This window comes from Pseudomonas sp. MF6394, assembly GCF_002018845.1.
In the GTDB taxonomy this organism is placed as follows: Bacteria; Pseudomonadota; Gammaproteobacteria; order Pseudomonadales; family Pseudomonadaceae; genus Aquipseudomonas; species Aquipseudomonas lactis.
In genome coordinates, this window is record NZ_MVOJ01000018.1 from 1 (window position 1) to 57,671 (window position 57,671).

32 protein-coding genes are annotated in these 57,671 nt (G+C 61.8%); 18 read left to right on the forward strand and 14 right to left on the reverse strand.

Annotation, left to right across the window (positions count from 1 at the left end; translation table 11 throughout):
* The 3 genes from MF6394_RS18725 to MF6394_RS18735 form a co-directional block, all read left to right on the forward strand.
* On the forward strand, positions 1 to 1,848 hold a 1,848-nt coding region (locus MF6394_RS18725; RefSeq protein WP_153046020.1), incomplete at its 5' end, for an amino acid adenylation domain-containing protein.
* A 3-nt stretch (positions 1,849 to 1,851) separates the two neighbouring features.
* Positions 1,852 to 5,172, forward strand: a complete 3,321-nt coding sequence (locus tag MF6394_RS18730; RefSeq protein WP_078467257.1) for a non-ribosomal peptide synthetase — start codon at positions 1,852 to 1,854, stop codon at positions 5,170 to 5,172.
* Positions 5,173 to 5,182: 10 nt separating this feature from the next.
* Entirely contained in the window at positions 5,183 to 20,119 is a 14,937-nt protein-coding gene (locus tag MF6394_RS18735; RefSeq protein ID WP_238597304.1) for a non-ribosomal peptide synthase/polyketide synthase, read from the forward strand.
* 148 nt (positions 20,120 to 20,267) lie between these two features.
* Here the strand turns inward: MF6394_RS18735 and MF6394_RS18740 are convergent, their stop codons facing one another.
* Both MF6394_RS18740 and MF6394_RS18745 read right to left on the reverse strand, forming a co-directional pair.
* Positions 20,268 to 22,709: a TonB-dependent siderophore receptor gene (locus MF6394_RS18740; RefSeq protein ID WP_003191933.1), complete on the reverse strand. Its 2,442-nt coding sequence runs from the start codon at positions 22,707 to 22,709 to the stop codon at positions 20,268 to 20,270.
* A gap of 98 nt (positions 22,710 to 22,807) precedes the next feature.
* Positions 22,808 to 24,460: a cyclic peptide export ABC transporter gene (locus MF6394_RS18745; RefSeq protein WP_044274496.1), complete on the reverse strand. Its 1,653-nt coding sequence runs from the start codon at positions 24,458 to 24,460 to the stop codon at positions 22,808 to 22,810.
* Positions 24,461 to 24,662: 202 nt separating this feature from the next.
* Between MF6394_RS18745 and MF6394_RS18750 the strand changes: the two genes are divergently transcribed.
* Positions 24,663 to 25,490, forward strand: coding sequence for a N(5)-hydroxyornithine transformylase PvdF (locus MF6394_RS18750; protein WP_044274493.1), 828 nt, complete (start codon positions 24,663 to 24,665; stop codon positions 25,488 to 25,490).
* Between the two features lie 109 nt (positions 25,491 to 25,599).
* Here the strand turns inward: MF6394_RS18750 and pvdO are convergent, their stop codons facing one another.
* The 3 genes from pvdO to pvdM are packed head-to-tail and all read right to left on the reverse strand — an operon-like array spanning position 25,600 to position 29,137.
* A complete protein-coding gene (gene pvdO, locus MF6394_RS18755; RefSeq protein ID WP_069557757.1) occupies positions 25,600 to 26,472 on the reverse strand; it encodes a dihydropyoverdine dehydrogenase in 873 nt (290 codons plus the stop codon).
* Positions 26,473 to 26,500: 28 nt separating this feature from the next.
* On the reverse strand, positions 26,501 to 27,769 hold the full coding sequence (gene pvdN / locus MF6394_RS18760) for a pyoverdine-tailoring periplasmic protein PvdN (protein WP_078467259.1): 1,269 nt from the start codon (positions 27,767 to 27,769) through the stop codon (positions 26,501 to 26,503).
* Positions 27,770 to 27,787: 18 nt separating this feature from the next.
* Entirely contained in the window at positions 27,788 to 29,137 is a 1,350-nt protein-coding gene (pvdM, locus tag MF6394_RS18765) for a pyoverdine-tailoring dipeptidase-like protein PvdM (protein ID WP_078467260.1), read from the reverse strand.
* A gap of 142 nt (positions 29,138 to 29,279) precedes the next feature.
* Between pvdM and pvdP the strand changes: the two genes are divergently transcribed.
* Positions 29,280 to 30,908 carry a pyoverdine maturation tyrosinase PvdP gene (pvdP, locus tag MF6394_RS18770; protein WP_078467261.1) on the forward strand — a complete coding sequence of 543 codons (1,629 nt, stop codon included), beginning with the start codon at positions 29,280 to 29,282 and terminating at the stop codon, positions 30,906 to 30,908.
* Positions 30,909 to 30,917: 9 nt separating this feature from the next.
* Here pvdP and MF6394_RS18775 read toward each other — a convergent pair whose 3' ends face one another.
* The gene (locus MF6394_RS18775) at positions 30,918 to 31,460 is read right to left on the reverse strand and encodes a thioesterase family protein (RefSeq protein ID WP_044274483.1); all 543 of its coding nucleotides are present in this window, start codon (positions 31,458 to 31,460) and stop codon (positions 30,918 to 30,920) included.
* A 109-nt stretch (positions 31,461 to 31,569) separates the two neighbouring features.
* Between MF6394_RS18775 and MF6394_RS18780 the strand changes: the two genes are divergently transcribed.
* The gene (locus MF6394_RS18780; RefSeq protein WP_078467262.1) at positions 31,570 to 32,526 is read left to right on the forward strand and encodes a GlxA family transcriptional regulator; all 957 of its coding nucleotides are present in this window, start codon (positions 31,570 to 31,572) and stop codon (positions 32,524 to 32,526) included.
* A 582-nt stretch (positions 32,527 to 33,108) separates the two neighbouring features.
* On the opposite strand, the gene MF6394_RS35035 is transcribed toward MF6394_RS18780, so the two are convergent.
* Positions 33,109 to 33,495 (reverse strand): hypothetical protein, encoded by a 387-nt coding sequence (locus MF6394_RS35035; protein ID WP_078467263.1) that lies wholly within the window; start codon positions 33,493 to 33,495, stop codon positions 33,109 to 33,111.
* A 145-nt stretch (positions 33,496 to 33,640) separates the two neighbouring features.
* The gene (locus MF6394_RS18795; protein WP_034127388.1) at positions 33,641 to 34,363 is read right to left on the reverse strand and encodes a pirin family protein; all 723 of its coding nucleotides are present in this window, start codon (positions 34,361 to 34,363) and stop codon (positions 33,641 to 33,643) included.
* A gap of 181 nt (positions 34,364 to 34,544) precedes the next feature.
* Here MF6394_RS18795 and MF6394_RS18800 point away from each other — a divergent pair, with 181 nt between their 5' ends.
* Positions 34,545 to 35,495 (forward strand): GlxA family transcriptional regulator, encoded by a 951-nt coding sequence (locus MF6394_RS18800; RefSeq protein WP_044269571.1) that lies wholly within the window; start codon positions 34,545 to 34,547, stop codon positions 35,493 to 35,495.
* A gap of 150 nt (positions 35,496 to 35,645) precedes the next feature.
* Positions 35,646 to 37,094 (forward strand): winged helix-turn-helix domain-containing protein, encoded by a 1,449-nt coding sequence (locus MF6394_RS18805; protein ID WP_078467264.1) that lies wholly within the window; start codon positions 35,646 to 35,648, stop codon positions 37,092 to 37,094.
* On the opposite strand, the gene MF6394_RS18810 is transcribed toward MF6394_RS18805, so the two are convergent.
* Entirely contained in the window at positions 37,041 to 39,803 is a 2,763-nt protein-coding gene (locus tag MF6394_RS18810; protein WP_047711089.1) for an ATP-binding protein, read from the reverse strand. The two genes, MF6394_RS18805 and MF6394_RS18810, sit on opposite strands and share 54 nt — an antisense overlap.
* 58 nt (positions 39,804 to 39,861) lie before the next feature.
* Entirely contained in the window at positions 39,862 to 40,260 is a 399-nt protein-coding gene (locus MF6394_RS18815; protein ID WP_003191911.1) for a helix-turn-helix domain-containing protein, read from the reverse strand.
* 206 nt (positions 40,261 to 40,466) lie between these two features.
* On the opposite strand from MF6394_RS18815, the gene MF6394_RS18820 reads away from it, so the two are divergent.
* The 5 genes from MF6394_RS18820 to MF6394_RS18840 all read left to right on the forward strand — a co-directional run bounded on the left by MF6394_RS18820 (position 40,467) and on the right by MF6394_RS18840 (position 45,745).
* The gene (locus MF6394_RS18820; protein ID WP_003191909.1) at positions 40,467 to 41,375 is read left to right on the forward strand and encodes a LysR family transcriptional regulator; all 909 of its coding nucleotides are present in this window, start codon (positions 40,467 to 40,469) and stop codon (positions 41,373 to 41,375) included.
* Positions 41,376 to 41,593: 218 nt separating this feature from the next.
* A complete protein-coding gene (locus MF6394_RS18825) occupies positions 41,594 to 42,184 on the forward strand; it encodes an antibiotic biosynthesis monooxygenase (RefSeq protein ID WP_034134487.1) in 591 nt (196 codons plus the stop codon).
* The gene (locus MF6394_RS18830; protein ID WP_078467265.1) at positions 42,181 to 44,019 is read left to right on the forward strand and encodes an amidohydrolase; all 1,839 of its coding nucleotides are present in this window, start codon (positions 42,181 to 42,183) and stop codon (positions 44,017 to 44,019) included. Before MF6394_RS18825 ends, MF6394_RS18830 begins: the two co-directional genes overlap by 4 nt.
* Positions 44,020 to 44,048: 29 nt before the next feature.
* Positions 44,049 to 44,666 (forward strand): isochorismate family cysteine hydrolase YcaC, encoded by a 618-nt coding sequence (gene ycaC, locus MF6394_RS18835; protein ID WP_003191905.1) that lies wholly within the window; start codon positions 44,049 to 44,051, stop codon positions 44,664 to 44,666.
* A gap of 197 nt (positions 44,667 to 44,863) precedes the next feature.
* Positions 44,864 to 45,745, forward strand: coding sequence for a LysR family transcriptional regulator (locus MF6394_RS18840; protein WP_044269582.1), 882 nt, complete (start codon positions 44,864 to 44,866; stop codon positions 45,743 to 45,745).
* Here the strand turns inward: MF6394_RS18840 and MF6394_RS18845 are convergent.
* The gene (locus MF6394_RS18845; RefSeq protein WP_078467266.1) at positions 45,732 to 46,769 is read right to left on the reverse strand and encodes an AraC family transcriptional regulator; all 1,038 of its coding nucleotides are present in this window, start codon (positions 46,767 to 46,769) and stop codon (positions 45,732 to 45,734) included. The genes MF6394_RS18840 and MF6394_RS18845 overlap by 14 nt on opposite strands.
* A gap of 1 nt (position 46,770) precedes the next feature.
* The gene (locus MF6394_RS18850) at positions 46,771 to 47,685 is read right to left on the reverse strand and encodes a GGDEF domain-containing protein (RefSeq protein WP_078467267.1); all 915 of its coding nucleotides are present in this window, start codon (positions 47,683 to 47,685) and stop codon (positions 46,771 to 46,773) included.
* 805 nt (positions 47,686 to 48,490) lie between these two features.
* Here MF6394_RS18850 and MF6394_RS18860 point away from each other — a divergent pair.
* The 5 genes from MF6394_RS18860 (at position 48,491) to MF6394_RS18880 (ending at position 54,995) form a co-directional block, all read left to right on the forward strand.
* A complete protein-coding gene (locus tag MF6394_RS18860) occupies positions 48,491 to 51,004 on the forward strand; it encodes a TonB-dependent receptor (RefSeq protein ID WP_078467268.1) in 2,514 nt (837 codons plus the stop codon).
* Between the two features lie 171 nt (positions 51,005 to 51,175).
* Entirely contained in the window at positions 51,176 to 53,041 is a 1,866-nt protein-coding gene (locus MF6394_RS18865; RefSeq protein ID WP_078467269.1) for a phytase, read from the forward strand.
* A 47-nt stretch (positions 53,042 to 53,088) separates the two neighbouring features.
* Complete coding sequence (gene tolQ / locus MF6394_RS18870; RefSeq protein WP_078467270.1) at positions 53,089 to 53,781, forward strand: protein TolQ; 693 nt, start codon at positions 53,089 to 53,091, stop codon at positions 53,779 to 53,781.
* Positions 53,782 to 53,796: 15 nt separating this feature from the next.
* The gene (tolR, locus tag MF6394_RS18875; protein ID WP_069557770.1) at positions 53,797 to 54,243 is read left to right on the forward strand and encodes a protein TolR; all 447 of its coding nucleotides are present in this window, start codon (positions 53,797 to 53,799) and stop codon (positions 54,241 to 54,243) included.
* A complete protein-coding gene (locus MF6394_RS18880) occupies positions 54,240 to 54,995 on the forward strand; it encodes an energy transducer TonB (protein ID WP_078467271.1) in 756 nt (251 codons plus the stop codon). Before tolR ends, MF6394_RS18880 begins: the two co-directional genes overlap by 4 nt.
* 467 nt (positions 54,996 to 55,462) lie before the next feature.
* Here MF6394_RS18880 and MF6394_RS18885 read toward each other — a convergent pair whose 3' ends face one another.
* Together MF6394_RS18885 and MF6394_RS18890 are read right to left on the reverse strand one after the other, a co-directional pair.
* On the reverse strand, positions 55,463 to 56,410 hold the full coding sequence (locus tag MF6394_RS18885) for a D-isomer specific 2-hydroxyacid dehydrogenase family protein (RefSeq protein ID WP_069557771.1): 948 nt from the start codon (positions 56,408 to 56,410) through the stop codon (positions 55,463 to 55,465).
* Positions 56,407 to 57,576, reverse strand: coding sequence for an acyl-CoA dehydrogenase family protein (locus tag MF6394_RS18890; RefSeq protein WP_078467272.1), 1,170 nt, complete (start codon positions 57,574 to 57,576; stop codon positions 56,407 to 56,409). The genes MF6394_RS18885 and MF6394_RS18890 overlap by 4 nt, the downstream gene beginning before the upstream one ends.
* Positions 57,577 to 57,671 lie beyond the last annotated feature (95 nt).

A 57,671-nucleotide genomic window follows, 5' to 3' on the forward strand; every position in this document is an offset into this window, starting at 1 on the left:
GCCGGTTTTTCAGCCGAGCGCCTGGTGCACGAATTGGTCGGTGATCGCGCCCGGGAAACCCCGGACGCGGTGGCGGTGAAATTCGATGCTCAAACCCTGAGTTACGGCGAGCTGGATCGCCAGGCCAACTGCCTGGCCCATGCCTTGATCGCTCGTGGTGTTGGCCCGGAAGTGCGGGTGGCTATTGCCATGCCGCGCAGTGCCGAGAGCATGGTAGCGTTCCTGGCGGTGATGAAAGCCGGTGGCGTGTATGTGCCGCTGGATATCGAATACCCACGTGATCGCCTGCTGTACATGATGCAAGACAGCCGTGCGCAACTGCTGCTGACTCACAGCCGGGCGTTGCAGCAACTGCCGGTCCCCGAGGGCCTGGATACCCTGGCGCTTGATCGCACCGAAGAATGGGCCGGTTACAGCGATACGGCACCGGATGTGGTGCTGGACGGCGACAACCTCGCCTACGTGATTTACACCTCCGGTTCCACCGGTTTGCCCAAGGGCGTGGCGGTGTCACATGGGCCGTTGGTGGCGCATATCATCGCCACTGGCGAGCGTTATGAGACCTCACCGGCCGATTGCGAACTGCACTTCATGTCCTTCGCCTTCGACGGTTCCCACGAAGGCTGGATGCACCCACTGATCAACGGCGCCAGCGTGTTGATCCGTGATGACAGCCTATGGCTGCCGGAATACACCTACGAGCAGATGCATCGCCACAACGTGACCATGGCGGTGTTCCCACCGGTGTACCTGCAACAGTTGGCTGAACATGCCGAGCGCGACGGCAACCCACCGCCGGTGCGGGTGTACTGCTTCGGTGGTGATGCGGTGGCCCAGGCCAGCTATGACCTAGCGTGGCGCGCGCTGAAGCCCAAATACCTGTTCAACGGCTACGGCCCGACCGAAACCGTGGTCACACCGCTGTTGTGGAAGGCTCGTAAAGGCGACCCCTGCGGCGCCGTCTACGCGCCCATCGGCACCTTGCTGGGCAACCGCAGCGGTTATGTATTGGACGCGCAACTAAACCTGCAACCCATCGGCGTGGCCGGCGAGTTGTACCTGGGCGGCGAGGGCGTGGCGCGGGGTTATCTGGAGCGCCCGGCACTGACTGCCGAGCGTTTCGTGCCAGACCCGTTCGGCAAGCCCGGCAGCCGCGTGTATCGCAGTGGCGACCTGACCCGTGGGCGCCCGGATGGCGTAGTGGATTACCTGGGGCGTGTCGACCATCAGGTGAAGATCCGAGGCTTCCGTATCGAACTGGGCGAGATCGAAGCGCGCTTGCGTGAGCAAGCCAGTGTCGGTGAAACCGTGGTGGTGGCCCAGGAGGGGCCGACCGGTAAACAACTGGTGGCCTATGTGGTACCGGCCGACGCCAGCCTGGCCGACCAGGTTGAGTTCCGTGACGCCCTGCGTCGCGCCCTGAAAGCCGACCTGCCGGACTACATGGTGCCCAGCCACTTCGTATTCCTGGCGCAGATGCCGCTGACCCCCAACGGCAAGCTCGACCGCAAGGGCCTGCCGCTGCCGGATGCGAGCCAGATGCAGCAGCAGTACCTGGCCCCGCAAACCGAGCTTGAGCAGCAGATCGCCACGATCTGGGCCGACATCCTGCACCTGCCGCAAGTGGGCCTGAACGACAACTTCTTTGATGTCGGTGGCCACTCCTTGCTGGCGATCCAGATTACCTCGCGGGTGCAGGCCGAGCTCGGCCTGGACGTACCGTTGATGGAACTGTTCCAGACCGAATCGCTGCGCGCCTACGTGCAGGCCGCAGCCACTTTCCGCGCCGGCAGCGTGGAAGATTTTGATGACCTTCGTGACTTTTTGAGCGAACTAGAGGCGATTTGAACCATGCTTTCCAACCCTAATATCGACCTGGTGTCGCGCTTTCTTCGCTTGCCTCTGGAGCAGCGCCAGCAGTTTTACCAGCGCTTGCAAAGCCGGGGCATGAGTTTCGCTCAACTGCCGATCGCCTCGATTCGCGAAGACGGCCAACACCTGCCGCTGTCCTACGCCCAGGAGCGTCAGTGGTTTCTCTGGCAGTTGGACCCCGACAGCGCCGCCTATCACGTACCCGCTGCACTGCGTCTGAGCGGCCACTTGGACAAGACAGCCCTGCAACGCTGCTTTGACAGTTTGGTCGCACGCCATGAAAGTTTGCGTACTCGCCTTCACCTGAGTGATGAACAACGCTCTCAGGAGGTACTGCACCATGCAGTTGTCGACATCGCTGAAAGCGAAATTGACGAAGCCCAGCTCAAGGCCTGCGTCGAAGCGCAGATCGCCCGCCCGTTTGACCTGCAGCAAGGTCCGTTGCTGCGGGTCAGCCTGCTTTGCCTCGGTGAAGGTGAACATGTACTGGTGATGGTGCAGCACCATATCGTCTCTGACGGCTGGTCCATGGGCGTGATGGTGCGGGAGTTGATGCAGCTTTACGCTGCCTACAGCCAGGGTCAGGACTGCGTGCTGGCGCCGCTGCCGATTCAATACGCGGACTATGCGCTGTGGCAACGTCGTTGGATGGAGGCAGGGGAGAAGGCGCGTCAATTGAAGTACTGGTGTGAGCTGCTCAGCGGGGCACAGTCCGTACTGGAGCTGCCGTTCGATAACACGCGCCCGGCCCAGCAGAGTTTTCGCGGTGCACGCCAAGACATAGCGCTGGAGCCGTCGCTGGTTGCCGGCCTGAAGGCCTTGGCTCAGCGCGAGGGCGTGACCCTGTTCATGTTGTTGCTCGCCTCGTTCCAGGTATTTCTTTACCGCTACAGCGGCCAACAGGACATCCGCGTCGGCGTGCCGATTGCTAACCGTAACCGCGTCGAGACCGAGTCTCTGATTGGCTTTTTCGTCAATACTCAGGTGCTCAAGGCCGATCTCGACGGCCAGATGTCCTTCGCACAGCTGCTGCAGCACACCAAGCAACGCGCGCTGCAAGCCCAGGCCCATCAGGACTTGCCCTTCGAACAGTTGGTAGAAGCGCTGCAGCCCGAGCGCAGCCTGAGCCATAATCCGCTGTTCCAGGTGATGTTCAACCATCAGGCCAAGGCCCATGCAAGCGCTCAGCAACTGCCGGGGCTGCGTATTGCCAATCTAGAGTGGGACACCCAGAGCGCCCAGTTCGACCTGAGCCTGGACACCCAAGAAACCGATGATGGCCTGTGGGCTTCCCTCACTTATGCCACTGATCTGTTCAGTGCTGTCACTGCTTCGCGCATGATCGGGCATTGGCTGAGCTTGCTGCGTTCGGCAGTTGCCGATCCGACGTTGGCTTTGCAGGATTTGTCGATGCTGGCTGCCTCGGAGCGCCAACAACGGGTCTGTGAGTGGAATGCCACCGAGCGTGCTTACCCGCAAGGTCAATGGGTGCATCAATTGATTGAAGCCCGGGTGCTGGCACAACCGGATGCGCCAGCCCTGATCTTTGCCGGGCAGCTCTTGAGCTACGCCGAACTGAATCGCCGCGCCAACCGCCTGGCTCATCGCCTGATCGAAGCCGGCGTGGGCCCGGACGTGCTGGTCGGGTTGGCGGTGGAGCGCTCCATCGAAATGGTTGTTGGCCTGTTGGCCGTGCTCAAGGCCGGTGGCGCTTACGTGCCGCTGGACCCTGAATACCCGCCTGAGCGCCTGGCCTACATGCTCGAAGACAGTGGCGTGAAGCTGCTGCTGACCCAGGCGCACCTGCCGTTGCCGGTGCCCCAGGGCCTGGAAACCCTGATGTTGGGTGAGTCAACTTTCGAGGGGTATAGCGAAGAAAATCCAGGCGTGATGCTGGACGGCGAAAACCTCGCCTACGTGATCTACACCTCGGGTTCCACCGGTCAACCCAAAGGCGCCGGCAACCGGCACTCGGCATTGCTCAACCGCTTGCAGTGGATGCAGGAGGCCTACGGGCTTGAGGCCAGCGATAGCGTGCTGCAAAAGACGCCATTCAGTTTCGACGTGTCGGTGTGGGAGTTCTTCTGGCCGCTGATGACCGGCGCGCGTCTGGTGGTGGCTGCGCCGGGTGATCATCGTGATCCGGCCAAGTTGGTGAGCCTGATCAACCAGCAGAACGTCACAACGCTGCATTTCGTTCCGTCGATGTTGCAGGCCTTCCTGCAAGACCCGGCCGTCTCCTCGTGCCAAAGCCTGCAACGCATCGTGTGCAGTGGCGAGGCGCTGCCGGCGGATGCCCAGCACCAAGTGTTTGCCAAACTGCCCCAAGCCGCGCTCTACAACCTCTACGGTCCGACTGAAGCGGCCATCGATGTGACCCATTGGACTTGCGTCGATGAGGGGCGCGACGCGGTGCCGATCGGCCGCCCGATTGCCAACCTTGGCTGCTACATCCTCGACAGCAACTTCGAGCCGGTGCCGGTGGGTGTGCTCGGTGAGCTCTACTTGGGTGGCATCGGCCTGGCCCGTGGTTATCACCGCCGCCCGGCGTTGACCGCCGAACGTTTCATTGCGCATCCGTTCGTCAAAGGCGAGCGCTTGTACCGCACCGGCGACCTGGCACGTTATCGCGCAGACGGGGTGATTGAATATGCCGGGCGTATCGACCATCAGGTCAAGCTGCGTGGCTTGCGCATTGAGCTGGGTGAAATCGAAGCGCGTCTGCTGGAGCATGCCCTGGTGCGTGAAGCCGCTGTGCTGGCGGTGGACGGCAAATATCTGGTGGGCTACGTGGTGCTACAAGACGCAGCCGATGACTGGCGTGATCGGCTCAGCGCTCACTTGGCCCAGTACTTGCCGGACTACATGGTCCCGGCCCAATGGGTGCTGCTGGAACAGATGCCCCTGAGCCCCAACGGCAAGCTGGACCGCAAGGCGCTGCCCAAAGCCAATGCCCATGTGCAAGCCCGTGAGTATGTGGCGCCGAGCAGTGAGCTGGAGCAACAGATTGCGGCGATCTGGGCCCAAGTACTGGAAGTCGAGCGTGTGGGCATGAACGATAACTTCTTTGAACTGGGCGGACACTCCCTGTTAGCCACCCAGGTGGTGGTGCGCCTGCGTGAGCAATTGCATGCCGAATTCGACGTCAAGTCGATCTTCACCACCCCGAGCCTGGCCGAGTTCAGTGCCTACGTCATGGCCCAGCAAACAAATAATTCGCCCGTGCAGGACGCATTGGCTAAATCCTTGGAGGCCCTCAAACGTCTATCAGCAGAAGATTTGGATAAATTGATTTCCTGAGGGGCGTGGCGTGCAAGCATTAATCGAGTCGGTAGGTTCACTTTCGGCGCAGCAAAAGAAAGCGTTGGCGGTCATGCTCAAGCAGCAAGGTATCAACCTGTTTGAGATCGCCCCGGTTTTCAAGCGCCAGGAAGGCGAGCCACTTCGACTCTCTTACGCCCAGGAGCGGCAGTGGTTTTTGTGGCAGTTGGAGCCGCAGAGCACTGCCTATCAAGTGCCTAGAGCATTGCGCCTGAGCGGCCACCTGGATGTGTCGGCATTGCAACGCAGCTTCGACACGCTGGTGGCGCGCCATGAAAGCCTGCGCACGCACTTGCAGGAGGACGGTGACAGTGCCCTGCAAATCATTGTCGAACAGGTGCAGGTGGACATTGCGTTGGTCGACGCCCGGGAGTCTGACCTCAAAGGCTTGGTAGAAGCTGAGATTGCCCAGCCCTTCGATTTGCAGCAAGGCCCGTTGTTGCGGGTCAAGTTGCTGCGCCTGGCGCCCCAGGAGCATGTGCTGGTGCTGGTGCAGCATCACATCGTCTCCGATGGCTGGTCGATGCAGGTAATGGTCGACGAACTGGTGCAACTGTATGCCGCCAATGTACAGGGCCGAGACTTGCAGTTACCGGACTTGCCGATCCAATACGCCGACTACGCGCTGTGGCAGCGCAGTTGGATGGAGGCGGGGGAGCGCGAGCGCCAACTGGGTTACTGGACCGGGATGCTCGGCAGCGAGCAACCGATACTCGAGATGCCGATGGACCGGCCACGGCCCGCAGTGCAAAGCTACCGGGGCGCGCGGCTCGACCTGGCACTCGAAGCGTCACTGGTGACGGGCCTCAAGGCCCTGGCACAGCGCGAGGGCGTAACGATCTTCATGCTGCTGCTGGCGTCGTTCCAGGCCGTGCTGCATCGCTACAGCGGTCAGGGTGATATCCGCATCGGCGTGCCGGTGGCCAACCGTAACCGGGTCGAAACCGAACGTTTGATCGGTTTTTTCGTCAACACCCAGATCCTCAAGGCCGACATTGACGGCCAGATGACTTTTCGCCAATTGCTGCAACAAACCCGCCAGCGCGCGGTGGAAGCCCAGGCCCATCAAGACTTGCCGTTCGAACAATTGGTAGAAGCGCTACAGCCGGAGCGTAGCCTGAGCTACAACCCACTGTTCCAAGTGATGTTCAACCACCAGACCGACACCCAGGGTGGCGGCGGCAGCGTTACAGGGCTGCACGTGCAGGGATTGGAATGGGAAAGCAAGACATCTCAGTTTGACCTTAACCTCGATACCCAAGAGTCGGCTGACGGTATCCAGGCCTCACTGACCTATGCCACCGACTTGTTCGACGCGCCGGGCCTTGAGCATTTCCTCGCGCACTGGCACCGTTTGTTGCACCAGGTGGTTCAGGACTGCAATCGCCGGGTCGGTGAGCTGCCGTTGCTAGACGATACGCAGTGGCAGCAGTTGATGCGCGACTGGAATCAGACGTATCAGGCACCTCCTCAGAATGTGGGCGTGCATCGCTTGCTGGAAACACAGGCGCTTGCCTGTCCGCAGGCGACGGCGTTGGTATGCAATGGTCAGGCGCTGAGCTATGCAGAACTGAACCAGCGCGCCAATCGCCTGGCCCATCGTTTGCGCGCAGCAGGTGTCGGCCCGGACAGCTTGGTGGCTGTCGCCCTGGACCGTTCGGTGGACATGGTGCTGGCCTTGCTGGCGACGCTCAAGGCGGGAGGTGCCTATGTGCCGTTGGACCCGCAGTTTCCGGCCGATCGACTGGCGTTTATGCTCGAAGACAGCCGTGCACATGTGCTGCTGACCGCTGGTAACTTGCATGAGCGTCTGCCCCTGGCGGCAGATCAGCAGGTGCTGTTTATGGGTGAGCACGAGGACGCCCACTACAGCAGTGATAATCCCGATGTCGAGCTGATCGACGAGCACTTGGCGTATGTGATCTACACCTCCGGTTCTACCGGCAAGCCCAAGGGTGTGATGGTGCGCCATGGCGCACTGGACAGTTTCACCCAAGGCATGGCGCAGACCTTAAGCATCGACGCGACGGCGCGGCTGCTGTCGCTGACGACGTTCTCTTTCGACATTTTCGCGCTTGAACTCTACGTTCCGCTGTCGGTGGGCGCGACGGTGGTTGTGGCGGATAAAGACGTGGCCCAGGATCCGGAAGCAATCCTGAGCCTGTTGCATGCGCACTCCATCAATGTGGTGCAGGCCACCCCCTCGACATGGCGCATGTTGCTGGACAGCGAGCGCCGCGCCTTATTGCATGGGGTCCAGTGCCTGTGCGGCGGCGAGGCGCTGCCGGCGGATCTGGCTGAGCGCATGCTGGCCCAGCAGGGTGCGGTGTGGAACCTGTATGGTCCGACCGAAACCACCATCTGGTCGGCGGCCCACCCCTTGGTTGAGCCGCTGCCTTTTGTCGGTCGTCCGATTGCCAACACGTCACTGTTTATACTCAATGCCCAGCTCGCGCCATGCCCGGTCGGGGTCAGCGGCGAACTGCTGATCGGCGGTGTTGGCCTGGCCCGTGGATATCACGGGCGGGCGGCGCTGACCGCCGAGCGCTTTGTGCCCGATCCCTTCGCGTGCAACGGCCAACGGTTGTATCGCACGGGCGACCTGGCGCGTTATCGCGAGGAGGGCGTGGTCGAGTACATCGGCCGCGTCGACCATCAAGTCAAGGTGCGCGGGTTTCGTATCGAACTGGGGGAAATTGAGGCGTGCCTGCGTGAGCAACCCGCCGTGCGCGAAGCCGTGGTGGTGGCCGAGCATGACCAATTGCTGGCTTATGTGATCGCCCATCAGCCGGTGCCGGAGGAGCAGCAGGCCAGCCTTCGCGAACAGCTCAAGGCCGCCCTGCGTGAACAGTTGCCGGACTACATGGTGCCGGCCTATCTGGTCTCTCTGCAGCGGATGCCTTTGACACCCAACGGAAAACTGGACCGTAAAGCGCTGCCTAAGCCCGACGCTGCGGCCCTGCAAAAGCGCTTTGTGCCACCGATCACCGCGCGGGAGTGTCAGGTCGCCGCGATCTGGGCTGAGGTTCTGGGGTTGGCACAGGTGGGGTTGGAAGACCACTTTTTTGAAGTCGGCGGGCATTCCCTGCTGGCCACACGGGTGGTGTCTCGGGTACGCCAGGCGCTGGGTATTGAAGTGCCTTTGAAAGCGCTGTTCGAGCAGCCGGTGCTGGGGCGTTTTGTACAGGCGCTGTCAACGGGCGCGCTGGACTCACCTCCAATTATTCGTTTAGGGCGTGATCAGCCCCTGGCTCTGTCCTATGCCCAGGAGCGGCAGTGGTTCCTCTGGCAACTGGAACCTCAGAGTGCGGCCTACCACATTCCAGCGGCCCTGCGCTTGCGGGGTGCGCTGGATGACGAGGCTTTGCAGCGCAGCTTTGATGGCTTGCTTGAGCGTCATGAGTCCCTGCGTACCGTGTTTGCGCTCGATGGCGAGCGAACGGTACAGCGGATCGCTCCTCCGTCTGCGCTGCTGATCGACCGCGAGAGCTTGCACAGTGATGAGCCGGTAGCCTTAAAGGCCCTGGTCGAAGCAGAAATTGCCCGGCCGTTTGACTTGTGCAAAGGCCCGTTGCTGCGGGTTAAGTTGTTGCGCCTGGCTGTGGATGACCATGTGCTGGTGTTGGTGCAGCATCACATCATTTCCGACGCCTGGTCGATGGAGGTGATGGTCGAAGAGTTGGTGCAAAGTTACGGGGCATTCAGTCAGGGCCTGGAGCTTCGGTTGCCAGCGCTGCCTGTGCAGTATGCTGATTATGCGGTGTGGCAGCGTGGCTGGATGGAGGCGGGCGAGCAGGCGCGACAATTGATCTATTGGCGCGAGCGCCTGGCCGGTGAGCAGCCGGTATTGGAATTGCCACTGGATCATCCGCGCCCGGCGGTGCAAAGCCATCGCGGCGCACGTCTGGACCTGGCGTTCGATACAGCACTGGCAAATGAGCTGCAGGCGTTGGCCCAGAGCCAGGGCGTGACCCTGTTCATGTTGTTGCTGGCGTCTTTCCAAACCTTGTTGTATCGCTACAGCGGCCAATCGGATATCCGCGTCGGCGTGCCGATTGCCAACCGCAATCGGGTCGAGACCGAGCGCCTGATCGGTTTCTTCGTCAATACCCAGGTGCTCAAGGCCGATATCAGCGGCGAGTTGTCCTTTGTTGAGTTATTGCAGCAGGTCAAGCATGCGGCTCTTGATGCGCAGGCACATCAGGACCTGCCGTTCGAGCAATTGGTGGAGGCGTTGCAGCCCGAACGCAGTCTGAGCCATAGCCCGTTGTTCCAAGTGATGTTCAATCACCAGACCGACGCACGCGGCGAGCCAGGCATGCAGTCGGTTCCAGGTTTACAGGTCGAGGGCCTGGCGTGGGACAGCCACACCGCACACTTTGACTTGAGCCTGGATACCCAGGCGTCCGCCGATGGGCTCTGGGCGTCGCTGACTTATGCGACGGACCTGTTCGACGCACTCACCATCGAACGCATGGCCCAGCACTGGCTTGGTGTATTACAAGCGGTTGTGAAAACGCCTAGCCAGCAGATTGCGCGCCTGCCGCTACTGGCGCCCCAAGAACAGCACACGCTGCTACACGCCTGGAACACCAGCAGCCCGGCAGCGCAATGGCATGCCGGCGTTTATCGGCTGTTCGAAGCTCAGGTACTGCAACGTCCGCAAGCCACCGCGCTGGTGCTCAACCGCGAGTCGCTGAGCTATGACGCGCTCAATCGGCAAGCCAATCGCCTGGCTCGCTGCCTGGTAGCCCAAGGCGTTGGGCCGGAAGTGCTGGTGGGTGTCGCGGTAGAGCGATCCTTTGCCATGGTGGTCAGCCTGCTGGCGGTCCTAAAGGCGGGTGGCGCCTATGTGCCGCTCGATCCGCAATACCCGCGCGAACGCCTGGCTCATATGCTCGACGACAGCGGCGTGCGCCTGGTGCTGACTCAGTCCCATGTACCCATGGCGCTGCCCGAGGGGGTGGCAGTCTTGGCGATTGACACGTCCTCACTGGAGTCGTACGCCGAGAGCAACCTCGACGTAACCGTCCACCCGGACAATCTGGCCTATGTGATTTACACCTCCGGCTCGACCGGCAAACCCAAGGGTGTGGCAATCGACCATGGCGCCTTGAACGAGTTCGCGGCTATAGCCGCCGACTATTCGAAGCTGACCCCCGATGACCGCGTACTGCAGTTCGCAACTCTGAACTTCGATGGTTTCGTTGAACAGTTGTACCCGGCGCTGACCCATGGCGCCGCCGTGGTTCTGCGCGGGCCGGAACTCTGGGACAGCGGGCGGCTGTACAGCGAAATCCTGGAGCAGAGCATTACCCTGGCCGACTTGCCGACCGCTTACTGGAACCTGTTTCTGCTCGACTGTCTGGCGGCAGGGCCACGTAGCTATGGTGCCCTGAGGCAAGTGCATATCGGTGGCGAAGCCATGCCGCTGGACGGTCCCGCGCAATGGTTGCGGGCAGGGCTAGGTCATGTGCGTCTGCTCAACACCTACGGGCCGACGGAGGCCACGGTGGTTTCCAGTGTCCTGGACTGCACCTCGGGCGATGAGTTGATAGGCGCCACCGCCAGCCCGATTGGACGCTCTCTGCCAGGGCGCGCTCTGTATGTGCTGGACCGCGACCTCAACCTTGCACCTCTGGGCGCCGTGGGTGAGTTGTATATCGGCAGCGCCTGCGGCTTGGCGCGTGCCTATCTGAACCGTCCGCTGCTGACGGCCGAACGCTTTGTCGCCGACCCGTTCAGCGGTCACGGTGGGCGGCTATACCGCACCGGCGACTTGGCGCGCTACCGTGCCGACGGTGTGATCGAATACGTCGGGCGGGTCGATCATCAGGTGAAGATCCGCGGTTTCCGTATCGAGCTGGGAGAAATCGAAGCCTTGTTGCTGGCCCAGGCCAGCGTCCGCGAAGCTGTGGTGATGGCGGCGGACAACCAGTTGCTCGCTTATCTGGTGGCCGAGCAATCGGACAACGACGCGTTGGGCGAAGCACTCAAAGCAATGCTGCGCGAGCAACTGCCGGACTATATGGTGCCGGCTCACCTGATGTTCCTTGAACACCTGCCGCTGAACCCCAACGGCAAGCTGGATCGCCAGGCATTGCCAAAACCCGACGCCAGTCTTTCATTGCAAACCTGGGTGGCGCCGGTCAGTGATCTCGAACGCCAAGTGGCGTCGATCTGGGCCGATATCCTGGGTGTGGAGCGGGTCGGCCTTACCGATCACTTTTTCGAGCTGGGCGGGCATTCGCTGCTGGCCATGCAGGTAGCCTCACGGTTACGCCAGACGCTGGGATTGGAAGTGCCGCTCAAGGTGCTATTTGAGCAGCCACGCTTGCAAGGATTTGTCGAGGCGTTGCTGGCGCTTGAAGACACTAAAGGTGCGAAAGCGCCAGCTTTGGTTCCCGTGGCGCGTGACCGAGGTTTGCCGTTGTCGTATGCCCAGGAACGCCAATGGTTTCTCTGGCAACTGGACCCAGACAGTGCCGCTTACCACGTACCCAGCGTTCTGCGCCTGAAGGGCCCGCTGGATCAAACCGCCTTGCAACACAGCTTTGATCGCCTGGTGGCACGTCATGAGAGCTTACGTACGCTGGTGCGCCAGGAAAACCACGGAACTGTACAAGTTGTAGGTGAGCCTGCGCCTGTTGCAATCACCCGCAGCGACGTGCTGGAGGCGGACCTCCAAGCCACTGTGGAAGCGAAGATTGCCCGTACGTTCAACCTGGAGCATGAACCGCTGCTGCGTGTTGATTTGCTGCGCCTCGCCGCGGATGACCATGTACTGGTGTTGGTGCAGCACCATATCGTCTCCGATGGGTGGTCGATGCAAGTCATGGTCGAGGAACTGGTGCAGCTGTACAGCGCGTTCAGCCAGGGCCGGGATCTGCAACTGCCTGCGTTGCCGATCCAATACGCCGATTACGCCGTATGGCAACGTGATTGGATGGAGGCTGGCGAGAAAGCGCGTCAACTCGACTACTGGCGCGACCTGCTGAGCGGTGAGCAACCTGTGCTCGAACTGCCGTTCGACTTCCTGCGTCCTGCGGAGCAAAGCCATCGCGGCGCGCGTTTGCTTATAGAATTGCCGACCACGTTGGTTGCTGATCTGAACACCTTGGCTCAGCGCGAAGGCGTGACGCTGTTCATGTTGCTGCTCGCTTCGTTCCAAACGTTGCTGCATCGCTACAGTGGCCAGCAAGACATCCGCGTCGGCGTGCCGATCGCCAACCGCAACCGCGCTGAAACCGAGCGGCTTATAGGCTTCTTCGTCAACACCCAAGTGCTCAAGGCCGATATCGATGGGCAAACGAGCGTTACCCAGTTGCTGCGTCAGGTCCGGCAGCGGGCACTGGACGCACAGGCCCATCAGGACCTGCCGTTCGAACAATTGGTGGAGGCGCTGCAGCCGGAGCGCAGCCTGAGCCTGAACCCATTGTTCCAAGTAATGTTCAACTTCCAGGCCGCCAGCCGTCAGCGCTTCACGCAGCAAGCGTCGAGCGAACTGCATGTCGAAGGGCTGGCCTGGAACAGTCATACCGCACATTTCGACCTGGATTTGGACGTTCACGACTGGGGCGAGGGGCTGAGTGCCTCGTTGGGATATGCCACTGATCTGTTTGCCCCGGCGACCATCGAGCGCATGGCTGTGCACTGGCAGAACCTGTTGCAGGCTATGGTTGCTGACCAACAGCAGTCCATCAGTCAACTGAATCTACTGGGCCAGGACGAACAACAACAGATCCTTGAACTGTGGAACCAGACCGATGCCGGTTTTTCAGCCGAGCGCCTGGTGCACGAATTGGTCGGTGATCGCGCCCGGGAAACCCCGGACGCGGTGGCGGTGAAATTCGATGCTCAAACCCTGAGTTACGGCGAGCTGGATCGCCAGGCCAACTGCCTGGCCCATGCCTTGATCGCTCGTGGTGTTGGCCCGGAAGTGCGGGTGGCTATTGCCATGCCGCGCAGTGCCGAGAGCATGGTAGCGTTCCTGGCGGTGATGAAAGCCGGTGGCGTGTATGTGCCGCTGGATATCGAATACCCACGTGATCGCCTGCTGTACATGATGCAAGACAGCCGTGCGCAACTGCTGCTGACTCACAGCCGGGCGTTGCAGCAACTGCCGGTCCCCGAGGGCCTGGATACCCTGGCGCTTGATCGCACCGAAGAATGGGCCGGTTACAGCGATACGGCACCGGATGTGGTGCTGGACGGCGACAACCTCGCCTACGTGATTTACACCTCCGGTTCCACCGGTTTGCCCAAGGGCGTGGCGGTGTCACATGGGCCGTTGGTGGCGCATATCATCGCCACTGGCGAGCGCTATGAAACTTCGCCGGCCGATTGCGAGCTGCACTTCATGTCGTTCGCTTTCGACGGCTCCCACGAAGGCTGGATGCACCCGCTGATCAACGGCGCCAGCGTGTTGATCCGTGATGACAGCCTATGGCTGCCGGAATACACCTATGAGCAGATGCACCGCCATAACGTGACCATGGCGGTGTTCCCACCGGTGTACCTGCAACAGTTGGCCGAACATGCCGAGCGCGACGGCAACCCGCCGGCAGTGCGGGTGTACTGCTTCGGTGGTGATGCCGTTGCTCAAGCCAGCTATGACCTGGCGTGGCGCGCGCTGAAACCCAAATACCTGTTCAACGGCTACGGCCCGACCGAAACCGTGGTCACGCCGCTGCTGTGGAAGGCACGCAAGGGCGACCCTTGCGGAGCCGTCTACGCGCCCATCGGCACCTTGTTGGGTAACCGCAGCGGTTATGTATTGGACGCGCAGCTGAACCTGCAACCTATCGGCGTGGCCGGCGAGTTGTACCTGGGCGGCGAGGGCGTGGCGCGGGGTTATCTGGAGCGCCCGGCACTGACTGCCGAGCGTTTCGTGCCAGACCCGTTCGGCAAGCCCGGCAGCCGGGTGTATCGCAGCGGCGACCTGACCCGTGGGCGTCCGGATGGCGTGGTGGATTACCTGGGGCGTGTGGACCATCAGGTGAAGGTCCGGGGTTTCCGTATCGAACTGGGGGAAATCGAAGCGCGTCTGCGTGAACAGGACAATGTGGGTGAAACCGTGGTGGTGGCTCAGGACGGGCCGACTGGTAAACAGTTGGTGGCCTATGTGGTGCCGGCCGGCGCCAGCCTGGCCAATGAAGCCGAGTTGCGGGACAACCTGCGCCGCGCCTTGAAAACCCGATTGCCAGACTACATGGTGCCAACCTACTTCATGTTCCTGGCCGACATGCCGCTTACCCCCAACGGAAAACTGGACCGCAAAGGGTTGCCACAACCTGACGCCAGCTTGTTGCAGCAAGCCTATGTGGCACCGCAGAGCGAGTTGGAGCACCAGCTCGCGGCGATCTGGGCCGACGTGCTTCGCCTACCGCAAGTGGGTTTGAATGACAACTTCTTCGAGTTGGGCGGTGATTCGATCATTTCTATTCAAGTGGTCAGCCGGGCGCGGCAAGCCGGTATTCGGTTTACACCAAAGGACGTGTTCCTGCACCAGACCGTACAAAGCCTGGCCGGTGTTGCGCGACAGGGTGTCGAAGGGCCGAGCATCAGCCAGGCTGCTTTGAGTGGCGAGGCAATGCTGTTACCGATCCAGCAAGCGTTCTTTGCCGATGAGATTGCCGAGCGTCATCACTGGAATCAATCGGTGGTGTTGCAGCCCCATGAGCGCCTCGACCCGGCAACCCTTATTCAGGCGTTGCAGGCGTTGATCGTGCACCACGATGCTCTGCGTTCGCAGTTCCACTCAGGTACGCACGGCTGGCAGAGCGTCTATCGCGGTGCCGAGCAGCATCAGGCCGATGTCGTGCTGTGGCAAAGCAGGCTGCATGACATTGATGGACTCACAGCATTGGGTGAAGAGGCGCAGCGCAGCCTGAACCTCAGCCACGGTCCTTTGATGCGCGCGGTGCTGGCGCAATTGAACGACGGTTCCCAGCGTTTGCTGTTGGTGATCCATCACCTGGTGGTAGATGGCGTGTCGTGGCGGGTTCTGCTTGAAGACCTGCAGACCGCCTACCGTCAGCTCACCCGTGGCGCGGCCGTAGTATTGCCGGCCAAGACCAGTTCTACTCGCGACTGGGCCCAGCGCCTGCAGCAGTACGCCCAAGGTGAAGCGCTGCGCCTGGAGCTGGAGGGGTGGCAAGCACGCTTGCAGGGTGCCGAAGCGGATTTGCCGGGCGCCAAGTCGGATGCCAGTTTGAGCAACCGTTATGCGGCCAGCGCGACCACTCATCTGGACGTTCCCCATACCCGTCGCCTGTTGCAGGATGCACCGGGGGCCTATCGTACTCAGATCAACGACTTGTTGCTGACTGCGCTGGCTCGGGTAATCGGGCGGTGGACCGGCCACGCGTCGACCCTGATCCGTCTGGAAGGACATGGCCGCGAAGACCTGTTCGATGATATCGACCTGACTCGCACCGTTGGCTGGTTCACCAGCATCTATCCGGTAAAGCTGACACCGGAGCAAACCCTGGCGGGCTCTCTGAAGGGGATCAAGGAGCAACTGCGCGCGATTCCCGACAAAGGTATCGGCTTCGGTGCCTTGCGTTACCTGGGACAAGCGCCGGTGCGTGAAGCCATGGCGCGTCTGCCACAGCCGCGCATTACTTTCAATTACCTGGGCCAGTTCGACACCAGCTTTGAGGGCCGCGAAGAGCAAGGGCTGTTCGCGCCGTCCGGTGATGCTGCCGGTGCCGATCAAAGCCCCGAGGCATCCTTGGGTAACTGGTTGGAAATCAACGGTCAAGTGTATGGCGGCGAATTGAACATGACTTGGAGTTTCAGCCAGGACATGTTCGAGCCAGCGATCATCCAGTCATTGGCCGATGCCTATGCCGATGAGCTCAAGGCCGTGATTGAGCATTGCTGCCAGCCTGAGAACATTGGCGCTACGCCATCGGACTTCCCGCTGGCGGGCTTGAATCAGGCACAGTTGGACGGCTTATCGCTGCCATTGAGCCGCGTCGAGGACATCTACCCGCTGTCACCGATGCAACAGGGCATGCTGTTTCAGTCCCTGTATGGCCAGGGTTCCGGCGACTACATAAACCAGATGCGCGTCGACATACAGGGGCTGGATGTCGCACGGTTCCAAGCCGCTTGGCAAGTTGCCATGGAGCACCACGCTATTTTGCGCACGGCATTCCTCTGGCAGACCGAGTTCGGGCAGCCGCTGCAAGTCGTTCATAAGTCGGTGAACGTGCCTTTGGTCGAGCACGACTGGCAGCATCGCGTTGACTGCATCGAAGCGCTCGATGCAATGGCCGAAACCATACGCGCCGAGGGCTTTGTGCTTGAGCAGGCGCCTTTATTGAGCCTTGTGGTGGTGCGTACGGGACCTGATACTCACCATCTTGTTTACACCAACCACCATATTCTGATGGATGGCTGGAGTGCCTCGCAGTTGTTTGGTGAGGTCATGCAGCACTACGCGGGTGAGCCGGCGCGTGCGCCGAATGGGCGTTACCGCGACTACATCGCCTGGTTGCAGGTCCAGGATCCGTTCACCAGCGAAGCCTTCTGGAAGGCACAACTGGCGGGTCTGCGAGAACCAACGCGACTGTCACGCGTGGTGAAGCGCGAGCAGGCCGCAGCCCAGATCAACGGCATTCACCGGCTGACGCTGGAGCGGGCGGCCACCGAGCAGCTCAAGGCGTTTGCCCAGCGCCATAAGGTCACCCTCAACACCCTGGTGCAGAGCACCTGGCTCTTGTTGCTGCAACGGCATACGGGTCTCGACACCGTGGCATTCGGTGCTACGGTGGCGGGGCGTCCGGCTGGGTTAGCGGGCATCGAGCAGCAGATCGGCCTGTTCATTAACACGCTACCAGTGATAGCGACGCCCAGCCCACAACTGAGCGTGGATGCCTGGCTGCAGCAGGTACAGGCGCAGAACCTGCGTCTGCGCGAACAGGAGCACACACCGCTGTTCGAAATTCAGCGCTGGGCTGGCCTGGCGGGCGAAGCGCTGTTCGACAGTATCCTGGTATTCGAGAATTACCCGGTGTCCGAGGCCTTGGAGCAGGGGGCCCCGGCCGGCCTGCGTTTTGGTGAGATGGACAGCCTGGAGCAGACTCACTACCCCTTGACCGTATTGCTGGCCATGGGCGACAGCCTGTCCGTGGAGTTCAATTACGATCACGCCTCGTTCGACAAGCGCGACATTACCCATCTGGCCGAGCATTTCCAGCAGTTGCTGCAGGCGTTGACACTGGCACACGTGGAGCGGCTGGCGGACCTGCCATCGTTGCCCGTTGCCCAGCGCAAACTGATCGTCGAAGACTGGAATGCGACGGCGCGCGACTACCCGCTGCAACGCAGCGTGCACGAACTGATCGAACAGCAGGTCGCCCTGGCGCCACAAGCTCCTGCCTTGGTATTTGGCGCACAGTGCCTGAGTTACGCCCAATTGAATTGCCGCGCCAACCGCCTCGCCCATCGTTTGATTGAAGCGGGCGTGGGTCCGGACGTGCTGGTTGGCCTAGCCGTGGATCGCTCGATTGAGATGGTCGTCGGTCTGTTGGCGGTGCTTAAGGCCGGTGGTGCCTACGTACCACTGGACCCGGAATACCCGCGTGAACGGCTGGCGTATATGCTGGATGACAGCGGCGTGAAATTACTGCTGACCCAGGCACACTTGCGCGAGCAACTGCCGATACCAGCCGGCTTGGAAACCCTGGTATTGGGTGAAAGCGGGTTGGAAGCTTACAGCGAGGCCAACCCGGGTGTTGCGCTTGATGGCGAAAACCTCGCCTACGTAATCTACACGTCCGGCTCTACTGGCCAGCCTAAAGGCGCGGGCAACCGGCATTGTGCATTGACTAACCGCCTGTGTTGGATGCAGGAGGCATATGCCCTGGACATCAGCGATACCGTGTTGCAGAAAACCCCGTTCAGTTTTGATGTATCGGTATGGGAGTTCTTCTGGCCACTGATGACCGGCGCACGCCTGGTGGTCGCGGCGCCGGGTGACCATCGTGACCCGGCCAAGCTGATCGAACTGATTAACCGAGAACAGGTCACTACCCTGCATTTTGTGCCGTCTATGTTGCAAGCGTTCCTGCAGGATACTGGCGCGTCGTCCTGCACCAGCCTGCTGCGTGTCGTGTGCAGTGGCGAGGCATTGCCGGTGGATGCGCAGCAGCAAGTGTTCGCCAAGTTGCCGCAGGTCGGCCTTTACAACCTATATGGTCCGACCGAGGCCGCTATCGACGTGACCCACTGGACCTGTCTGGACGAAGGGCGTGATGCTGTGCCAATCGGCAAGCCGATCGGCAACTTGGGCTGCTATGTGCTGGACAGTAACCTGGAGCCGGTGCCAGCGGGGGTGCTGGGCGAGTTGTTCATCGGCGGTATGGGCCTGGCGCGTGGTTATCACTGCAGGCCAGGCTTGACTGCCGAACGGTTTATCGCCCACCCGTTCATCCAGGGGGAGCGTCTGTACCGCTCCGGCGACCTGGCCCGCTATCGTGGGGATGGAGTGATTGAGTACGCTGGGCGTATTGACCATCAGGTCAAGCTGCGCGGTATGCGTATTGAGCTGGGTGAGATTGAAGCGCGATTGCTGGAACATGATTGGGTACGAGAAGCCGCCGTGCTGGCGGTGGACGGTAAGCACTTGGTGGGTTACCTGGTGTTGCAGGCACAGAGCGATGACTGGCGTGAAACCCTCAGTGCGCACTTGGCAGCTCATCTGCCGGATTACATGGTGCCCGCGCAATGGCTGGTATTGGAACAGATGCCTTTGAGCCCCAATGGCAAATTGGACCGAAAGGCATTGCCCAAGCCTGACGTGCAATCTACCCAGCGTTTTGAAGCACCCAAGAGCGAGATGGAACGCAAAATCGCTGCCATCTGGAGCGATGTATTGGGCGTGGAGTCGGTGGGAGTGAACGACAACTTCTTCGAGTTGGGTGGTCACTCGCTGCGCATATTGATGCTCAAGGAGCGGATTCGCAAAGCCAGTGGTATCAGCCTTTCGGTCAGCCAGTTGATGCTCAATCCGACCGTACGCGCGCAGGTCGACTGCCTTGAAGGCAAGACGCGCCGTTCGCTGTTGGTACCGCTTAATAGCTGCACCCAAGGCACGCCGCTGTACCTGTTTCACCCCAGCTACGGCTCGGTGCACTGTTACAAGGCTGTCGCTCTGGCGCTACGCGAGCAGCGACCGGTGGTGGGGGTGATCTGCCGTGCACTGGCCGAGGAGGGCGCCGAAGTACCCTCTTGGGCTGGCATGATTGAGGACTACACTGCACAGTTGTTGGAGGCTCAGACTGAGGGGGCCTTCCGTTTGGCCGGTTGGTCACTGGGTGGCAACCTGGCGGTGGAGGTCGCTTATGGCTTGGAGCAAGCGGGGCGGCAAGTGGAGTTTGTCGGCTGGATCGACGCTTCGCCACCGCGCTGGCTTGCACCTTATTGGGAGGCGGCAGTCATCACCGATGACAGCGAAGTTTCTGATATGGAACGACGGGTGGCGCTACTCGGCGTGATGTTCCCCGCGTTTGCCGAGGTGATCCAGGCTGCCTGGCACGATCTGCAGGCGGGCGATGCTGATCAGAGCCAGCAATGGGCACGCTTCGAAGAATGGGCCGAGGTGACTCTGGGTGAGACCTTCTGCGATATCAAGCAAGCGTTGCTGGGTGGTAATGAGGCTCGGGTCTCCTGGGAAGTCGATCGCACGTTGTTCAAACGCATGGAGCAGGCTGACTTCAAGCCACTCAAGGCACCGGTGAGTTGCTGGTGGGCGGCCATGAGTCGTGCAGGCCAGCACAAGGCATTGATCGAAGCCAGCATGGAAAAGGTGATTGGCGGGGCGTGTGTGGTGCGGTCGGTAGTGATTGACGCAGACCATGAACGCATCATCGACAACGCCGAGTTTGTGCGCAGCTTTGTGAAGGCTATGGAGTAATTACGGGCAGAGCAAAAAGCCCCAGGCCGCGTAGAGTGTCCTGGGGCTTTTTTGTGGCAAGTACAAGGCCGCCAACACCTAAAAAAACACCCTGGGAAGGTTCGGCCTGCGCAGGGTGTTGGGTGTTGCGGATGTTCAACCAGCCAGGTCAGAAGTCCCAGCGGGTCGACAGCATAACGTTGCGTGGGTCGCCGGAGTATGACGATGTGTAGAAACCAATGTTGGTGTAATAGCGCTTGTCGAACACGTTGTTGACGTTGATCGTGGCGGACAGGTTTTTGCTGATTTGGTAGCGTGCCATGGCGTCAACCAGCCAGTATGGGTCTTGGGAGAACCGTTGAGTGGCACTTTTGCCTCTGTTATAGACATCTTGCCAGGCCTCTCCCTGCCAACGAGCACCGCCGCCGAGGGTGAGTTTGTCGAGCGCGCCGGTGAACTTGTAGCTGGTGTAGAAGTTGAGCTGGTCCTGAGGCTCCCAGGTAGAGAACTTCTTGCCATCGTCATCGCGGATCACTTTGTGGGTGTAGCCGGCCTGCACTTGCCATCCAGGCAGCAGTTCACCGGAGATCTCGGCCTCATATCCCTTGGTCGTCGCCTGGACGCCTTTGTAGGCCCACTCGACAGGCGAGTTGGCGGGCATGTTGTTGTTGTACTCGGTGTCTTCCTCGGCCCGATTCGACTCGTGAATCTCGAAGTAGGCGAGGCTGGCGTTCAGGCGGCCATCATAGAATTCGCCCTTCACCCCCAGTTCATAGTTTTCGCCTTCGTCCGGTTCGACCATTTTGTTATTGCGATCTGGCCGCAACTGTTGTGGCATGAAGATGGAGGTGTAGCTGCCGTACAACGAGAAATTTTCGTTGAGGTCGTACACCAGGCCCGCATAAGGGATGAGCTTGCCGGTCTCACGCGAGTCGTTGGTGCCGGTTACTCGGTAGTCGGTCAAGCGTGAACCAAGCAGCAGGGACAGGTCGTCGGTGAGGCTCAGGCGTGTAGAGAAGTAGACGGCCGCCTGACGGGTGATATCGTCTTTCTCGTGGGCAGGGCCCCAGGCCGGCTCCAGGCTGTCACCGTCCCACTCATAGAGGGGGAAGTTGTTGCTGTCCCTGTAAGTCGCTTCGTAGCCGTAATAGTCATTGCCTTCCCAGTGCGAGCGCGAGACTGAAGAGCCGACAACCAATTGATGTTCACGCCCACCCAGGCTGAACGGCCCGGACAGGTAGAAGTCTGCGTTGTTGCTGATGGTCTTGCCGGTGAACTTGGAGCCGTAGACCGACGCTCTGTCGGTAGTGCCCGAAATAGGGGATGCGTACCCCAGCGGCGCGTTATAGCCATTGAGCTGGTTGCTGTAGTTGGCCTTGGCGATCCAACCGTTATCCAAGGCATGTTCCAGGGTCGCGAATACACTGCGGCTGTATTGACCCCAACTGCTCCATTTAGGACCGTTGTTGTAGCCTCGGTCGAACTTGATGTCGTTACCCATGCCATCAAACAGTGAACGGCTCCCCGACCAGCTCGAGCCCTTGGGGTCATTGTTCTGGTAGTCGGCGCCAATGGTCAGCAGGGTATCCGGGGTCAGGTCGAACTCAAGGATGCCGTAGTAGACATTGGTCTTGCGTTCATAGTGATCGATGAACGAATGCTTGTCCTGATAGGCGACCACGGCGCGTCCGCGAACGTTGCCGCTTTCGGTCAGCGGGCCGCCCACGTCCAGCTCTGAACGATAATTGTCCCACGACCCAGCGCCGAGGCTCACATGTCCCTGGAACTCAGCGGTAGGCTTCTTGCGTACCAGGTTGATGGTGCCGCCAGGGCCACCGGCGCCGGTCATCAGGCCCGTAGTGCCCTTGAGGACTTCGACGCGGTCATAGATTGCCATATCGCTCAACGTCTGGCCGGCCGAGTAACCTTCGTTACGCGTTGTTGGCACGCCATCGTACTGGAAGTTCTGGATCGGGAAGCCCCGGGAATAGTAGTTGGTTCGTTCGCTGTCGAACGTGGAGACGGTAATACCCGGGGTGTGGCGCATCACATCGTCAATGCCGTTCAGACCGAAGTCATCCATAGTCTGGCGAGTAACCACTGAAATCGACTGAGGCGTCTCACGCGGCGTCAGCACCATCTTGGTGGCGGTCGCGATAGTGCCCGGCGTATAAGAACCGGAGCCTTCGGTAATGGTGCCCAATTGGTTGGCATTGATCTGGGTAGCCCCCAGTTGCAAAGCGTCTGTGGCGGCGCTTGGGGCATTGATGATCATCGAGCTGCCTTGCAGGCTGTAACTGACACCCGTCCCTGCCAGGAGGCGCTCGATGGCGGCCACGGGATCCATCTTGCCGTTGACGGCGCTGCTGTGTTTGTCTTTAACCATGTCCGGGCTGTATAGAATCTGCAGATCGGCCTGTTGACCGAATACCTGCAATGCCGTGCTCAAAGGTTGCGCCGGGATGTTCAATTCGAACTCTTGCGCCTGGACATAGCCCGCCACCGGCAGGCTGACCGCAAGGGCCAGGGCGCTGGGCAAAACGTTTAATTTCAAGGCCCGCCGCATGGATACTGCGGCGCTCAAGGGGCTGAGGGCAAGCCGTACTGGCATGGATTGTTCTCTTTTTAAGTGTTGGCAGAGGAGTGCTTAATGCGGTTAATTCTCATTGATGCATATGAGACGTTCCCACTCACCTAAACCGGAAAAATTTATGCCGGCTCCAGTTCAGTGACGATTTTCCCCGCACTCAGGCGCACCAACTGGTCTGCAATATCGAAATAGCGATCGTCATGACTGATCACAATGATGGTCTTGCCCAGGCGTTTGAGGTCCGGCAGCAGCTCCGTATAGAACACGCGGCGAAAGGCTGGGTCCTGGTCGGCCGCCCATTCGTCGAACACTAGCACGGGGCGCTCTTCCAGCCAGGCATTCACAAGTGCCAGGCGTTTGCGCTGGCCAGTGGAGAGGTCGGTGGTGCTGAACACGCCGTCCTTGACGCTGACCTTGTGCGCGATTTCCAGGCGCTCAAGGTACCTTGCGGCACTGTCCAGCGATTGAGTGGCGCTGCCTTGGACCAAGTCATCGAACAAGTAGTAGTCGGCGAATACCGTGGTGAATAGTTGTCGGTAGTCGTCGCGTGCCGGGTCGGTCACGGTTTCGCCGTTGAGGCGGATTTCGCCGGCGTGGGGTTGATACAGGCCCAGCAACAGCTTGATCAGGGTGGTCTTGCCACAGCCGTTTTCGCCGACGATAAACACGATATCGCCCTGCTTGATGTTCAGGTTGATCGGCCCCAGGTGGAACGGCTGGCTGCCTTCCACTGGCGGCGGGCTGTAGCTCACACCGCGCAATTCCAGGCTGTGCACCACGGGTATTGGCGCTTCGCTGCCGTCCATCAGCAAGTGCGGCTCGGGGGAGGAAAAGCGTTCGGACAGTTCGGTAATGCGTGCAAACGCAATGCGCGCCTTGCCGATGATCGGCAGGTAACCCACCACATGTTCCAGCGGACCCTTCATGTACAGCAGCACCAGCACGAAACCGGTAATCACCGCCGGGTCTGGATTCGGATTGTAGGCTTGCATTGCCAGGGCCAGGCCGATGACGACGAAGAACAGCATCGAGCCGAAGGTTTTGGCGACTATATAGATGTTCACCGAACGCACCTGAATATCGCTGATGCGGTCGGCGGTTTCCTGGATGCGGTGAGTGTTCATGCGGTAGCGGCGTGGCCGATGGATACGCAGCTCCTTGGCGCCTGAGGCGATCGCCGAATAATAGCGTTGCAGCTCGTCTTCTTGATCGCGGGCCTCGTCGAAGCCACGAATGCCTTTTGCGCCGGCAATGAACTGCACGCTGCTGCCAATGATGATTGCCACCACCATCATCAGGAACATCGGTACCGACAGGTATGCCAGGTAGCCAAGGCAGCCCAGGGTCACGGTCGTAGCGATGGCCAGTGGGGTGAAGGCAAAGGAAAAGTCGCTGATGGTATCGACGTCGTGCGTCAGTACCGGGATAAGGCGATGGGAACGATACTGTTCAATCTGTTCAATGGGTGCTGACAGGACTTTTTCGCCGAGATCTTTGCGCAGGGCGGCAATGATCCGTTGTCCGACGTAGTTGGTGCCGATATCGGAAACGATCGAGCTGGTCAGGGCCAGTAGGCAAAGTGCAGCAAAGGTCAGGATTACCCCCTGTGTCATGCCGGTAGACGAATGCAGCGCAGTGTTAATCGTCGCCAACAGCAAGGTAATGGCCAGGCCGCCCGCCATGCCAAGGGCGACGGAGACCGTCACGATAGTGCGAAAGGGCCTGAGCAATGCGAGCAAACCTTTGAAGGCGCCGCGCTTGGGGTCGGTCATAAATACTTCCCGGAAAGTGAAAAAGAGGGGGCTGGGCACACAGACCCTTACCCATGACAAACGAAGCTGTGGCGGGACTATTTAGCGCGGCGTGCCGGGCGGTGGCCGTGGGCGATAAATTACCCGGGGCCTGGTTCGTTCTTGTTCTGTAGGCGCACGCGTATCAATGCCGTGCGTGGCCCTTTGAGCGAGAGCGAAACACATGACGAAAAAGAACCTGGTGTATGTCTGGTCCCTGAGAAATGCCGCCGCCGACAAGGCGGGGCAGCCGGTGGCCTATAAAGACCACGAGCGCTATATGAAATCGGTGCTGGAGTTTCTGGTGGGCTCGCTCAACGACACGCCGCTGGGCGAAGCTTACAACCTGGTGGGCGTGGTGTATGACGACGATGAGCAAAACCCGCGGGACCAGCAGTTGGTGGCGGACTATGGCTTTGCTTACCAGCCGGGTCGCCAGTGGCTGTACCCGGCGGATTTGCGTGTGCAGGGCACGTTGGTCAATGACCTGCTGCTGAGCGTGCCGTCGACCTATCGCCGCCTGCCACGGGGCAGCGCCGAACATGTCGCCGGCAAGCAGGATTTCGAGCGTCGCCTGCATGACACCCTGGTGGAGTTGAAGGCTGACATCGTGGTGCTGGATGGTTTGCTGGTGATCCTCGACGAGCTGGTGCGCCCGGGTGCGCCGTTTGCGCGGCGCATCATGAACATTCATCCGGGCATCACCCGCCTCGAGTCGCCGTACGAACGCCGTGGGGCGTACGCCACCTGGAATGCGCTGTACGGCGCACGTGGGCAGGCGATCACCGACTGGGCGAGCAAAGCGACGCAGGCGTGCGAACCGTTGTATTGGACGGGTGCGTCATTCCACTACGTGGATAACGGCATCGATTCGGGAGAGGTGTTCCACGACGTGCTCAAGACCGAGATTTCGCCCGAGGACACCATCCTTGAGCTGCGCTGGAACAACTTCAACAACAGCCTGTTCCCGGCACTGCATGAAGGCTTGGAGCTGTTGGCCAAGCAAGGCTGAACCCTGTAGGAGTGAGCTTGCTCGCGAAAAACGTCAACGATTACTTGCGTTTCCTGAATAAGCGCGGCGTCTGTGAGTTTTTCGCGAGCAAGCTCGCTCCTACAAGGTATTAGAGTTCGCGCACGACCCGAAAACCGATCCAATCCCCGCGCGTTTGCGGGTAGATGTTGTTGCGATTGCCCGAGCGTGAAAACACCGGCGCCTCGCCCCAGTCATTGCCGCGAATCTGGTAGGCCTCGCAGTTGGGCTCCACCCACGCACTGCCATCCGTCGGCGCGCCGACGTAGTTCGGGTGCTCGCAATCAGCCACTCGCTCATACACGTTGCCGTGCATGTCATACATGCCAAACGCATTCGGTGGGTAGCTGCCCACGGGCGACGAATAGCTGTAGCCGTCCGCCGGGCCGTAGGTGTTGGCGTGCTGGGCGATGCTGTAGCCCTTGCCTTCGTCGAACGGGAAGGGGAACGGGCCGCTGGTGCCGGCGCGGGCGGCGTATTCGCGTTGGGCTTCGCTGACCATTTGGTAGGTGTGCCCGGTCTTCTTCGACAACCAGCTCACGTACTGCTTGATGTCGTCCATGTCCATGCACACCGCCGGCTGACGTGGCCCCTGGGGGTAGCGCGGCTTGCTGGCGATGCATTCACGGCCGGGGCGGTCGTCGCCATTGGCGATCTTGACCCCGGTCTGGCGCACGTAGCTGTCCCATTCGCCGGCGGTGATATGGAAGCGGCTCATGGCGAACGGTTTGGCGAAGGTCACCTCATGCATCGGGCCTTCGTCGGGCTCGCGGCCCACTTCGTCTTCGGGCGTGCCCATGGTGAAGGTGCCGGCGGGCAACACCACCATTTCCGGGCAGTCCTTGCAGTCTTTGAACACCTTGCCCGGTTGGGGGGCGGCGGCTTGGGCCAGGCCGGGCAGCAGGGCGCCGCACAGGGCAGTGAGGGCCAATGCGGTGAGCGGTTTGAGTCGGAATGGCGTCATGAAGGCGTCTCGTTCAAAGGGAAAAGGGTCATAGCCGCTGGCTCAGCAGGGTCATGAAGCGCTGGATCTCATCGGAGTTGTTAAGCAGGCCCGGTGAGGTGCGAATCACCGGGCCAACGTCACGGTCCACTGCGTCCACCACCACGCGGTTTTTCATCAGGTAGGCCGCGACGGCATCGCTGTCCTGATCCTTGACTCGAAAAAAGGTGAAACCCGCTGACAGCTCGGGGCTGCGCGGTGTCACCAGTTCGATCTGCGGGTGGGCCAGCAGTTGGTCCTTGAGTTCGGTGTTGAGGGCATGGATACGTGCCTGCACCGGCGCCTTGCCCAGTTGCAGGTGCAACTTGAAGGCTTCATCGGCGGCCCAGCGATGCTCGAAGGCGTGGTAGCCACCGGGCGTCATGGTCGTGGCGAAGTCCTTGTCTTCGGAGAAGGTCGGAATCATCGGTGTGACGTATTTGTTTTCGGTCTCGCGGGCGCACACCAGGCCAGTGCCGCGCGGGCCGAACATCCACTTGTGAGTACCGGCGATGAAGAAGTCGCACTGCATGCTTGGGAAGTCGAGGTCTTCCACGCCGAAGCCGTGCACGCCATCGACGATATAGAGCAGGCGATCTGGCTCGTCACGGTTGCGATTGTGTTCGTCCACCAGCTTGCCGATCTCACCGATGGGCAGTTTCACGCCGCTGCCGGACTGCACCCAGGTCATGCCCAGCACGCGGGTGTTGGGGCGAATGTTACGCTGGATGTTGCCCAGCACTTCATCGGCCGAGACCTGATTGGGGGTTTTGAACAGGCGTATTTTACGTACCTGGGTCCGCTCCTTGCGCACCCTGAAATCCAGGCTGAACGCGGTGGCGTAGTGCTCATGCACCGTGGTGAGGATTTCCTGGTCGGCGCGCACCTTGATCCCACCGTAGATCATCGCCAGCCCTTCGGATGTGCTGCCGGTGAGGGCGATCTGCGCCGGTTTGGCGTTCAGGTAACGGCCGGCCCACTCGCGTACCTGGCCTTCACGCTTCCAGGTTTCCTGCAAGTCCCAGTCCATGGCCAGGCCGGGGTTGCGGTCGATCTGCTGGCGGTAGCGCTCGATGGCTTCGCGCCCGGGTCTTGGGTGCGAGGCCACCAGGAAGTTGGAAAAGTGCAGGTAGTTCGGGTCCTGGTTGAACAGCTGTTTCAATCCCGTCCATGGGTCGTTCGTAACGGCGGCCACTGCCTGAGGCAGCAATGCGGTGCCCAGCGGCAGGCTCGCGGCAAAGACGCCGGCCTGCTTGAGAAATGTACGGCGGTCGGTCATGGACTTACTTCATGGTAGTTAGCGATTGGCCAATGGCTTGGCGGATTTTTGTACCTGCTCCCACACCCGCAGGAAGTTGCCTCCCCACAGCTTGGCGATATCGGCTTCGGAGTAGCCGCGTTGGATCAGTTCGGCGGTGACGTTGCGCACCTCGCCGACGTTCTCCCAGCCCTGGAGGCCGCCGCCGTCGTTGAAGTCCGAGGCAATACCGACATGATCGATGCCGATCTTGCGCACGGTGTAGTCGATGGCATCGCCCAGGTCCTTGAGGGTGGCCTTGGGTTCTTCCTCGAGAATGCCGTACAGCGCGCTGGCGTACTGGCCGAAGCGTTGCTCGGGCCAGGCGGCAATGATTGCATCGCCGGGCATCAAGGCCATGGCCAGGTTGGGCAGTGGCGGCAGGTCGAAGCGTGCGCGCAGGACGTTGAGCTTGTCCTGGGTCGGCTGGCTCAAGGGGCGCAGGTAGGCGGGGAAGCCCACCACTTGCACCACGCCACCGCTGTTCCTGATCAGTTGCAGTTCCTTGTCACTGAGGTTGCGCGGGATGTCCACCGATGCCCGTGGCGCCGAGTGGGACGCCACCATCGGCGTGCGGCTCAACTGCGCGACCTGTTCCAGGGCCTTGGTCGACATCTGCGACACGTCGATGATCACTCCCAGGTCATTGAGGCGATGCACCGCTTGCTGGCCGATAGGCGACAGGCCCTCGAGGGCGTCGGTGGAGTCATTGAAAAACGGCAGCGGTCGCGACGAGTCGGACCAGGCGTTATTGCCGATGTAGCTGAAGCCGAACATGCGCATGCCGCGTGCGGCCCATAAGTCCAGCTGGTTCAGGTCTTTGCCCAGGGGGTAGGCGTTGAGCATGCTGATAAAGATCGCGAACTTGCCTTCGCCGTGCAGGCGCCGCATATCGTCCGGGGTATAGGCGATGCCCACCTGGTTGGGAAAGTCACGCACCATGCCGGAGATGATCTTGTAGCGCACCTCCTGTTCGTGGCGGGCCTCCTCGACAAAACCATCGGTGGGCTTGTGCGGGGCGTTGGCGCCGTTCCAGATTTCCGGCCAGCCGAAGATCGTCAGCGCGGCACCCGACCATCGGCCGCGGGCAGCCTTGGCCAGGTCGAACTGGCCGCTGCCATCCTTGTCGGCCTCATTGCCCGCCGTGCCGAAATCCAGGGGCAGGGTGATGTGGCTGTCGAATGACAACAGGCGATCCTGCATTTCATTGGCCTGCTTGATCACCTCCAGCGGGTAGCCGGCGTTGCCCTTGAACCACTGATCCCAGACCAGCAAGCCCGCCCCGGCGCCGATAGCCAGGGCCAGCGGCAGGCCGATATACAGCGCCTTTTTCGAACGTGATTTTGTCATTGCCATCTCAGTCAGTTGAGGCCTTTGCTATCAGGGAGGAACGAGCGATGGCGGGGAAAATTTAGGTGGCGGGGGCAGGGCGGTAAATTTCGTCGGGCTGCAAACGTTCTAGCTCTGATCAAGCCGTTTCCTAAGGTAGCCAATGACAATCTCTCGACGTGGGTTCATCGCAGGCCTGGCGCTGACCGGTGCAGCCGTGCCCGCGGCCTTTTATGCCCATCGCGAGTTGACACGGGAAGAAGCGTTTCCCATCACCCCCGGCGAAGCCACGGTCGACCTCGCCGACACCCAAGGCCGGCACCTGGCGAACACCCTGCGGGGCGTTTGGAGCCTGCGCCTGGAAGGCCGCGATGCCGGCCTTGCGGGCCTGCCGCTGCAAGGCCTGGAGTTGCTGCTGGACATCGCCCCCCGTGGCCGTGGCCTGCGCGGTTACCTGGACACCGCCGAGCAGCTGCGCGCTGAAGGCGAGCCGCGCTACCGCGTCTTGGGCGACCTGCTGACGGGCGAGGGCACCGTGCTCTATTGGCGCTTGATCGACCGTGATTCCGCCGGCGGCGTGCCGGCCTATGAATTCAAGATGACCCTGGATCAAGTCTGGGCCGATTTCGGCAATGCCGGCAGCGCCACCCTCAGCGGGCACATCCTCGACCTTGAGCGGCCCCTGGCGCTGACCGAACGCGACAACCGTTTTATCGCCCACAAACAACTGTTTCCCGAAGCCCGCCAGCGCATCGGCCTCAACCCGACCTTGCTGGCCTGGCTGATTTCTCCCGAGCACCGGCTGTTTCACCAACTCTGGCACGCCACCCGTGACCAATGGCACAAACTCTCCGAAGAAAAACGCGAGGCCCTGCGCGGCATCGGCTGGCAGCCCGGGCCCCGTGGCCAAGAGCGCGACGCCCGTGGCAAGCGCAAGGACCGCAATGGTTCGGGCATCGACTTCTTCTTCATGCACCGCCACATGCTCGGCACCGCACGTTCCATGCAGGACTTGCCGTCCTGGCCGCAATTCCCCGAGCCGCAACCGCCGTTGGAGCGCGATCGCCTGGGATTTGTGCGCTACTTTGACAACCACGACGGTTTCGCGCTGCCGCCCTGTTGGTCGGCGCCAGATGACGCCGACTACACCCAGTGGGTCAGCGATATCAAGGCGGCCGAGACCTACCACAGCAACTTTCAGGTGTGGGAATCCCAGTACCGCGATCCGCGCTACCTGGCCAAGTTGAGCCTGGGCCAACTGGGCTCGGAAATGGAACTGGGCCTGCACGATTGGCTGCATATGCGCTGGGCCTCGGTGCCCCGCGACCCGTCCAACGGCGCCCCGGTACCCTTCGCCCGTGACCCCGCAGACTTTGCCGCACGTTGGTATGCGCCGGAGAACGACTTCCTGGGCGACCCGTTTTCATCCCATGTAAACCCGGTGTTCTGGCATTTTCACGGCTGGATCGATGACCGCATCGAAGACTGGTTTCGTGCCCACGAGCGCTTCAACCCAGGTGAGGTGAGCCGACTGGAAGTCAACGGCGTGGCCTGGTTCGCGCCAGGCCGCTGGGTCGAAATAGGTGACCCGTGGCTGGGCCCGGACACCCACGGCTGCAGCACCACGCCGGGGCTGCAGCAGGGGCGTTCGATGGAAATGGATCCGGAGATCATGAAGCTGGCCCTGCGCATTACCTTCGGTGCCGATGAAGAGCTGCTCAAGGGCCTGTTCAAACGTGTACCGCAGCGGCCATGGTATGCGCGGCATTTGAAGCTCAAACGCGAGGCTTAGCCGGGGTTTTTAAACCTGCTCTTCCTCGCGCAATTGCGCACTCATCTCATCGCAACTGCGTGCCCAGTCGCTCAACCATTGCGGCATCGGCGGTGAAGTGTCGTCCAAGCCCAGTTCGCGAATAAATTCAGCCGGGGGCAGGGTGCCCTTGGCGGAGCGAAACAGCCCGCGCATCACCACCACGCCGACCACCCGCCCATTGCTGACAAAGCGGTGCTCCATCAGGTTCCACTTGTGGTCCCAGCCGAGAATGCGGGTGTGCACGTCGAATGCCTCAAACAGCTTCAATTCCCGACGGAACTTGCCCCAGGTATCGCCGACTATCGGCATAGCCTTGTGACGTAGCGCCACGCGAAAGGCGCCCGTGCGCAGCACAAAATCCATGCGTGCCACATCGGCCAGGGTGAAATACCGGCCATTGGTGACATGCCGGTTCAGGTCCAGGTCCAGCGGCCAGACGCGCATGCGCACCACCGTGGTGGCCAGGCCGTGAACCGGTTTGCGCCAGGGGCGGCGCAACAGCATGAGCAGTAATCGAAACCAGAGATTCATAAAAACGCCAGACAGTTGATCAATGGCCGCACTGTACGGGGGCGGAATCGGCTAAGGTAGATGCGTAAATGACTTATTACATGCGAAAAGTGCAAGCCGGAGTTTTTACATGCATGTCACCTTGCTCCTGGCGGATCAGTGTTCCGCTGCCAGTGCCACCCTGGCCATGGAAATGCTCAGTGCGGCCAATCTGTTCGCGCAAAGCCCACCCTTCGAGGTGACGCTCGCGTCCCTGGACGGCCAGCCGGTGACGGTATGGGGTGGGCAATGCCTGCAGGTGCACGGTTCACTGGCGCAGATCGCGCACACCGACCTGGTGCTGATTCCCGGTTTTCTCTTTACCCTCAAGGAAGCCCTGCCGACGTTCGCCGCTTACGGCCCCTGGTTGCGTGAGCAGCATGGGCAGGGCGCTGTGTTGGCTTCGATGTGCACGGCGGCCTTCATGCTGGCCGAGACGGGGTTATTGCACGGCTTGCGTGCGACGACTCACTGGGCATTTGCCGGGTTTTTCCGGCGTCGGTATGCCCAGGTCAGCCTGGATGAGGGGCAGATCTTCTGCGAAGACAATCGCCTGATCACCTGTGGCGGCGCTACGGCAGCGATGGATTTGATGCTGCAGCTGGTCCGCCGTTTCGGTTCGCCGGAGCTGGCTCATACCTGCGGCAAGTATTTGCTGATCGATGCTGGGCGCACTGAGCAGTCGGCCTACGCGATGTGGTCGCTGCCCAAGAGCCACGGTGACGCGCAGATCCTGCGTGTGCAGCATTGGTTGGAGCAACACTTTGCGCAGTCATTGGTGATCGACGAGGTTGCCCAGCGCTTTGGCTTTGGGGTGCGTAATTTCAAGCGGCGCTTCAAGGAGGCCACGGGGTGTACGCCGATTGGTTATCTGCAGAGCCTGCGTCTGGAGCGTGCCAAGCAGATGCTTGAGTCGACACGGATGACGCTCGATAGCATTACGTATGCGGTGGGTTATGAGGACAGTAATTCGTTTAGGCGGTTGTTTCAGCAGCGGGTGGGGATGCTGCCGGCGGCGTATCGCAAGAAGTTTCTGACTGGCCCGTGATCCAACTGTGGGAGCCTGTCAGCCGACACCTCTCTACCTGACACCCCGCAGTCCAAATGTGGGAGCTGGCTTGCCTGCGATGACGGCCTGCCGGTCGACACCCCTCTACCTGACACCCCAAGATCCAACTGTGGGAGCGGGCTTGCTCGCGAAGGCGGCCTGACAGTCAACACAGTTGGAGCGTGTACATATCCATTCCTGCGGTAACGGCCACCTAGGGTTCCGCTCTGACAGCGGGTCACTTTTGGAAGGACCCAAAAGTAACCAAAAGGTCCTCGCCCCACCACTCGGCACCTCGCTTGGGCTCGGTGTGCCCGCAATCCGCCAGTGATTTGGGGGGCCGCCGCCACGCGCCATCCATGGCGCGGGGCGGCTAAACCGGCATCCCTGCCGGTTTACCCCCCAAATCCCTGTCGAATTCCGGCCAGCGTGGTTTAACGGGGCGCCTGAGATCAAAAGCAGATCAAGATCAAGAGCGGCTCGCTTCGCATCGTGGTTACGGGGGGTGGTGTGATAGAAATTGAAGACGAAAAAAAACCGGCTGATCAGGCCGGTTTGGGGTGTCCCGCCAACAGTGCGGGGTTATACGTGGGTGCTCAGCAAGCGCTCGGCACCGCCTTCAGCCAGGCCACGTTCCTGCAAGCGATCAGCACCGCCTTCAGCCAGACCGCGTTCTTGCAGGCGATCCGCTCCGCCTTCAGCCAGGCCACGTTCTTGCAGGCGATCAGCACCGCCTTCAGCCAGACCGCGTTCTTGCAGGCGATCAGCACCGCCTTCAGCCAGACCGCGTTCTTGCAGGCGATCAGCACCGCCTTCAGCCAAACCGCGTTCTTGCAGACGATCCGCGCCACCTTCGGCAACACGGGTTTCTATCAGGCGATCCGCGCCGCCTTCAGCGACAACCGGGTGGGCAAAAGCGTTTGCAGCGAGTACCGAGAAAGCGAGGCTAAGCAAGAGTTGGCGTTTCATGATGATGTGCTCCGAGTGTTTTAGTTGGGTGCCGTTTGGCATGGGTTTGATGTTACGCGTTGCATTTTTTTAGAGAACTTCATTGCGCTGATGGTGACTATCGATGCCAACGATGGTCCCGCTGGCGGGACCATCACTGCGGCCGTCATGGCATTTGCGGCAGTTCGTTGGGGCGCAGGTCAAACACCAGTACTTCAGCGTCTTCGCCGTGGCTCAGGCGGATCTGGCGTTCGTCCCGTACGCGTACACCGTCGCCTTCCTGCAAGCGCTGGCCGTTGAGTTCAACGCTGCCGCGCGCCACATGGATGTAGGCGTAGCGATCCGGTGCCAGCTCCAGGCGGGCACTTTCGTCAGCGTCGAACAGCCCGGCATACACCCGTGCGTCCTGGCGCACTTTCAGCGAACCGTTGGCGCCCTCCGGCGAGATGATCAACTGCAAGCGCCCACGTTTTTGCGCTTCGGTGAAGTGCTCCTGCTGATAGCGCGGCTTGGCGCCGGCTTCGTTGGGCACGATCCAGATTTGCAGGAAGTGCACGCCATGACGCTGGCTGTGGTTGAACTCGCTGTGGGCCACGCCGCTGCCGGCGCTCATCAGTTGCACATCGCCAGGGCGGATCACTGAGCCGGTGCCCAGGGTGTCCTTGTGCTCCAGCGCGCCTTCGAGCACGTAGGAGAAGATTTCCATGTCGCGGTGCGGGTGCTGGCCGAAGCCTTTGCCTGCGGCGACGCGGTCATCGTTGATCACCAGCAGGTCGGAAAAACCCTGTTCCTTGGGGTTCCAGTAGTTGGCAAAAGAGAAGGTGTGGAACGACTTCAACCAACCGTGATTGGCGGCGCCGCGTTCGGAAGCTTTGCGAAGGGTCAGCATGGTCCAGTCCTCAAGTGAGCGCGGGCTGCGAGATGCAGGGCGCTTGCGTTGAGAAGAAGGTTAATGGTTAACGAATGATTGATTAATAAGATGAAAATAGAATAACTGTCTCTTTCAGGTTGACAGTTAAAGTCGTGCCATAATGCCCGCCGCACTCCTTCTCGATGGACATTTCCCGCTTATGAAAACCGTGGCCATGGCGCTGTTCCCGGACTTCCTGCTGCTCGACATGGCCGGGCCGCTGGAAGTGTTTTCGATTGCCAACCGCTATCTGCCGGCGGCCGATCACTACCAGATCCTGACCGTCGGCACCGAGCCCGGCCCGTTGCGGGCCTCCAACGGCGTGAGCGTGCAGACCGATCTGCTGTTGGAACAGGCCCAGGCGGCCTATGACCTGCTGTTGGTGCCCGGCGGCCCCGGCGCCTATAACGAATGCCATCCCGCGTTGTTGCCCTGGCTCAAAGCGGCGGCGCCACGGGCTCGGCGTTTTGGCTCGATCTGCACCGGCGCTTTTGTGCTCGGCCACGCAGGCTTGCTCGACGGGCACCGCGTGACCACCCATTGGCACTACACCGAGCGGTTGATCAAGGCGTTTCCCAACGCCATTGTCGAGACCGATCGCATCTATTTGCAGGACGGGCGCCTGATCACCTCTGGCGGCGTCACCGCAGGTATCGACCTGGCCCTGTCGGTCGTCGCCCAGGACCACGGCAAGCAAGTGGCGGTGGATGTGGCCAAGGTGCTGCTGGTGGTGATGAAACGCCAGGGCGGCCAGGCCCAGTTCAGCCCGATGACTGCTGCCGTGGCGCCCCAAGAGACCCCGATCACCCGCGTGCAGAACCACGTGCTGGCGCATCTGGATCAACCCTTTACCATCGAGTCCATGGCCGAGCTGGCAGGCATGAGCGCGCGCCACTTTGCGCGGCTGTTCGCCAAGGACGTGCAGATGACGCCCATGGCGTTCCTGCAAGGCGCGCGTATCGACCGGGCCCGGCACTTGCTGGAAACCACCGACCTGCCGCTCAAGACCGTGGCCTTCCACGCAGGCTTTGGCAGCGTGCGGCATATGCGCTTTCTGTTCAGCGAAAAGCTCGGTTTGAACCCTACCCAATACCGACAACAGTTCAGTTAACGACAGCATGTCCGTCTCAGGCACCCGATTGTCCGTATCGCTCCCCGTGCCAGCATTGTCCTGTCATCGCCAACTGGCAAGATAGCGTCGAGCCCATGGAAAAAGGATGCGCAGGCACTCAAGCACGGGTGTTTCAGCGCTGTGACGGACATGCAAAATGCTACGGCGGTGAGCTTTGGCCCCTACACCTTTCATCGGCAGCAGCGCCTGGTCAGTAAGGCCGGCTGGCCGGTACCGCTGGGCGGGCGAGCCTTGGATATTCTTGCGGTACTGCTCGAAGCGCCCGGGCATTTCATCAGCAAGGCGACCTTGATCGAGCGGGTGTGGCCCAACAGCGTCGTCGAAGAGAGCAACCTGCGCGTGCACATTGCCGCATTGCGTCGCGCCCTGGACGGCCAACGCTGGCTCCTCAATCACCCCCAGCGCGGTTACTGCTTCGCTGCGCCTGCGCAGGACGCGCTGCCGACGCCGTTGCCTCAGCACAACCTGGCGGCGCGGCTGAGCCCGGTGTGGGGGCGCGATGCACTGGTGGGCGTGCTGGCGCGGCGTTTGGCCGTGCAGCGGTTGTTGACCCTCACCGGCGTGGCCGGCATTGGCAAGAGCACACTCGCCCTGGCCCTGGCCGAGCGGGCATTGCCGCGTTATCGCGACGGGGTATGGTGGCTCGACATGGCCGTTGTGCAAGCGCCGAGCGAACTGCTCGGCAGCCTCGCCAGGGTACTGCAGTTGCATTCGACGCCCGATAGTTTCAACGAACTGGGCCGGCGCCTGGCCTCGCGCCAGTTGCTGCTGATACTCGACGGCGCCGACCTGCTGCTGGGCGCATGCCGACAGCTACTGCGTGCGCTGCGCGCGACGGCGCCTGGCATCAGCGTGCTGATCACCAGCCGCGAAGCCTTGCTGGCCCCTGGCGAGTGGGTGCTGCGCGTGCCTCGGCTGGCGGTGCCGTCGCCGTCGGCCAATGTCGAACAGGCGATGGCCTGTCCTGCGGTGCAACTGTTCGTGGCGCGCGCGCGTGCCAATCAGCAGGGGTTTAATTTGCGGCCCCAGGATTTGGCGCCGCTGCGCGACCTGTGTCGGCGCCTGGACGGCCTGCCGCTAGCCCTGGAATTGGCGGCCGCCCAGGTGGATGCGTTGGGCATCGGCGGTGTGCAAATGCAAGTGCGCACGGGCTTGCAAGTGCTGGCCCGAGGTCGGCGCACGGCGGTGGAGCGTCATCGCTCACTCACCGCGGCCCTGGATTGGAGCTACGAGCGCCTGAGCCTGCCGGAGTGCTGGCTGTTTCTGCAATTGAGCCTGTTCAAGATGGCGGTCACCTTACCTGGCCTGAGTGACATGGTGGCCGGTACCGAGCTTGAACATGCCGACCTGTCTTACCTGCTGGCACGCCTGGTCAACGTCTCGTTGCTGAGCGTCGAGCCCGGCCTGGGCCCAGCGCGCTATCGGCTGCTCAACTGTGTGCGCAGCTACGCTTTGGGGCAACTGCGCGACCCGCGTCAGGTCGAGCGTTTGCAGCAAGGCTACGCGCCTTGCCTGGGCGCGTTCTCAGGCCGGCCGTTTGTCCTGCAACTCGTCGAGCAGGCAGCGCACGCGCAGTAGATCCTGGGTGTCGAAGCCTTCGCTGAAGCGTGCATGGATTGAACCGAGCAAATCCCTGGCGAGCTGAATGCGCCCCTGCTGTTGCCACAATTGCGCCAGGGATTCGCCGCAGCGCAGCTCCCAGGCCAGGGCACCTTGCTGGTGCGCCAGGCCTAGCGCTTCCAGCAGCAGGGCTTCGGCGGCGTGCTCATCCTCTAGCTGCAAGGCGTACACCCGCACAATCTCCGGGGCGCACCAGCCCGCCGCGCCACTGCGCGCGCGCTCCAGGGTGGGCGCATCCACCGCATGGGTACCGAAGGTGATCAAGGTGTCCTGGATCAGGCCCAGGCCTTGCCAATCCGGGTGGCCAAGAATACCGGCGTAATGCCCGGCCCAGGTCTGGAACAACTGCACCGAATGCTGGTGCGACTGCTCCAGCAGCAGCCGTTGCAGGGCTTGGGCGTCGTCTTCGGCGCCGTTGTAGCGGGCGATCACCACCCCAGCCAGGGCCAGGGTGTAGCAGATCGAGGTGCCATGGTTGATCTGCAGCGCCAACTCCAATGCCTGGCTGGCGGTGCGCCAGGCGCGATCGGCAAAGCCTTGCAACCACAGGATTCGCGCCAGCACGGTCAAGGAGGCAACGCTCTGGTCGTATTGCACGCCAACCCCGAGGGCAAAGCGGTTCACGTGACCGCTTTGGGACATACGCTGCAGCACCTGCTCGGCGTGGTGCCGCGCAAGGGCCTGGTTACCGGTGTAATGCTGGCCCAGCGCACGCAGCCGCTGGGCGCTCAGGTCCAGCAACGGCTCGTTGCGTGGGTCGAGACGTTCGAACTGCACACTCAGCTCCTGCGCTGGGCCGTAGCGCCCGGCGCACAGGTTCACCGCCATCAGCCCGGAGACCGCACGCAACTGGCCGGCACGATCCTGGCGCGCCTCGGCCAGGCGCGCGGCCCCTTCGAATGCTGCAATGGTGCGAGGCGCAGCGCCCATGGCGTGATAGGACAGGCTGCCCAGGGCCAATTGCAGTTGCAGAGTCAATTGCGCGCAGGGCGCGGTGACCTGGTCGATCAGCGCCAGCGCCTGGTCCACATAGCCGCCGTGTTCACGCAGCAACGACAGTTCTTGCCACAGGGGCATTGCGCTGACCGTCAGGCGGATAGCCATCAACTGCGCACCGCCATCGGCAAAGCCCCAGTCGAGAGCGGCGCGCACGTCTTCGCGCAGCGGTGCATAGCGGTCGATCCACGGCTGCGTGGCGATCAAGTCCCAGTCGCCCTGGGCCTGTTCCATCAGCGCCAGGCAGCGTGCAGCGTGGCGCTCTCGCGTGGCATGCAGCTCGCAGGCCTGGCTGAGCTTTTCCAGGGCATAGGTGCGGGTGATGTCCAGCAGGCGATAGACCATTTCGTCATCGCTGGCCTCCACATTCAACAACGACTTGGCCACCAGTTGCGTGATGGAGCCCAGCACTTCGGCGGGGGCCACTTGCTCCCCGGCGATCACCGCCGCTGCGCTGACCAGGCTGAAGCCGCCACGGAAGACCGCCAGGCGGCGCAGGCAGATTTGTTCGCACTCGGTGAGCAGGTCAAAGCTCCAGTCGAGCGTGGCGCGCAGGGTCTGCTGGCGGGGCAGGGCAGTGCGTCGTCCGCGGGTCAGCAGGCGAAAGTTGTCTTCCATCTGCACCAACAGGCCCGGCAAGCCAAACCGTTCGATTTGCGCGGCCACCAGTTCGATGGCCAAAGGAATGCCGTCCAGGCGCTGGCAGATATCAATCGCCAGGGGCAGTTCAGCGTCGCTCAGGGCAAAGCTCTCCTGGTGGGACATGGCGCGCTCGATCAGCAATTGCATGGCCGGGTAACCCAGGGCCTGGGCGCGGTTGCCGGTGGCGGGCGGGCAGGCCAGTGGTTCAAGGCGCTGCACATACTCACCTTCGGCGCGCAGGGCTTCGCGGCTGGTGGTAAGGATGTGCAGGTGCGGTGCATGGCGCAGCAGGGTTTCACTGATCAGGGCGATGTCGTCGAGCAGGTGCTCGCAGTTGTCGATCACCAGCAGCATCTGGCGTGCCTGCAGGCTGCGGGCGAGGCTGGCCAGGGCCGTATTTTCGCCCGGTGTCAGGCCGAGCAGGGCGGCCAGGTTGGGCAGGATCATGGACGCTGCACTGAGCGGCGCCAGGTCCAGCAGGTGAATACCGTCGCGGTAATGCCCGATCAGCAATTCGGCGACGCGCAAGGCCACGGTAGTCTTGCCGATGCCACCGGCGCCGGTCAGCGTGATGAAACGTTGCTGCGGCAGTTGTTGCACCAGGGCGTCGATCAGCGCTTGGCGGCCGATCATGCGTGTGCGGCGCAGGGGCAGGTTATGGCTGGGGCGTTGGGGCGCACCGTCGGTGGGCAGCGTCATGGGTTCGATGCTCAGTGGCGCAACAAAACTGTAGCCGCGCTGGGCGACCGTGACGATATAGCGCTGCCCGGCCTGGCCGTCACCCAGTGCCTTGCGCAACGCCGCCATGTGCACCCGCAGGTTGCCGTCTTCCACCACACTTTTGGGCCAGACCCGTGCGATCAACTCCTGTTTGCTCACCACATTGCCGGCGTGCTCCAGCAGGATCAGCAGGATGTCCACCGCCCGCCGCCCCAGGCGCAGCGGGCGACCGGCCTCCAGCACCAGGCGCTGGCGCGGGTGGATGCGGTAGGGGCCGAAATGCACGGCCTGGTCGCTCAAGTCATTCATGGCTGCCCAGGTTCTGGAGGAAGGGAGCGGCCAGCATATTCCAGGTGCGCGCAGACCACTAGGCAGCGATCACATCAGGTTTGCTGCGCGAGTGGTGGTTTCGCCAGGTCATCGGGTTGACGCCTTCGCTGCGGGTGAACATATGGCAGAAGTGCGCCTGGTCGCAAAAGCCACATTCCAGGCTGATCTGCGTGAGGCTCAGGGACGAGCCGGTAATCAATTCCTTGGCGCGTTGGATGCGTTGCTGGCGAATCCATTCCTGGGGCGACAGCCCGGTGGTGCATTTGAAGGCGCGGGAAAAGTGGCTGCGCGACAAGGCGCAGGCCTGGGCCAGGTCGGCGATCGCCAGGCTTTCGCCGAGGTTGGCAAGGATCAGTTGCTTGGCGATGCGCTCACGCCGGGGGCACAGGCCACCGGTGGCGGGCAACCGGGGGGCATATTGCTCGAGTCGGGCCATGACAAATATCCGCAGTCGATGGGAACGTTCCCGGTGGATGGGTGCAGTGTAGACGCGCTTCATCTTGTTGCCGGGCCGCCTGGCTGACGAGTTAATCGTTGTTAATTTCGCCAGGTGCGGTGCTGGAAAAGACAGCACAGCTATGCAATCCCTGGCGTGCGGTGCATGCTTCCCTGGCCCCCCTGGAAAACGTTTGGATAGCGCCCATGAACCGCAACGATCTGCGCCGTGTCGATATGAACCTGCTGGTGATTTTCGAAGCCTTGATGTTCGAGAAAAACCTGACCCGGGTCGCCGAAAAACTGTTTATCGGCCAACCGGCAGTCAGCGCCGCGTTGGGCCGTTTGCGCGATTTGTTCGACGACCCGTTGCTGCTGCGCAATGGCCGTGCCATGGAACCCACCGCGCGTGCACTGGCGATACTCAAGGAGCTGCAACCGGCCATGGACACCATCTCGGGCGCCGTCAGCCGTGCCAAGGATTTCGACCCTTCCACCAGCTGCGCGGTGTTTCGCATCGGCCTGTCCGATGATGCGGAGTTCGGGCTGTTTCCGTCGTTACTCAGCCGCCTGCGCGAAGAAGCGCCGGGCATCATCGTGGTGGTGCGCCGCGCCAATTACCTGTTGATGCCCTCGCTGCTGGCCAGCGGTGAAATCTCCGTGGGGGTCAGCTACACCACCGATTTGCCGGCCAATGCCAAGCGCAAGAAACTGCGCGATATCCCCTGCAAGGTCCTGCGCGGGGATGACGGCGAGGCGCCGCTGACCCTGGATGACTACTGCGCCAGGCCCCATGCGATGGTGTCGTTCTCCGGCGACCTGAGCGGCAATATCGACCTGGACCTGGCCCGCATCGGCCGCTCGCGCCGGGTGGTGCTGGCAGTGCCGCAGTTCAGCGGGTTACGGGCGTTGCTGGCGGGCACGCAAATTATCGCGACCGTGCCCGATTACGCTGCGTGCGCGTTGACCGAAGGCACACGCCTGCGCGCCGAGGACCCGCCGTTTGCGATTGATGCAGCGGAGTTGTCGATGGTGTGGAGCGGGGTGCATGACAACGACCCGGCGGAGCGGTGGCTGAGGGGCAGGATTGCGGAGCACATGGCCCGGGCGACGTAGCTTTGCCGGTAATTGTAGGAGCGAGCTTGCTCGCGAAAAACCTGAGGGCGCCACGTTGAACCAGTAAGCCCGCGTTATCGTTGAGGTTCTTCGCGAGCAAGAACTAGGCGTCCCCCTCGCTCCTGCAACAAGCCAAACAGCACATACATCCAATTCTCCCCACCGCTCAACGGGCCAGACTCTCCCCATCGTTCAATACCCCGGGGAAGCACTCAGCCATGGATTCAACCGTCAACACCAGCCCCGACGAAGTCGTCACCCTGGTCGTCAAGCACCGGGTCAAACCCGGCTTTGAAGTTGAGTACGAAGCCTGGTTGCGCCGCATCGTGCGCATCGCGGGCGAACGCCCTGGGCACCTGGGTGTTGACGTGGTGCGCAGCCAGCAAAACGGCATGGCGCTGTTCACTTGCGTGCTGCGCTATAGCTCCACCAGCGCCCTTGAGCTGTGGCTCGGCTCCCCGCAACGCCAGGCCCTGATCGACGAAGCCGCGCCCATGCTGGCGGACGGCGACCAGACGGAAATCGGCGCGGCCAATGAATTCTGGTTCACGCCCCAGGCCGAGGGCGGTGCCAAACCGCCGCGCTGGAAGCAGGCGGTGGTCAGCCTGTTTGTGATCCTGCCGCAAACCTTGCTGCTGCCGTTTATCTGGGGGCCGATCCTGCGGTTGCACCCGTTTTTGTCCAATTACGTGGTCTCCACCTTCCTGGTCACCCTGACCATCGTGTTGCTGGTGGTGTACCTGCTGATGCCGGCGGCCACCCGCCTGTTCGCTCCCTGGCTTGAAGCCTCTGTAAAGGAAACCCTATGAACGCCGATCTGATTCTGTTCAATGGCCAGTTCCACACCGTGGACCGGGAAAACCCACGCGCCACCGCCGTGGCCATCCACCAAGGGCGCTTTGTCGCCGTGGGGACCGACGGCGAAGCCATGGCCCTGCGTGGTAGCGGCACCCAGGTCATCGACCTCAAGGGCCGCACCGTGATTCCCGGCCTCAACGACTCGCACTTGCACCTGATTCGTGGCGGGTTGAACTACAACCTTGAACTGCGCTGGGAAGGCGTGCCGTCCCTGGCCGATGCCTTGCGCATGCTCAAGGACCAGGCCGACCGCACGCCCACGCCGCAATGGGTGCGCGTGGTGGGCGGCTGGAACGAATTCCAGTTCGCTGAAAAGCGCATGCCCACCCTGGAAGAACTCAACCAGGCCGCCCCGGACACCCCGGTGTTCGTGCTGCACCTGTACGACCGCGCCTTGCTCAACCGCGCAGCCCTGCGGGTGGCGGGCTACACCAAGGACACGCCGAACCCGCCGGGCGGTGAGATCGTGCGCGACAGCAACGGCAACCCCACCGGCATGCTGGTGGCACGGCCTAACGCGATGATTTTGTACTCGACCTTGGCCAAAGGCCCGAAATTGCCCCTGGAATACCAGGTCAACTCCACCCGCCAGTTCATGCGTGAACTCAATCGCCTGGGCCTGACCAGCGCCATCGATGCCGGCGGCGGTTTCCAGAACTACCCCGATGACTACGCGGTGATCGAGCAACTGGCCAAGGATCAACAGTTGACGGTGCGCATCGCCTACAACCTGTTCACCCAGAAGCCCAAGGAAGAACTCAGCGACTTCAAGAACTGGACCGGCAGCGTCACCCTGCACCAGGGCGATGACTACCTGCGCCACAACGGTGCCGGCGAGATGCTGGTGTTCTCGGCGGCCGATTTCGAAGACTTCCTCGAACCCCGCCCGGACCTGCCGCTGGCCATGGAGCAGGAGCTGGAACCGGTGGTACGCCACCTGGTAGAACAGCGCTGGCCGTTCCGCTTGCACGCCACTTACGACGAGTCCATCTCGCGCATGCTCGACGTGTTCGAGAAGGTCAACCGCGACATCCCGTTCAATGGCTTGCCGTGGTTCTTCGACCACGCCGAAACCATCACCCCGAAAAACATCGAACGCGTGCGTGCCCTCGGTGGCGGTATTGCGATCCAGGATCGCATGGCGTTCCAGGGCGAATACTTTGTCGAGCGCTACGGCGCCAAAGCCGCCGAAGCCACGCCGCCGATCAAGCGCATGCTGGCCGAAGGCGTGCCGGTAGGGGCGGGCACCGATGCCACCCGCGTGTCGAGCTACAACCCCTGGACCTCGCTGTACTGGATGGTCAGCGGCCGTACCGTCGGCGGCCTGGAGCTGCACGCCGAGGGTTTGCCGCGCCTTACCGCGTTGGAGTTGTTCACCCACGGCAGCGCCTGGTTCTCGTCCGAGCAGGGCAAGAAAGGCCAGATCAAGGTCGGCCAACTGGCGGATGTCGCCGCGTTGTCGGCGGACTTTTTCAGTGTCGAGGAAGAAGCCATCAAATGGATCGAGTCGGTGCTGACAGTGGTCGGCGGCAAGGTCGTGTACGGCGCTGGCGACTTCGAAGACTTCGCACCGCCACGGGTACCGGTGCTGCCCGACTGGTCGCCGGTGGTCAAGGTGCCAGGGCACTGGCGCCCGACGTCGCCGATGCAGGCCCAGGTTCACCAGTGCAGCGGCCCTTGTGGCGTGCATGCCCACAGCCATGAAAAAGCGCGCCTTTCCAGCGTGCCGGTCAGCGACTTCCAGGGTTTCTGGGGGGCGTTCGGCTGCTCCTGCTTTGCTTTTTGAAAAACACCCCATCCCCAAAGGAGTTACCCATGACTTACAAGCGCTTGAACAAAGACGATGCTGTTGTGCTGTTGGTTGATCACCAGACCGGCCTGATCTCCCTGGTGCAGGATTTCTCCCCCAACGAGTTCAAGAACAACGTGCTGGCCCTGGCCGACGTGGCGAAGTTCTTCAACCTGCCGACCATCCTGACCACCAGCTTTGAAAGCGGCCCCAACGGCCCGCTGGTGCCTGAGCTCAAAGAACTGTTCCCCGACGCGCCGTACATCCCGCGCCCTGGCCAGATCAACGCGTGGGACAACGAAGATTTCGTCAAGGCCGTCAAGGCCACCGGCCGCAAGCAGATCATCATTGCTGGTGTGGTGACCGATGTGTGCGTGGCGTTCCCGACCCTGTGTGCCCTTGACGAAGGCTTTGAGGTTTTCGTGGTCACCGACGCTTCTGGCACCTTCAACGAAACCGTGCAACAAGCCGCCTGGGCACGCATGACCGCCGCCGGTGCACAACTGGTCAACTGGTTCTCGGTGGCCTGCGAGCTGCAAGTGGACTGGCGCAACGACATGGAAGGCCTGGCCAACCTGCTCTCGCCGCGCATTCCCAACTACCGCAACCTGATGAACAGCTACTCGGCGTTCGCTGCCAAGTAACCTGCTCTGTAAAACACCGCAAGACCCTGTGGGAGCTGGCTTGCCTGCGATGGCGGTATACCAGTCAACAGCATTGCTGGCTGATACACCGCTATCGCAGGCAAGCCAGCTCCCACATTTGATTGGGTTCACATTTTGGTTTGTGGTGTGACCACTGACAGGCTATAAAACAGCCCATCGTCCCCTGAGAAGCGACAATGAACCCTTTCGAAGACATGCGCCTGTTCTGCCAGGTCATGGAATCCGGCAGTTTTACCGCCGCCGCCGAGCAATTGGGCTTGTCCAAGCAATTCGTCAGCCGCCGCCTGATCCAACTGGAAGACCGCCTGGGCGTGCGCCTGCTCAACCGCTCCACACGGCGCCTGGACGTCACGCCGCTGGGCCAGAGTTACTACGAGTCGGCCTTGCGCCTGCTCGCAGAGGTGGAGCAGGTGGAGCAGGGCATCGCCGGCCAGAACAGCGAACCGCGCGGCACCATTCGCCTCAGTGCACCCTTGTCGTTCGCCATGGCGCACCTGGGCTGCCTGCTGCCGTTGTTTTTGCGCCAGCATCCACAGGTCTGCGTTGAAGTCGACCTGAGCGACCGCCCGGTGGACTTGATCGGCGAGGGCTATGACCTGGTGCTGCGCATCGGCACCCTGGAAGATTCCACCCTGATCGCCCGGCGGATTGCGGCTATCGAACGGGTGTATTGCGCCAGCCCCGACTACCTGGCGCTGCGGGGTACGCCATTGAAACCCGAGGACTTAACGACGCACGACTGCCTGCCTTACGGCCACGGCCGCCAGGTGCAATGGCGTTTCAAAGGCAAGTTGCAAGCCTTGAGCGTCAGCGGGCGCATGCGCGTCAATAACGGTGACCTGCTGCGCGATACCGCGATTGCCGGTTTGGGCGTTACCTATCTACCAACGTTCATTGTCAGCGAGGCCTTGAAGGACGGTCGTTTGGTCAAGGTATTGGAAGACTTTGCCCCTGAGGCCTTGACCCTGTCGGCGGTGTACCCGCAGCACCGCCAGAGTTCACGCCCGGTGCAAGCGCTGGTGGAGTTCCTGCGCGAACGCCTGGCTAGCGGCTGCTGAACAGTTGGCGGATCAGGTTGGGCGTGCTGCCCGTCCACCGCTTGAACGAGCGCCGAAAATTCGCCGCATCGTTGAAGTTCAGGTACGCCGCCACTTCCTCGTTACTCAAGCCCTTGGCCTGGTACAGGTGCAACGCCACGTGCTTGCGCACCCGGTCGACCTGTTGCTTAAAACCCGTGTCGTGCCGTTGCAACTTGCGCTTTAGCGTGGCCGGGCTCATGGCGAAGGTGTGCGCGGCCTGTTCCAGGCTCGGTGGCTGGCGCACGTGTTCGCGCAGGTAGCCGTAGAGGCAGTCCAGAAAGCTTGTGGCAAAGCCCAGTTGTTCGATTTGTTCAAGCGCTTGCTGGCGCGCGACTTGGCCCGCGGTGGCCGAAGCACCGGGCCAGTTGTGGGTGAGGTATTCACGGGGGAGGCACATCATGTCCAGCGGGCGTTCGAAGCGCGTGTGTTCGCCCAGATGCACCCAGTATTGCTCGACGTACCGGGGTTCGGCATGGCTGAAACTGCACACCCACGGCAAGCGTTGGCCGCTGAGCCAGTGGCTCATGGCGACCAGCGAAGTCATGCTGGCTTCCAACAGAAAGCGCCAGTGTTCGCCGGCGCCGCAGCTGTCCAACCAATACAGGTAAGCGTGATGCTCATCCAGCTCCAGTTGCAGCGTGGCCAGCGGGCTGAGCAGTACTTGTTGCTGGATCAGGATCTCCAGCGCCTGATGCAGGTTCTGTGCATGCCCCAGTGCATGACTGGCGGCGCCGTAGTAGCCGGGCAGCAGGCGTTGGCCAAACAGGAAACTGCTGTCATCGGCGTCCAGTAGTTTGCGGCTGTTGCCGATCAATCCCAGGAACTGCTGCGGGCTCAACCGCGCGTTGCCGGCCAGGATGTCTTCGTGGAACAGGCCGGTGCCGCGCAGCAGGCGATGGCTGTCGATGTCCCGGGACAAGCCCAGGTCGATCAACGTGGCGGGTTGATAATGACCGGGGATGAAGCGGCTGTCGTTTTCATACCAACGGGTTTTCACGGCCATTTCAGGCGCTTTTCGCAAGGGGCTGCTTGGCCCGGGCCAGGCCCAGGTTCAGGCGCTTGAGCAGCTCAAGGGGTGACTCTTGCAAGGCCATCACCACCGCTGTGGTGGCCGCCAGTTGCAAGCGTTCGCCCTGTTGCCGGGTCTTGTGGGCCAGGCTCTGCACCGCGTGTTGCAACTCCAGCGCCAGGCCCGGGGCCTGGCGCTCGCCGGTGTTGGGCAGCAGCACCACAAAACGATCGCCTGCCAGGCGGCACAACAGGTCCTGGCGGCGCAGGTTGAGCAACAGCACATGGCTGACCGCCTGTAGCACCGCATCACCCTCGGCATGCCCGTAGGCCTGGTTGATGGCGGCGAAGTTGTCCAGGTCCAGGGCCAGCAGCGACAGCGGTTGTTGCTGCTCTTGGCTGTCGCGCAGGCTGTCGGCGAGTTGGCGCTTGAGGTAGTCGGCTCCGGCCAGGGGCGTGAGCTTGTCGAACAGCCGGTGCTCGCGAAACAACCGCTCGCGTTTTTCCATCTGCGCGCTGATCGCCAGTTGTTCGTGGTGCCAGTGGTAGATACCGATCGTCAGCAGGATCATGCCCACCGGCATGGGCCCTGACTCCAGCCAGTGATCCCAGGAGATGCTGTCAGGCAGGCGGATGAATTCGTCGAGGCTGTCGATCCACCAGGAAAAAAAGATGCACGACAGCCCCAGTGCCAGGTATTGGGTGACTCGTCCGGCGGGGCGGCTTTTCAACACCAGGCCCAGCCAGATCAGCGCGAGCAGCGCCGAACCGCCTTCGCCGATGATATCCAGCCACACCCATTCGCTGACGCTTTTGAGCTCGCCGCAGGCCAGGTGCAGGAGCAGTCCGAGGTTGGCGGCGATCAGTAGCAACGCGAGTTTCCAGCGGTGGGGTTTGAGCACGGAAAACATGGCCACGGGTCCTTGGGCGAATGAGTAATGGGCACCAGCACAGCAGATGGATGTGACGGTTGGATGACGGGGTGGGAGGGTCGAATCAGCTCATGCTCTCGGTGCATTTTTCAGCTGAACATGGACCCCATGTGGGAGCTGGCTTGCCTGCGATGACGGCCTCTAAGCCGACACCTATCCACCTGACACCCCACCATCCAACTGTGGGAGCGGGCTTGCTCGCGAAGGCGGCCTGGCAGTCAGCACAGTTGGATTGTGTACATATCCATTGCTGCGGTAACGGCTACTTAGGGTTCCGCCCTGACGGCGGGTCACTTTTGGAAGGACCGGAATGCCGGCCCAGCCAAAAGTAACCAAAAGGTCCTCGCCCCACCACTCGGCACCTCGCTTAGGCTCGGTGTGCCCGTAATCCGCCAGTGATTTGGGGGGCCGCCGCCACGCGCCATCCATGGCGCGGGGCGGCTAAACCGGCATCCCTGCCGGTTTACCCCCCAAATCACTGTCGAATTCCGGCCAGCGTGGTTTAACGGGGCGCCTGAGATCAAGATCACAAGCAGATCAAGAGCAAGATCAAGAGCGGCTCGCTTCGCATCGTAGTTACCGTCGACCGCCTTCGCAGGCAAGCCAGCTCCCACCTCTGACCGAGGTCATTTCAGCTCATTTGAACCCTCCACACGCTTGTAAACTCCGCTTTGGCGGGCTCTGCCCGCAACCCTGTCACAGAACCGTCACGCCCCATCCCTAGCGTGCCCTCCCAGTTGCCGGGCCTCTTGCCTGGCGCCAACGGATTCTTGGGGAGGGTTTCATGTACAAGCGCACCGGGCTCGTCAGCTTTACGCTTACCGCCTTGGCCCTGGCGATAGCCTGCGAGCGGGTCAATGCCGCCGAAGCGGCCACCACCGAGCATGTCGATGTGGTCGGCCAAGCCGCTGCGATCGACAGCGCCCTCAAGGAGCAACGTTCTTCCGACAGCATCAAGAGCGTGGTGCATGCTGACGGCGTCGCGCAGTTGCCGGATGAGAACGTTGCCGAGGCGGTGCAGCGCTTGCCGGGCATCAGTGTTGAGCGTGACCAGGGCGAGGGGCGCTTTGTGAGCGTGCGCGGCCTGGGCCCGGATCTCAACAGCGTGACCATCAACGGCACCCTGGTGCCCTCGCCCGAGAGCGAGCGCCGTGCCGTGGCCCTGGATGTTCTGCCTTCGGAACTGGTGCAGTCGTTGTCGGTGATCAAGACGCTCACACCGGACATGGACGCCAACTCCCTGGGCGGCACTGTTGATGTGAAGAGCCTGTCGGCGTTCGATCACAAGGGCCTGTTCTACACCGGCAGCACTGAGGCCAGCTACGACAAGAACACGCACCAGACCAGCCCGAAATTCTCCGGCGCCGCCAGTAAGCGGTTCAGCCTCGGCGACGGTATCGACAACTTTGGCGTGGCGGCGGCGCTCAGTTGGCAGAAGCGTGATTTTGGCTCGGACAATGTCGAAACTGGCGGCGCCTGGGACTTCACTAACGGCGCCCGGCTCAACGAATTCGAGCAGCGCGACTACGACATCAGTCGTGAACGCGCCGGTGGCGGCCTTAACTTCGATTACAAGCCCGATGACTTGAGCAGCTACTACCTGCGCACGCTCTACAGTCGCTACAAAGACACCGAAACCCGCAACGCCGCCAGCCTCGAGTTCGCTGACCCGCAGGCGCCCGGTGAATTGGGCGAAGCCGAGGGTAAACGCAAGCTTAAGAACCGCGAGGAAACCCAGAAAATCCAATCCTACGTATTGGGCGGTGAACGTATGCTCGGCCTGTGGACCCTGAGCGGCCAGGCCGGGTACAGCCGTTCCAGCGAAGACAGCCCGGGGCATATTGCCGGTGCGACTTTCGACGGCGGTGACTTTGCCGACAGCGGCTTCTACGACAAGTCCAAGCCGCGCCCGATCGTTGGCAGTGGTTTTTACGACCCCGCCAATTTCAGCCTCGACAAAGTCGACTGGGAACAACAGCACACCCAGGACACCGAGAAGAACCTGCGCCTGGACCTGGCCCGCGACTATGACCTGCGCGGTTACGCATCCCAGTTCAAGTTCGGCGGCAAGGTCAGCCGGCGCCACAAGGACAATGACCTGGAGGCCTGGGTCTACAAGGACCTGGATGAACAGGGCTTGAGCGATGAACAACTCAACCTTACGCAGTTCCAGAAGGGCAACGTCGACTACCGTCTCGGCCGCTTTGGCCCAGGCATCAGCGCGGGCAATATCCGCCAGTTGATCGGCGGCCTCAATCGCGATGACTTCTATGACCCGACCGAATCCAGGGTCAACGACTTCACGATCCGCGAAGACATCAACGCCGGCTACCTGATGAACACCGTCGATATTGACGACTGGCGCTTCATCGCCGGCATGCGTTACGAGGGTACTGAGTTCGAAGCCAAGGGCACCGGCGCCACGGACGGCCAGTTCAGCGCCACCGAGACCAAGCGCCGTTATCACCATTGGCTGCCGGGCTTGCATGCGCGCTACCAGATTGACAAGAACACCCAAGTGCGCGCCGCCTGGACCAAATCGGTGGTGCGTCCGACCTTTGGCCAACTGGCCCCAGGTTTTGTGATCGACGATGACGAAGCCACCTTCGGCAACCCGGACCTCAAGCCGCTGGAATCGAGCAACCTGGACCTGGGCATTGAGCATTTCATGGGCCGCGCCGGTACCGTCTCGGCCTTCGTGTTCTACAAAGACATCCAGAACTTCGTCTACAACACCGACGTGGCCGGTACCGGTGCCTGGGCCAACTTCGCCGAGGCGCACACCTTTGCCAACGGTGACAGCGCCAAACTCTATGGCCTTGAGTTGGCCTACTCACAGAAGTTCGACTGGCTGCCTGCGCCATGGAACGGCTTGATGATCGGCGCCAACAGCACCTTCAGCCGTTCCAGCGCGGACATCGAGGGCTTCGACAGCGCCAGCGGGCGCAATCGCAAGCGCAACATCAGCCTGCCCAACCAGTCAGACACGGTCGGCAACCTGATGCTCGGTTGGGAGGACGACACACTCAGCCTGCGCCTGTCGGCCAATTACAAATCGGCCTATTTGTACGAGTTGGCGTCGATCAATGACAAGGCCCATGACCTGCACGTCGACGCGCAAACCTTCGTCGATTTCAGCGCGCGCTACTCACTGACCAAAAACCTGCAGGTCAGCTTCGAGGCACAGAACCTCACCGACGAGTCGTACTTCGTCTACACCGGCCACCGTAGCTACAACGGCCAGTACGAAGAGTACGGCCCCACCTACAAGCTGGGCCTGACCTTCACCCATTTCTAACCGTTGCCCCCTGTAGGAGCGAGCTTGCTCGTGAAAAACCTCAGCGATAACGCGGGTCGCCTGAATGAACGCGGCGCCTGTGCGTTTTTCGCGAGCAAGCTCGCTCCTACAGGGCATCAGGGCAAGCCGTCCCAAACGGGATCTCTATTGTTTTCGAAGGATTGTCTGTTCATGAGAATTTCCAAGCTGTGCCTGCTGGTTGCGTTGATAACCAGCGGCAATGCGTTCGCGACCGAGCTGGCGTTGACCCCTTGGGCACCCAGCCTGAATGCCCAAGCCGTGGCCTTCCTGCCCGGCGGCACCCAGCGCGTGGCCGCCAGCGCCCGCGACGGCCTGTTGTTGCTCGACGCTAAAGGCGCCGAACTGGCCCGGTTCAAGGGCCGTTTCAGTAGCCTCGACACCCGCGCTGCCGGCACTCAATCGCTGATCGCCAGCCTCGACAACGACCGCCAGCAGACCTTGCTGATCGGTCTGGATGGCGCCGGCAAAACCTGGGGGGCGCCGCTGTACCTGCCGACCCGCGACTTTGCGGTAAATAGCCTGTGCCTCTATCGCGATGCGGCGGCCAACCTGTTTGTGTTCCTGGTCGGTGAAGAGGGCAAGGGCGAGCAGTGGCTGGTGGGCAATGGTTCGACCCTGCTGGCCCAGGCGCAGCGTGTTCGCAGCCTGCCACTGCCGCCATCGGCGCAGTACTGCGAAGTGGATGATGCGGCCGAGCGATTGGTGGTGAACGAGCAAAACGTCGGCTGGTGGGCCTACCCGGCGCACCCGGAAGCTGAGGTGAAACGCACGCCCATGGCGCTGTTCGACGACCCCGCGCGCGAAGCAGGCGCCATGGCGCTGGTGCCGGGGGGGATGCTCGCGCTGGACCCGAAAACCGCGCAGTTGCAGCTGTTCCAGCAAGTCGGGGAGCGTTGGGTGGGGCAATCCAGCCTGGCCTTGCCGGGGCTCAAAGAACCGGAGCAACTGGTGATCCAGGGCCGGCAGGTGCTGGTGCGGGACGACGACAGCGGCCAGCTGTATCAGGCCCGCCTCGACTGGCAGGCCACGCCGGCGCCGGTTGCCCCGGTGCTAGCGCAAGTCGCCGCACTGCGCCAGACCGAACCCGTGGGTCGCCAAGGCGACGCGGCGGATGACCCGGCCATCTGGATTCACCCTGAAACGCCGGCCAAGAGTCGTGTGCTGGGGACCAACAAGAAACAGGGCCTGCTGGCCTACGATCTCGACGGCAAGTTGCTGCAGGAGCTGGCAGTGGGGCGCCTGAACAATGTCGACCTACGCCCAGGCTTCAAACTGGGTACGCACACCGTCGACCTGGCCGTGGCGAGTAACCGCGACCGCAATAGCCTGAGCCTGTTCAGCATCGACCGTCAGAGCGGCGAGCTGCGTGAAGCCGGTGAGGTCCCCACGCCACTCAAGGAGATCTACGGCATCTGCCTGTACCAGCCCGCCAGCGGTGAGCTCTACGCGTTCGCCAATGACAAGGATGGCACCTTCCTGCAATACCGCCTGAGTGCGCCGGCTGGCCGTGTGCAGGGCGAATTGGTGCGTCAGTTCAAGGTCGACAGCCAACCCGAGGGCTGTGTGGCCGATGACCAGCGCCAACGCTTGTTCATCGGTGAGGAAGATGTCGGCGTGTGGGCGCTGGATGCCCGTGCCGAGCAACCGGCCACGCTCACTTCGGTGATCAAGGTCGGCGCGCAACTGCATGCGGACGTCGAAGGCCTGGCGCTGTATCAAAGCCCCGCACGGGATTACCTGGTGGTCTCCAGCCAAGGCAATGACAGCTACCTGGTGCTGGACGCCGAGCCACCATTCGCTGTGCGCGGCGCCTTGCGCGTTGGCCTCAATGCGGCCGCCGGCATTGATGGCGCCTCGGAAACCGATGGCCTGGAGGTCACTGCCGTCAACCTCGGCGGGCCCTGGAGCCAGGGCATGCTGGTGGTGCAGGACGGGCGCAAGCGCATGCCCGAGCAAGCCCAGAACTTCAAGTTCGTGCCCTGGGCCGAGGTGAGCCGCGCGTTGAAATTACCTTGAGCTGTCATCACGCAGTCATCCGTTTTTAATCGAATAGGAGCTTCACCATGCACGCGACGATGGAACATATGACGATCTGGAGTTTGATCACCGACGCCAGCCTGTTGGTCAAGGCCGTGATGGTCACTTTGCTGTTGGCGTCCTTGCTCAGCTGGTACCTGATCATTCAGCGCAGCGGTGTGCTGCGTGGCCTGGAACGGCAGCTCAACGGCTTCCTGGCGCGCTTTCGCGTGGCGTCGGACCTGCAGCCCTTGTATCGCGAAACCGTGCAGGCAGGCGAGGGCGGTGTGGCGCCGATCTTTATTGCCGGCATGCAGGAATACCAGCATCTGCACCACCACGATCCGGCCGTGATCGAGGGTGTGGAGCGCGCCTTGCAGGTAGCGATCACCGAGCAGGAACTGGAGCTGGAAAAGGGCCTGCAATTTCTGGCGACGGTGGGGTCGGTCAGCCCCTATATCGGTCTGTTCGGGACTGTGTGGGGCATCATGAATTCGTTCCTCGGCTTGTCCCAGGTACAACAGGCCACGCTGTCGACCGTGGCACCGGGTATTGCCGAAGCCTTGATTGCCACTGCCATTGGCCTGTTTGCGGCGATTCCGGCAGTAATCGCCTATAACCGTTTCGCGGCACGCAGCCAGACCTTGCTCACGCGCTACTACGCTTTTGGCAATGAGCTGCAAGTGCACCTGCACCGCACGCTACGCGGTACCTCGAACAATCTGGCCGTGGCCGCCTGAACAAGGAGCAAAGCGATGTTGACCAGGCCGCAACGCAAGCACGGGCCCAAGGCCGAGATGAATGTGGTGCCCTACATCGACGTGATGCTGGTGCTGCTGGTGATCTTCATGGTCACCGCGCCCATGCTCACCCAGGGTGTGAAGATCGAACTGCCCAAGGTCGCCGCCGAGGCGCTGGCCACCGATACGCGCCAGCAGATCCTGACGTTATCGGTGAAGGCCGACGGTGGCTACTACTGGAACCTGGGGGGCGAGCTGAATACCCGCCAGCAGACCGACAGTGCGGTGACGCTGGAAGAAATGAGCGCCAAGGTCATGCAGGTGGTGGCGGCGCGCAGCGATACCCAGGTGTATATCCGTGCTGACGACACTGCCGGTTACGGCCGTGTGGTGGCGGCCATGGCGGTACTGCAGAAGGGCGGTGTCAGCAACCTTGGGCTCGTCACCGAGGCCCCACAATGACAGCGATGAGCATGCGCAGTCCGGCACTGGCCTTGGCGCCCAACGGCGATGGTTTCTGGCGCAAAAGCCTGGCAGCGAGTCTGGCCGTGGCGCTGCATGGTGCGGTGGCAGTGGCGTTGATGCTGGGCTGGTCAACGGAGCGACCAGGGGTGGATGCGCCACGGGTGATGCACACGCAGTTGGTGGTTTTACCCGCGCCGGCACCGGCGCCGACGCCTGAACCCGTCGCTGCCGCGCTGCCAGAACCTGTTGCGATTCCGGTACCGACCAAACCGGTGGTCGATCCGCAGGTCCAGGCGCAAAAGCTCGAGAAAGCCGCCCTGGCGCGCAAGCGGGTGGAAGAAAAGAAATTCGAGCAACAACAGCAGCGCATGGCGACCGAGCAGCGCAATCGTGAGTTGGAACAGCAACGCCTGAGCCAGGCGCGTGCCGCTGCGGAAAAAGCCCGAGCCTCCGTGCCTGCGCCTACCCCAGCATTCGACAGCCGCCAGTACCAGCCCTTGAGCAAGGCCGCCCCGGACTACCCCGAACGCGCCCTGGACAAGAACATCGAAGGCGACTGTTCAGTGGAGTACACCGTCAACACCCAGGGCCACGTGGAAAATCCCAAGGTGCTGGACGGCTGCCATCCGTTGTTCATTCGGCCCTCATTAGCAGCGGCCAATACTTTTCGCTACCAGCCGAGAATCGTCGATGGCAAGGCTGTTGCCGTACCGGCGGTGCGCAATACCTTCCACTACCGCATCAAATGAATTTCTCCTGGCGGTGGTTCAGTTAAAGATGCAGTGACTGACACACCGCCTTCGCGAGCAAGCCCGCTCCCACAGGGGATCTGCGCCGGGCGCTGATTTTGTGGGCAATACATAACCAATGTGGGAGCTGGCTTGCCTGCGAAAGCGGTGGTTCAGTTGAAGATTCAGTGACTGACACACCGCTTTCGCGGGCAAGCCCGCTCCCACAAGGGATCTGCGCCGGGCGCTGATTTTGTGGGCAATACATAGCCAATGTGGGTGCTGGCTAGCCTGCGAAAGCGGTGGTTCAGTTGAAGATTCAGTGACTGACACACCGCCTTCGCGAGCAAGCCCGCTCCCACAGGGGATTGGTGCCAGGCGCTGATTTTGTGGGCAATACATGATTAATGTGGGAGCTGGCTTGCCTGCGAAAGCGGTGGTTCAGTTGAAGATTCAGTGACTGACACACCGCCTTCGCGAGCAAGCCCTCAAGCATTCGCTAGGTTACTTAACTCAAGGCCCGCCACATACCGTTCCAGATTTGCCAGGAACGTATCCGCAATTTCTTCCTTGCTGTTGGTCGAAATAGCCGAAGTATGCGGCGACAGCCGTACCCTCGGATGGCTGTACAGCGGGTGCCCGTCGGGCAGGGGCTCTGGCTCGGTGACGTCGAGGGACGCCAGGCCGATCTGGCCGTTATCCAGCGCGTGCAACAGCGCTTGCTGATCAAGCAGGCCACCGCGGGCGATATTGATCAGGTGCAGCCCCGGCTTGGCGCTGGCCAGTACCTTACGATCGATGATATGCCGCGTTGCTTCCGTCAGGGGGGCCGCCACCACCAGGTGATCGGCGCGGGCAAACAGGTCGTGGATGTTGTTGGCCGCTTCCACACCATCGAGGCCGAACGGCGTTGTGCTTTGACGCAGCGCCACGACCTTGAGCCCCAGTGCCAGGGCCTTTTGCGCCAGGCTTGCGCCAATCGCGCCAAAGCCCAAAAGGCCCAGTGTGGTGCCTTTGAGCGGGCGCAGCGCGGTGAACTGCCATTGGGCATCCTTTACCCAGATATCCGGCAAATGCTTGGACGCGGCAAAGATCGCCGCCAGGGCGAACTCGGCCAGGTTATCGGCGGCGCTGCCGCGGGAAGTGGTCACGGGTGGGCCGTTGAACAGCCACCGAGGATAGAAGTCGATACCCGACGACACCAGGTGCACCCACTGTGCGCCGTAGGGCCAGCCCGGTGGCGGGGTGTCGGGGGCGATGTAGCCACGCACATTGATCGGGCGCAGCAGCAGGATATTGGCGTGGGGCGGCAAGTCACTGGGCACACCGACCGGCACGCCGATTACCTGGGCGTGGGGGTGCAGTGGCGCAAGTCGCTCACGGATCACCTGGTTGAAGTCTTCGTCCAGTTGGCTGGCAATAATCACCTGGCTCATGTGCGTTCCTGTTGGCGCTGGTTGAACACCGCTTTGCCGACGCCTTGCAGTACGGCGTCATTTTGCGGAGTGTGGACGCGGCTGCACAGTACATCGCGGTAATGCCGTTGCAGTGGGCTATGGCGTGACAGGCCAGGGTTGCCCGAGGCTTCGATGGCCAGCTCGACCGCACGGATTGCATTGCCGGTCACCAGGTACTTCACCTGTGCGGCATTGGCTGTTGGCGTGTGGCCCGCGGCGGCAGTGTCGAGCAGGCTGCGGTTGGCAAACAGCAACGTGTCGATATGGCCGACGGTCTCCTGAAAACGCGGCAGGGTGGACAATGCAGCGCCGAGATTTGACGGCTTGCGCTCGTCCAGCCAGTGCACCAGCCAGTCCCGTGCCGCCTGAGCCACGGCGTCGTACACCGACGACAGCAACACCGACATCCACAGGAAGCCTTCGCCATCCAGCTCCGGTTGCGGGGCGCTCCAGGGGCTGACACTGACCGCATGGTCCAGGGGCACCAGAACGTTGTCGAGCACCACCTCATGGCTACAGGTGGCGCGCATGCCCAAGTGATCCCAGGTGTCGATGATGCTGACGCCGGGGCTGGCCTTGGGCACCAGCCAGGCGCCTACCAGCGGGTCGGCGTCGTCGCTGCGCGCCCACACGCTGAACCAGCTCAGGCCATGGCTGCCGGTGGAGTAGAGCTTGCGCCCACTGATACGCCAGCCGTCGGCGGTGCGCACCGCGGTGGTGGCCGGCAAACCGCCACGGGCCGGGGTGCCCAGGTCGGGTTCGACACGCAGGGCATTGATCAGCGCGCCGTTTTGCACCGCCTCTTGCGCGACCTGCACGCGCAGGTGTGCGGGCCAACTCTGGCTGTCTTGCAGGCGTGCGTGTTGCAGGTACTGCATCACCAGGATCAATGCCGTGGACGGTTCGCCCTTGGCGATGGCGCTGATGACCTTGCGCGCCTGGACCAGGCTGGCGCCACCGCCGCCAAGTTTCTTCGGCACGGTCAGGGCGATGAGGTGGTGTTGGTGTAGAAGTTTGAAATTGGCGTGGGGGAAGGCGCCGCTTTCGTCATAGAGGTGCGCGGTACTGGCCAGCTCGGCGCTGAGGTGGTCAAGCAGGGCGTCGAAATCGACGGCTTCCACAGCCTTGAGAGACGGTTGAATCATAAGTTCTGTACTCGGTCAAAAGTGTGGCAGGGCGGCAAGCCCTGAACACCTGTAGGAGCGAGCTTGCTCGCGAAAAACTCAAAGGCGTCGCGTGT

Coding starts and splice junctions, on each gene's coding strand:
- pvdO (WP_069557757.1), bottom strand. CDS start 26,472: ATGACGCCATTCCGACTCAAACCGCTCACCGCATTGGCCCTCACTGCC.
- MF6394_RS18815 (WP_003191911.1), bottom strand. CDS start 40,260: ATGGCCCGACTCGAGCAATATGCCCCCCGGTTGCCCGCCACCGGTGGC.
- MF6394_RS18805 (WP_078467264.1), top strand. CDS start 35,646: ATGCAAAATGCTACGGCGGTGAGCTTTGGCCCCTACACCTTTCATCGG.
- MF6394_RS18860 (WP_078467268.1), top strand. CDS start 48,491: ATGTACAAGCGCACCGGGCTCGTCAGCTTTACGCTTACCGCCTTGGCC.
- MF6394_RS18780 (WP_078467262.1), top strand. CDS start 31,570: ATGCATGTCACCTTGCTCCTGGCGGATCAGTGTTCCGCTGCCAGTGCC.
- MF6394_RS18865 (WP_078467269.1), top strand. CDS start 51,176: ATGAGAATTTCCAAGCTGTGCCTGCTGGTTGCGTTGATAACCAGCGGC.
- MF6394_RS18890 (WP_078467272.1), bottom strand. CDS start 57,576: ATGATTCAACCGTCTCTCAAGGCTGTGGAAGCCGTCGATTTCGACGCC.
- MF6394_RS18885 (WP_069557771.1), bottom strand. CDS start 56,410: ATGAGCCAGGTGATTATTGCCAGCCAACTGGACGAAGACTTCAACCAG.
- MF6394_RS18740 (WP_003191933.1), bottom strand. CDS start 22,709: ATGCCAGTACGGCTTGCCCTCAGCCCCTTGAGCGCCGCAGTATCCATG.
- MF6394_RS18800 (WP_044269571.1), top strand. CDS start 34,545: ATGAAAACCGTGGCCATGGCGCTGTTCCCGGACTTCCTGCTGCTCGAC.
- MF6394_RS18825 (WP_034134487.1), top strand. CDS start 41,594: ATGGATTCAACCGTCAACACCAGCCCCGACGAAGTCGTCACCCTGGTC.
- ycaC (WP_003191905.1), top strand. CDS start 44,049: ATGACTTACAAGCGCTTGAACAAAGACGATGCTGTTGTGCTGTTGGTT.
- MF6394_RS18730 (WP_078467257.1), top strand. CDS start 1,852: ATGCTTTCCAACCCTAATATCGACCTGGTGTCGCGCTTTCTTCGCTTG.
- pvdN (WP_078467259.1), bottom strand. CDS start 27,769: ATGACCGACCGCCGTACATTTCTCAAGCAGGCCGGCGTCTTTGCCGCG.
- MF6394_RS18820 (WP_003191909.1), top strand. CDS start 40,467: ATGAACCGCAACGATCTGCGCCGTGTCGATATGAACCTGCTGGTGATT.
- MF6394_RS18795 (WP_034127388.1), bottom strand. CDS start 34,363: ATGCTGACCCTTCGCAAAGCTTCCGAACGCGGCGCCGCCAATCACGGT.
- pvdM (WP_078467260.1), bottom strand. CDS start 29,137: ATGACAAAATCACGTTCGAAAAAGGCGCTGTATATCGGCCTGCCGCTG.
- MF6394_RS18810 (WP_047711089.1), bottom strand. CDS start 39,803: ATGAATGACTTGAGCGACCAGGCCGTGCATTTCGGCCCCTACCGCATC.
- tolQ (WP_078467270.1), top strand. CDS start 53,089: ATGCACGCGACGATGGAACATATGACGATCTGGAGTTTGATCACCGAC.
- MF6394_RS18840 (WP_044269582.1), top strand. CDS start 44,864: ATGAACCCTTTCGAAGACATGCGCCTGTTCTGCCAGGTCATGGAATCC.
- MF6394_RS18880 (WP_078467271.1), top strand. CDS start 54,240: ATGACAGCGATGAGCATGCGCAGTCCGGCACTGGCCTTGGCGCCCAAC.
- tolR (WP_069557770.1), top strand. CDS start 53,797: ATGTTGACCAGGCCGCAACGCAAGCACGGGCCCAAGGCCGAGATGAAT.
- MF6394_RS18850 (WP_078467267.1), bottom strand. CDS start 47,685: ATGTTTTCCGTGCTCAAACCCCACCGCTGGAAACTCGCGTTGCTACTG.
- pvdP (WP_078467261.1), top strand. CDS start 29,280: ATGACAATCTCTCGACGTGGGTTCATCGCAGGCCTGGCGCTGACCGGT.
- MF6394_RS18745 (WP_044274496.1), bottom strand. CDS start 24,460: ATGACCGACCCCAAGCGCGGCGCCTTCAAAGGTTTGCTCGCATTGCTC.
- MF6394_RS18845 (WP_078467266.1), bottom strand. CDS start 46,769: ATGGCCGTGAAAACCCGTTGGTATGAAAACGACAGCCGCTTCATCCCC.
- MF6394_RS18750 (WP_044274493.1), top strand. CDS start 24,663: ATGACGAAAAAGAACCTGGTGTATGTCTGGTCCCTGAGAAATGCCGCC.
- MF6394_RS18775 (WP_044274483.1), bottom strand. CDS start 31,460: ATGAATCTCTGGTTTCGATTACTGCTCATGCTGTTGCGCCGCCCCTGG.
- MF6394_RS18830 (WP_078467265.1), top strand. CDS start 42,181: ATGAACGCCGATCTGATTCTGTTCAATGGCCAGTTCCACACCGTGGAC.
- MF6394_RS35035 (WP_078467263.1), bottom strand. CDS start 33,495: ATGAAACGCCAACTCTTGCTTAGCCTCGCTTTCTCGGTACTCGCTGCA.